At 71.7% G+C, this 57671-nt stretch carries 44 protein-coding genes (2 of these 44 cut by a window edge); 18 read left to right on the forward strand and 26 right to left on the reverse strand.

Annotated elements, in window-relative coordinates:
- The 6 genes from Ate02nite_RS15510 to Ate02nite_RS15535 all read right to left on the reverse strand — a co-directional run.
- Positions 1-1898, reverse strand: partial view of an FtsX-like permease family protein gene (locus Ate02nite_RS15510; protein WP_203805951.1) — the 5' portion only. It extends 763 nt beyond the left edge of the window; 1898 of the gene's 2661 nt are visible here — the first part of the coding sequence; it begins with the start codon at positions 1896-1898; the stop codon falls past the left edge of the window.
- Entirely contained in the window at positions 1895-5005 is a 3111-nt protein-coding gene (locus Ate02nite_RS15515; RefSeq protein WP_203805953.1) for an FtsX-like permease family protein, read from the reverse strand. Before Ate02nite_RS15515 ends, Ate02nite_RS15510 begins: the two co-directional genes overlap by 4 nt.
- A complete protein-coding gene (locus Ate02nite_RS15520; protein WP_203805955.1) occupies positions 5002-5661 on the reverse strand; it encodes an ABC transporter ATP-binding protein in 660 nt (219 codons plus the stop codon). The genes Ate02nite_RS15515 and Ate02nite_RS15520 overlap by 4 nt, the downstream gene beginning before the upstream one ends.
- Positions 5658-6536 (reverse strand): ABC transporter ATP-binding protein, encoded by an 879-nt coding sequence (locus tag Ate02nite_RS15525; RefSeq protein ID WP_203805957.1) that lies wholly within the window; start codon positions 6534-6536, stop codon positions 5658-5660. Before Ate02nite_RS15525 ends, Ate02nite_RS15520 begins: the two co-directional genes overlap by 4 nt.
- A gap of 55 nt (positions 6537-6591) precedes the next feature.
- The gene (locus tag Ate02nite_RS15530) at positions 6592-7506 is read right to left on the reverse strand and encodes a DUF5995 family protein (protein WP_203805959.1); all 915 of its coding nucleotides are present in this window, start codon (positions 7504-7506) and stop codon (positions 6592-6594) included.
- A gap of 129 nt (positions 7507-7635) precedes the next feature.
- On the reverse strand, positions 7636-8652 hold the full coding sequence (locus tag Ate02nite_RS15535; RefSeq protein ID WP_203805961.1) for a hypothetical protein: 1017 nt from the start codon (positions 8650-8652) through the stop codon (positions 7636-7638).
- Positions 8653-8882: 230 nt separating this feature from the next.
- On the opposite strand from Ate02nite_RS15535, the gene Ate02nite_RS15540 reads away from it, so the two are divergent.
- Positions 8883-9746 (forward strand): AbfB domain-containing protein, encoded by an 864-nt coding sequence (locus Ate02nite_RS15540; RefSeq protein ID WP_203805963.1) that lies wholly within the window; start codon positions 8883-8885, stop codon positions 9744-9746.
- Positions 9747-9755: 9 nt separating this feature from the next.
- On the opposite strand, the gene Ate02nite_RS15545 is transcribed toward Ate02nite_RS15540, so the two are convergent.
- Entirely contained in the window at positions 9756-10766 is a 1011-nt protein-coding gene (locus Ate02nite_RS15545) for an aldo/keto reductase (protein WP_203805965.1), read from the reverse strand.
- Between the two features lie 81 nt (positions 10767-10847).
- Between Ate02nite_RS15545 and Ate02nite_RS15550 the strand changes: the two genes are divergently transcribed.
- A complete protein-coding gene (locus Ate02nite_RS15550) occupies positions 10848-11378 on the forward strand; it encodes a TetR/AcrR family transcriptional regulator (protein ID WP_203805967.1) in 531 nt (176 codons plus the stop codon).
- Positions 11379-11478: 100 nt separating this feature from the next.
- Here Ate02nite_RS15550 and Ate02nite_RS15555 read toward each other — a convergent pair whose 3' ends face one another.
- On the reverse strand, positions 11479-11628 hold the full coding sequence (locus tag Ate02nite_RS15555; RefSeq protein ID WP_203805969.1) for a hypothetical protein: 150 nt from the start codon (positions 11626-11628) through the stop codon (positions 11479-11481).
- Positions 11629-11705: 77 nt separating this feature from the next.
- Between Ate02nite_RS15555 and Ate02nite_RS15560 the strand changes: the two genes are divergently transcribed.
- A complete protein-coding gene (locus tag Ate02nite_RS15560) occupies positions 11706-13589 on the forward strand; it encodes a dynamin family protein (RefSeq protein ID WP_203805971.1) in 1884 nt (627 codons plus the stop codon).
- Positions 13586-15094: a dynamin family protein gene (locus Ate02nite_RS15565; protein ID WP_203805973.1), complete on the forward strand. Its 1509-nt coding sequence runs from the start codon at positions 13586-13588 to the stop codon at positions 15092-15094. The genes Ate02nite_RS15560 and Ate02nite_RS15565 overlap by 4 nt, the downstream gene beginning before the upstream one ends.
- Here the strand turns inward: Ate02nite_RS15565 and Ate02nite_RS15570 are convergent.
- The 5 genes from Ate02nite_RS15570 to Ate02nite_RS15590 all read right to left on the reverse strand — a co-directional run bounded on the left by Ate02nite_RS15570 (position 15091) and on the right by Ate02nite_RS15590 (position 24502).
- Positions 15091-17421, reverse strand: coding sequence for an Hsp70 family protein (locus Ate02nite_RS15570; RefSeq protein ID WP_203805975.1), 2331 nt, complete (start codon positions 17419-17421; stop codon positions 15091-15093). The genes Ate02nite_RS15565 and Ate02nite_RS15570 overlap by 4 nt on opposite strands.
- Positions 17422-17469: 48 nt before the next feature.
- The gene (locus Ate02nite_RS15575; RefSeq protein ID WP_203805977.1) at positions 17470-19722 is read right to left on the reverse strand and encodes an Hsp70 family protein; all 2253 of its coding nucleotides are present in this window, start codon (positions 19720-19722) and stop codon (positions 17470-17472) included.
- 106 nt (positions 19723-19828) lie between these two features.
- Complete coding sequence (locus Ate02nite_RS15580; RefSeq protein WP_239147434.1) at positions 19829-21319, reverse strand: DHA2 family efflux MFS transporter permease subunit; 1491 nt, start codon at positions 21317-21319, stop codon at positions 19829-19831.
- A 112-nt stretch (positions 21320-21431) separates the two neighbouring features.
- Positions 21432-23195, reverse strand: coding sequence for a glycoside hydrolase family 3 protein (locus Ate02nite_RS15585; RefSeq protein WP_203805979.1), 1764 nt, complete (start codon positions 23193-23195; stop codon positions 21432-21434).
- Between the two features lie 14 nt (positions 23196-23209).
- Positions 23210-24502 (reverse strand): MFS transporter, encoded by a 1293-nt coding sequence (locus Ate02nite_RS15590; protein ID WP_203805981.1) that lies wholly within the window; start codon positions 24500-24502, stop codon positions 23210-23212.
- 239 nt (positions 24503-24741) lie between these two features.
- On the opposite strand from Ate02nite_RS15590, the gene Ate02nite_RS15595 reads away from it, so the two are divergent.
- Positions 24742-26994 (forward strand): ROK family transcriptional regulator, encoded by a 2253-nt coding sequence (locus Ate02nite_RS15595; RefSeq protein ID WP_203805983.1) that lies wholly within the window; start codon positions 24742-24744, stop codon positions 26992-26994.
- Between the two features lies 1 nt (position 26995).
- Here the strand turns inward: Ate02nite_RS15595 and Ate02nite_RS15600 are convergent, their stop codons facing one another.
- The 4 genes from Ate02nite_RS15600 to Ate02nite_RS15615 all read right to left on the reverse strand — a co-directional run bounded on the left by Ate02nite_RS15600 (position 26996) and on the right by Ate02nite_RS15615 (position 32979).
- Entirely contained in the window at positions 26996-29698 is a 2703-nt protein-coding gene (locus Ate02nite_RS15600) for a hypothetical protein (protein ID WP_203805985.1), read from the reverse strand.
- A complete protein-coding gene (locus tag Ate02nite_RS15605) occupies positions 29695-30663 on the reverse strand; it encodes an AAA family ATPase (RefSeq protein WP_239147490.1) in 969 nt (322 codons plus the stop codon). Before Ate02nite_RS15605 ends, Ate02nite_RS15600 begins: the two co-directional genes overlap by 4 nt.
- On the reverse strand, positions 30663-31973 hold the full coding sequence (locus tag Ate02nite_RS15610) for a DUF4062 domain-containing protein (RefSeq protein WP_203805989.1): 1311 nt from the start codon (positions 31971-31973) through the stop codon (positions 30663-30665). Before Ate02nite_RS15610 ends, Ate02nite_RS15605 begins: the two co-directional genes overlap by 1 nt.
- A gap of 121 nt (positions 31974-32094) precedes the next feature.
- The gene (locus Ate02nite_RS15615; protein ID WP_203805991.1) at positions 32095-32979 is read right to left on the reverse strand and encodes a hypothetical protein; all 885 of its coding nucleotides are present in this window, start codon (positions 32977-32979) and stop codon (positions 32095-32097) included.
- A gap of 110 nt (positions 32980-33089) precedes the next feature.
- Here Ate02nite_RS15615 and Ate02nite_RS15620 point away from each other — a divergent pair, with 110 nt between their 5' ends.
- On the forward strand, positions 33090-36092 hold the full coding sequence (locus tag Ate02nite_RS15620) for an AfsR/SARP family transcriptional regulator (RefSeq protein WP_203805993.1): 3003 nt from the start codon (positions 33090-33092) through the stop codon (positions 36090-36092).
- A gap of 27 nt (positions 36093-36119) precedes the next feature.
- Here Ate02nite_RS15620 and Ate02nite_RS15625 read toward each other — a convergent pair whose 3' ends face one another.
- Positions 36120-36902, reverse strand: coding sequence for an alpha/beta hydrolase (locus Ate02nite_RS15625; RefSeq protein WP_203805995.1), 783 nt, complete (start codon positions 36900-36902; stop codon positions 36120-36122).
- Positions 36899-38176, reverse strand: coding sequence for an amidohydrolase family protein (locus Ate02nite_RS15630; RefSeq protein WP_203805997.1), 1278 nt, complete (start codon positions 38174-38176; stop codon positions 36899-36901). The genes Ate02nite_RS15625 and Ate02nite_RS15630 overlap by 4 nt, the downstream gene beginning before the upstream one ends.
- Positions 38177-38320: 144 nt before the next feature.
- On the opposite strand from Ate02nite_RS15630, the gene Ate02nite_RS15635 reads away from it, so the two are divergent.
- From Ate02nite_RS15635 to pip, 5 genes are read left to right on the forward strand one after another with little or no spacing between them, the layout of a single operon-like run.
- Positions 38321-39115 carry an IclR family transcriptional regulator gene (locus Ate02nite_RS15635; protein ID WP_203805999.1) on the forward strand — a complete coding sequence of 265 codons (795 nt, stop codon included), beginning with the start codon at positions 38321-38323 and terminating at the stop codon, positions 39113-39115.
- Complete coding sequence (locus tag Ate02nite_RS15640; protein ID WP_203806001.1) at positions 39112-39678, forward strand: carboxymuconolactone decarboxylase family protein; 567 nt, start codon at positions 39112-39114, stop codon at positions 39676-39678. The genes Ate02nite_RS15635 and Ate02nite_RS15640 overlap by 4 nt, the downstream gene beginning before the upstream one ends.
- Before the next feature lie 29 nt (positions 39679-39707).
- Positions 39708-41132 (forward strand): GGDEF domain-containing protein, encoded by a 1425-nt coding sequence (locus tag Ate02nite_RS15645; protein ID WP_203806003.1) that lies wholly within the window; start codon positions 39708-39710, stop codon positions 41130-41132.
- A gap of 31 nt (positions 41133-41163) precedes the next feature.
- Positions 41164-42573, forward strand: a complete 1410-nt coding sequence (locus Ate02nite_RS15650) for an HNH endonuclease signature motif containing protein (RefSeq protein WP_203806005.1) — start codon at positions 41164-41166, stop codon at positions 42571-42573.
- Positions 42574-42608: 35 nt separating this feature from the next.
- Positions 42609-43586 (forward strand): prolyl aminopeptidase, encoded by a 978-nt coding sequence (gene pip / locus Ate02nite_RS15655; RefSeq protein WP_239147435.1) that lies wholly within the window; start codon positions 42609-42611, stop codon positions 43584-43586.
- A gap of 44 nt (positions 43587-43630) precedes the next feature.
- Here the strand turns inward: pip and Ate02nite_RS15660 are convergent, their stop codons facing one another.
- Entirely contained in the window at positions 43631-44194 is a 564-nt protein-coding gene (locus tag Ate02nite_RS15660; RefSeq protein ID WP_203806007.1) for a helix-turn-helix domain-containing protein, read from the reverse strand.
- 47 nt (positions 44195-44241) lie between these two features.
- On the opposite strand from Ate02nite_RS15660, the gene Ate02nite_RS15665 reads away from it, so the two are divergent.
- The 3 genes from Ate02nite_RS15665 (at position 44242) to Ate02nite_RS15675 (ending at position 46948) form a co-directional block, all read left to right on the forward strand.
- Complete coding sequence (locus tag Ate02nite_RS15665) at positions 44242-45141, forward strand: class I SAM-dependent methyltransferase (RefSeq protein WP_203806009.1); 900 nt, start codon at positions 44242-44244, stop codon at positions 45139-45141.
- A 110-nt stretch (positions 45142-45251) separates the two neighbouring features.
- Complete coding sequence (locus Ate02nite_RS15670) at positions 45252-46127, forward strand: fumarylacetoacetate hydrolase family protein (protein ID WP_203806010.1); 876 nt, start codon at positions 45252-45254, stop codon at positions 46125-46127.
- A gap of 5 nt (positions 46128-46132) precedes the next feature.
- Entirely contained in the window at positions 46133-46948 is an 816-nt protein-coding gene (locus Ate02nite_RS15675) for a fumarylacetoacetate hydrolase family protein (RefSeq protein ID WP_203806012.1), read from the forward strand.
- 12 nt (positions 46949-46960) lie between these two features.
- Here the strand turns inward: Ate02nite_RS15675 and Ate02nite_RS15680 are convergent, their stop codons facing one another.
- Positions 46961-48517: a chitinase gene (locus tag Ate02nite_RS15680; protein ID WP_239147436.1), complete on the reverse strand. Its 1557-nt coding sequence runs from the start codon at positions 48515-48517 to the stop codon at positions 46961-46963.
- Between the two features lie 98 nt (positions 48518-48615).
- On the opposite strand from Ate02nite_RS15680, the gene Ate02nite_RS15685 reads away from it, so the two are divergent.
- Positions 48616-51564: an EAL domain-containing protein gene (locus Ate02nite_RS15685; protein ID WP_203806014.1), complete on the forward strand. Its 2949-nt coding sequence runs from the start codon at positions 48616-48618 to the stop codon at positions 51562-51564.
- 4 nt (positions 51565-51568) lie between these two features.
- On the opposite strand, the gene Ate02nite_RS15690 is transcribed toward Ate02nite_RS15685, so the two are convergent.
- The 4 genes from Ate02nite_RS15690 to Ate02nite_RS15705 are packed head-to-tail and all read right to left on the reverse strand — an operon-like array spanning position 51569 to position 55363.
- Positions 51569-53086, reverse strand: coding sequence for an acyl-CoA synthetase (locus Ate02nite_RS15690; protein WP_203806016.1), 1518 nt, complete (start codon positions 53084-53086; stop codon positions 51569-51571).
- Between the two features lie 5 nt (positions 53087-53091).
- A complete protein-coding gene (locus Ate02nite_RS15695; protein WP_203806018.1) occupies positions 53092-53544 on the reverse strand; it encodes a MaoC family dehydratase in 453 nt (150 codons plus the stop codon).
- Entirely contained in the window at positions 53541-54455 is a 915-nt protein-coding gene (locus Ate02nite_RS15700; RefSeq protein WP_438871207.1) for an amidohydrolase family protein, read from the reverse strand. Before Ate02nite_RS15700 ends, Ate02nite_RS15695 begins: the two co-directional genes overlap by 4 nt.
- On the reverse strand, positions 54452-55363 hold the full coding sequence (locus Ate02nite_RS15705; RefSeq protein WP_438871208.1) for an SDR family NAD(P)-dependent oxidoreductase: 912 nt from the start codon (positions 55361-55363) through the stop codon (positions 54452-54454). The genes Ate02nite_RS15700 and Ate02nite_RS15705 overlap by 4 nt, the downstream gene beginning before the upstream one ends.
- Before the next feature lie 57 nt (positions 55364-55420).
- On the opposite strand from Ate02nite_RS15705, the gene Ate02nite_RS15710 reads away from it, so the two are divergent.
- The 3 genes from Ate02nite_RS15710 to Ate02nite_RS15720 are packed head-to-tail and all read left to right on the forward strand — an operon-like array spanning position 55421 to position 57562.
- Positions 55421-56215 carry a PaaX family transcriptional regulator gene (locus Ate02nite_RS15710; RefSeq protein WP_203806020.1) on the forward strand — a complete coding sequence of 265 codons (795 nt, stop codon included), beginning with the start codon at positions 55421-55423 and terminating at the stop codon, positions 56213-56215.
- A gap of 28 nt (positions 56216-56243) precedes the next feature.
- Entirely contained in the window at positions 56244-56762 is a 519-nt protein-coding gene (locus Ate02nite_RS15715; RefSeq protein WP_203806022.1) for a SigE family RNA polymerase sigma factor, read from the forward strand.
- Positions 56759-57562 carry a hypothetical protein gene (locus Ate02nite_RS15720; RefSeq protein ID WP_203806024.1) on the forward strand — a complete coding sequence of 268 codons (804 nt, stop codon included), beginning with the start codon at positions 56759-56761 and terminating at the stop codon, positions 57560-57562. Before Ate02nite_RS15715 ends, Ate02nite_RS15720 begins: the two co-directional genes overlap by 4 nt.
- Here the strand turns inward: Ate02nite_RS15720 and Ate02nite_RS15725 are convergent.
- Positions 57559-57671: the 3' end of a PP2C family protein-serine/threonine phosphatase gene (locus Ate02nite_RS15725; RefSeq protein WP_203806026.1), read on the reverse strand. It continues 637 nt past the right edge of the window; only the last 113 of its 750 coding nucleotides appear in the window; the start codon falls outside the window, past its right edge; its stop codon occupies positions 57559-57561. The two genes, Ate02nite_RS15720 and Ate02nite_RS15725, sit on opposite strands and share 4 nt — an antisense overlap.

The following is a 57671-nucleotide window of genomic DNA, read 5'->3' on the forward strand; positions in this document are numbered from 1 at the left end:
GTGTCGACGATGACGAGGGCGGGCGTCACGGCGGTGTTGTCGGCGATCACCCGCACGACGTCGGTCACCTGCGCGGCCACCGCGTGGGTGACCCCGGGTGCGGCGGCGATCCGGGCCGCCAGTTGCGGGGTTCCGATCGCGTCGGGGGCCACGTCGAGGCGGGCGTCGGCGCCGACGGTCTGCCGGGCCCCGTCGGCCATCCCGCGCGCGGTGGTGACGTCGAGGGTGACCGCGAACCCGGCCAGCGCGGTGGTGGCGGTGAGCACCAGCAGCGGCAGCACCCGGCCGGCGGTGGCTGCGGCCCGGGCTGCGCCGAACACGGCGAGCGGGCGGCGCGAGCGCAGTGCCTGCCGCAGGGCGAGCCCGGTGCCGGCCGGCATCAGCCGCAGCAGCAGGAGCGCTCCGGCCACCGCGCCGAGGGTGGGCGCGCTCGCGGGCAGGGCGGTGTCCGCGCCGGCCGCGATGCCGCGCTGGCGCAGGGCGACGACCGCACCGACGGCGGCGGTCAGGACGGCGGTGTCGATCGCGGCGCGGCGCAGCTGTTCGAGGCGTTGCTGCCGGCGGCGGGCGGACCGGTTGGCGGGGGCCCGCCGGTCGCGGGTGGCCCGGGCCGCGGCGAGGACGCCGAATCCCGGGCCGGCGAGGAGGGCACACACCACGACCGGGGCGGCCCAGAGCAGTGCGGCGTCGCCGGCGACCAGATACGACAGCAGCAGGCCAAGTGCCGCGGCCGGCACGGTCACCACCAGCGACTCGATAAGCAGTTCGGCGGCGAGGCTGGGCAGTCCGGCGCCGCGCTGCCGGGCGGCGGCCAGGGCCGCGTCCCGGCGGCGGGCCAGCAGGTCGGCCGCGAGCAGCAGCACCAGCACCGCCCCGGCCAGGACCGCGATCAGCAGCACGGACGCCTGCGCGTAGGCGGCGTTCACCTGGTCGCGGACGGCGCGCAGCACCCGGTCGAGCCCGGTGTCCCACTTGAGCGAGTCGTCACGCTCCCCCGATGAGGCGGAGGTGGCCTTGAGCGCGGCGGCGGTGGCGGCGAGCTGCTGGGCGGATTCCCAGGTGATCCGGTCCGGGTCGGCGGCGAACCAGACCGTGCGCTGCAGCTGGTCCGGCAGGAACGCGAGGCGGCCGTCGGGCAGCGACTCGGCGGTCATCAGGCCGCCGAACCGGGTGGTGCCGGCGCCGTCCAGACCAGACGACGGCGCCAGCAGCCACGGGACCGTCTGCCAGGCCGGGTCGGCCGGGTCGGCCGGCCGGAAAATGCCGCTGACCAGCACGTTGTAGGGGGTGCGCAGGTCGTCCTGGACCGGCACGTGGTCGCCGGGGCGCAGCTTCATGGTGGCCGCCTCGGCCTCGGAGAGCCCGACCTGCACCTCCCACTTCGGCCCGTTGAGCGGGATCTCCACGGCGTCGTCCCGGGTGGCCTCGGGTGCCTTGCCGCTGGTCCAGGTGACGGCCGGGCCGCCGCTGTCGGTGCGCAGGTAGTCGACCTGGAAATGCCGCTGGACGCTGCCGTCGGTGACCGCGAGGGTGACGCTGGTGGCGGTGGTGACCGGCGGCCGCAGGATGGCTCGCAGCGCGGGGTCGAGCGCTTCCTGGGCGCGGGTGCTCAGGTCGTTGACGTCGTCCGCGAGCGCCGGAAAGCGGACCCGCCCGCCGTTCGGCCCGTAGTCGTCCTCCCACCGGGCCTCGGCCTGGACGGCGGCGTCGGGCCCGGCCCGCCGGATCGCGTCCCGGGCCGCCTCGTCGGCGGTGGTGCGCATCAGCGGCGGCACGATCGCGGCGAGCAGCGTGATGACCAGGACGACCCCGGCGACCAGCAGCAACGGCCCGAGATCGGCGCGGGCGCGGCCCTTGACGCTGGGCCAATGAAGCGAAAGCCGGTGCAGAGTGGTCATGATGCGACTCGCAGATGCGCGGCGTCGGCCCGGCGGGCCTGCACGGTGACGACGACAGCGACCGCAAACCCAGCCCCGAAAATCAGGACCGCGGCGAGTACGCCGAACGCGCCCCACGGCCAATGCGCGGCGGCCGGTGGCATCGGGGCGGCGCCGGTGTCGGAGCGGATCAGCAGCGGCGCGACCGCCCAGGTGGCGATGGCACCGACGACCGCACCGGCGACGATCAGCGGCACCAGGACAGCGGCGTGCTCGCCGAGCAGAGCAGCCCGGATGTCGCGCCGGGACATGCCGAGCCCGCGCAGCCGGGCTACCTCGAGTGCCCGCAACTGCACGTCGTAGGCCACGTGCAGGACCACCCCGCCGAGCAGCAGCGCCACCGCCGCGGCGACCAGCACCTTCAGCACGGCCGGCAGGGAGGCGCGCAGCGGGCTTCCGACCAGGCGCGCGGTCTCCCCCGTACGCGTGGTGATCCGGCCGATCTGAAGGCCGTCGGCGGACCGCGGATGCCCGGCCCACCACCCGGTCACCGGGGAGTCGAGGTCACCGTGGGTGACCAGCACCCGGGACAGGGTGTCCACGTCGGCGAGGACGGCGGGCGAGCCGGGTGCGGACGGGATGGCCGGCACGATCCGGGTGACCACCGCGTTGATCGGGGTGAGGCCGTAGGTCAGGCTCAGCTTCGCGCCGGGCCGGGCGCTGACATCGGCGGCGAAGCGGGCGGAGACGGCCAGCGGCACCGGCCCGGGATCGTCGAAGGTCGTCGCGATCAGCACCCGGCTCAGGTCGGTCGGGTCGGCGAACTGCACGTTCGCCTGGAACCGCAGCCGATTCCCGGTCGCCGCCACCATCGGTTCGGTGAGCTGGCCGGACTCGGCCGAGGCGGCCCGCGCGGACCAACCGGCCGGTGACGCCGTCGCGCCGGGCAGGGTCAGGGTGACGTCGATGCCGCTGTTCGGCCGGCCCTCCCAGCCGCCGGTGACCGGCAGCGCGACGGCGACCAGTCGCAGGCCGGCCACCGGCACGCAGCCCGGCATCGGGTGCGGCCGGCCGTCGAGCACGATCGGGGTCCCGTTGCAGGCGGTCCGCAGCCCGGCCTCGTCCTGCAGCAGCAGCCGGGGCGTGACCAGCACGGAGGTGTCCCGGGTGGCGGTGCCGGTGACCGTCGGTGTGCTGCCGGCCGGCAGCAGCGGGCCGGTCACCGCCGTGGCCGGCGTGAGCCCGTCGGCGACGGAGTCCGAGTCGCGGCCGCGCAGCAGCTCCGGCGCGTGCCGGGTGTCCATGGCGACCAGGCGCGGCGAGGCGCCGGACCCGCCGAGCCATTGGCCGACCGCGATGTTGCGGTCGGCGACCGGGCTGATCACGCCGCCGGTGGCCGCCGCGACCGTCGCGCTCTGCCCGGCCACCGGCGGGGCGTCCAGGGTGAGGGCGAGGTCGGTGCCGACGGACAGGTCGGCCTGCTCGTGCTGGGAGACCGTCCAGGTGCTGCCGAACGCGGTGCCGAAGGTGGCGGCCGCGCAGGCCAGGCCGATCAGCAGACCGGCGGCGTACGCCTGCGGGCGGCGCGCGGCCTGGAAGGCGGCCAGCGGCAGGACGAGGCCGCGGGCCTGCCCGGCCAGTCGTTCGGCCTGGCGCAGCAGGGGCGGCAGGATCCGCAGGGTCAGCGCGGTGCCGGCGGTCAGCAGCAGGGCGGGCGCGAGAACGCGTACGGCGTCGGCCCGCGAGTCGGAGCCGGCCGGTTGGGCCCGCAGTTGCCACCAGCCGACCGCGGCCAGGGCGAACAGGAGCAGGTCGGCGCCGGACCGGGCGAGCAGTTCGCGCCGCCCGTGCCGCTCGCCGCTGACGGTGACCGGACGCACCGCGAGCCCGATGTGCAGCAGGGCCAGTGCGACGGCACCGCAGCCGACGGCGAGCACCTGCCCGGCGGTGACGGCCGGCCGGGCGGCGAGCCCGGCCCCGGCCAGCGGCTGCACGTGGGTGAGCAGGCTGTGCAGGACCGACGAGGCGGGAACGGCGATCGCGGCGGCGAGCACGGCCAGCGCGGCGGCCTCGACGGCCGCGGCGGCGGCCGCCTGGCCCCGGCTGGTGCCCAGGGAGGTGAGCAGGGCACTCTCCTCGGCGCGTACGCCGGTGGTGAGCCGCCCGGCCAGGGCCAGCGCGATCGCGGTTAGCAGGATGCCGATCAGGGCCAGCGCGAGCACCGACCCGGCGGTGAGTTCCTGCTGGCTGCGGTCGTCGAACAGGGTCTGTGGCAGCGGCGACGCGACCCGCTCGATCTCGACCCGCTCGCCGAGGACGCCGCCGAGTCGCCGGTCGGCGCCGCTCACCGAGGTGCGGAGCCGGTCGAGGTCGGCTCCGGTCGGGTCGGACAGGTCGGGCCGGGCGGTGACCTCGAGCCGGTCCAGAGCGGAGCCACTGGCCAGCAGGTCGTCCAGGGTGACCAGGAACGGCCCGTACGCGTTGACGTCCTCGGCGTACACGGCGTCCTTGGGGTCCGGGTCGAAGCCGGTCCCGCCGAGCGGGTCCCGGTCCCAGCCGGCGTCCGGCAGCGGATGCACCACCCCGACCACGGTGAGGTCGATCGGCGGCGCCGGGTCGCGGCCCAGTTCCGGCCCGAGGTGGACCCGGCTGCCCACGGTCAGCCCGAGCAGGCGGGCGGTGTTGTCGAACAGAGCGGTCTCGCCGGCCCGGTCCGGCCAGCGTCCGCCGATCAGCCGGGCCTGGTCGCGCAGCCCGTCCCCGCCGGACAGGTAGGCCTCGCTGAGCAGGCTCCGCTTGTCGTCGGTGTGCGACGGCAGGATCCGCATGATCGACGACGCCCGGGTGGCGGTGGTGGCGGTGAACGGCGCGACCGCCGAGGTCAGCACGGCCCGGGTGTCGGCCGCGACCGACCGCGCGTCGGCCGCCGCGATGGTCACCGTGTACGCGGTCACCCGCACGTCGTCCGGGTCGGCCCGGGACGCCGCGACCTCCACCGCCCGTTCCGAGGTGCGGGTCACCAGCAGCGCGCAGGTGCCGAGCAGGGTGGCGCCGAGCGCCAGCACCGCGAGCAGACTGAGCAGCAGCGGCCACTGCGCCCGCGCGCGCCGCGTGAGCAGCGCGATCACGTGGTCAGCCGGCCGTCCGCGATGGTGATGACCCGGTCGGCCAGGGCCATCATCACCGGGTCGTGGGTGGAGACCAGCACGGTGACGCCCTCGGACTCGACCACGCCGCGGATCAGGCCCATCACCGCCAGCCCGGTCTCGGCGTCGAGCTGCCCGGTCGGTTCGTCGGCGATCAGCAGCCGGGGCGAGCCGGCCAGGGCGCGGGCGATCGCGACCCGCTGCTGCTGCCCGCCGGAGAGTTCGCCGGGCCGCTGCTGGGCGTGCCCGGCCAGGCCGACGAGGTCCAGCAGCAGCTCGACCCGGCGCTCCCGGTCGGCGCGGTTGGCCCGGGCCAGGCGCAACGGCACGCCGACGTTCTCGGCGGCGGACAGGACCGGGATCAAACCGAAGGTCTGGAAGACGTACGAGACCCGGTCGCGCCGCAGCTGGGACAGGCCGTCCTCGTCCAGGGCGGTGACCTCGACGCCGTCCACGGTGACCGTGCCCTCGTCCGGCCGGTCCAGGCCGCCGATGACGTTGAGCAGCGTGGTCTTGCCCGACCCGGACCGGCCGACCAGGGCGACCATGGTGCCCGGCTCGACCTCGAAGGAGATGTCCTGCAACGCGCGCACGTCGCCGAAGCTGCGGGACACCCCCGCCACCGTCAACAGGGTCATGCGTCGGGCCGGATCGTGACGTGGTCGGGTTCCAGCGCGAGCCGGACCCGGCGGGTCAGGGCGAGCGCCTCGCGGTAGTCGGCCGGGATCTGCACCCGTCCGGCCCGGTCCATCACGGCGTACTCCTCGGCGATGACGTGGGTGTCGCCGTTGTCGGCGGTGGCGGTGCGGCGCAGCACCTCGCTGCTGGTGCGCCCGTCGCGGATCGCCACGGTGCGCTCGACCTGGCCGCTGACCGCCGGGTCGTGGGTGACCACCACGACGGTGACCCCGAGTTCCCGGTTGACGTCGCGCATCGCGCCGAACACCTCGGCCGAGGTGGCGGTGTCCAGCTCGCCGGTCGGTTCGTCGGCGAACAGAACCTGCGGCTTGTTGGCCAGCGCCACCGCGATGGCGACCCGCTGCTGCTGCCCGCCGGACAGCTGCCCGGGCTTACGGTCGGCGCAGTCGGCGACCCCGAGCAGGCCCAGCAGCTCGAGGCTGCGGTCCTTACGGGTCTTGGCCGGGACCCGGGCCGCGGTCATCGGCAGGTCGACCATCTGCCGGGCGGTCAGGTAGGAGATCAGGTTGCTGGCGGTCTGCTGGCGGACGAAGCCCACGGTGTGCCGCCGGTAGCGCACCCGGTCGGTGCGGGACATCGACAGCAGGTTCCAGGTGCCGACCCGGGCCCGGCCGGCGGTCGGCGCGTCGATCCCGGCGAGGATGGACAGCAGCGTCGACTTGCCCGACCCGGAGGCGCCGACCACGGCGACCATCTCGCCGCTCTCCACGATCAGGTCGAGCCCCTGCAGGGCCTGCACCTCGACCGGCCCGGTCTGGTAGATGCGGACCAGGCTCTCGCACACGATCAGCGCCTCGGCGCCGAATTCCGGCAAAGCCCTCTCCTCCCCGTGCGGCGCCTCACCCTACAACCGGGCCGCACGGGGATGATCAGTCGTCCTGGCCTAAAGCCCGGCGGATCAGGGACAGGGTGCCGGTGACGCCCCAGCCGGAGATGGTGACCACCCGGTCGCCGAAGATCGCCCACTCGGCGATCAGTGACGCCGACCGGTCCATCGCCCGCCGGGCCGCCTCGAAGTCCTTCTCGTTGTTGCGCAGTTCCCACATCTCCCGGCCCTGGTCCCAGGCGTGCGCCCGGGTGACCCGCACCAGGATGCGCTGCGACCAGTCGTCGAGCGGGCCGACGAACTCGTCGATCTCGTTCTGCCAGTCGGTGGCGAAGCCGCGCCGCAGCCCCGGGGTCTCCTGGTAGAAGATCTCGTTGACCAGCAGATAGTCGGGGTGGATCTGGTCGTCGGTGGGCGCGCCCAACTCGTTCCAGGTGCCGATGAGCGCCAGCGCCAGGTCGTGGTTGATGTGCGCGTTGACGCCGAGCATGGCCGCGGTGAGCTTGGACATGCGCGTGTCATGACCACGCTTGAAGAGCACCTCCCAGACGTCGGGGGTGTCCTCGTCGTCGAGGTTCCACAGGTTGAGCGCGGCGAAGTACCGCTTGGCGAACTCGACGTCGAGCAGTTCCAGGAAATCGGGCGAGTTGACCTCGTCCCCGGCGGTGAGCGCGCCGTCCACCCGGCGGGTGATCTTGAGATAGAGCTCGTTGAAGGCCGAGACCCGGTTGTTGGCCGGACTCGGCGGCAGCTCGTCGAGGACCTTCTGGGTGATGACCAGCTTGTCGATCACCGCGGTGATGCCCTGCGGCTGGGTGGACAGCACCTCGGCCATCCGGTCCCGCATCGGGTCCCAGCCGCGCCCCTTCGGAATCTCCAGCGCGGAAAGCTGGGTCCGCTTCTCCCGGAGCGTGTCGGCGCTGCCGTGCACGAGTGCCCGGTCGAACGTTGTCGTCATGTCAATAGGGTGAGCACCTGGGCACCGCCTTTCCAGCACGTTGTCGGCAACCCGTCCGCACGAGATCCGCCACATCCCCCAAAGTGCTGAACCGATGACTTTCCGCCGTGGGCACGACGGAAATGTCGGTCAGGCGGCCGGTCCGACCGTCAGCGTGCCGATCCCGGCCACCGCGTCGATGCCGAACCCGCCCGATTCGACGCCGGCGCCGCCGTCAGCCCGGACCGAAGCGCCCTTCTTGAGGCTGCGGACCTTCTTGCCGTTGAGCGAGACCTCGCCGGCCCCCTGGCGCAGCAGCGCGCTCAGCGGCACCTTCTTCAGGGTGGTGATCTGCCAGGTGTTCACGCCGCCGGTCATCCGCAACGGCATCGTCTCGTCCGGCGTGGGCAGCACCATGGTGATCCGGGTCGCGCCGCCGTCCAGGTCGATCCGGCGCAGCTTGGCGTCGCCCAGGGTGAAGTTCCCCCGGGTCACCCCGCCGGCCATCCGGATCGACCAGGTGACCTTGCTGTTGAGCTGCACGTCTACCCGGCCGTTGCCCTTGCTGCCGTCCGGCCGCGGGTCCAGTTTCACCGTGCCGCCGTCCAGGTTCAGCCGCGGCGCGAGCCCGCTGCCGTCGGGGGTGCTGAACTTCACCGGCTCGAAGCCCAGATCGGCGACCGTCACGTTGAGCTCGACCACGTTGCCGGACAGCTCGAAGGTGCCGGAGGTGAACGGAAGCGCGGTGGCGGCGGCCGAGACGCTCGGCGACGGCGTCGCGCTGGCCGCCGGGGACGGCTGGACCGACACCGGCGGGTTGTCCGGGTCGGTCACCGCGACGTCCGGCTGCTCCGGAGCCGGTTGCGCGACCGGGTTGTCCCGGTTCAGCACCATCCGGGCCAGCACCAGGCCGCTGCCGCCGACGAAGACCACCGCGGCCAGGGCCGCGAGGAAAAGCCGCAGGCCGCGGCCGCGCGACCGGGGCGGCGGGCCGATCAGGTGGTCGGCCGGCGGTTCCGGGGTGTACGGCGGGAAGTCCGCCGTCGGCTCGCTGTCGTCGGGATACCAGTCGGCTTCCGGGCTCATCCGATGCGGAGCGTCCGGCCAGTAGTCGGAGATGTTGGGCAGGGAACCGGTGTCGAGATCACTCGAGGCGGAGCCGTCCACGCGATCGTCTCCTTGGTACGGCCGGGCACCCCCTGCGCCCGGCTGCGTATGGCGTCGATGGTCAATACGGAGCTACACCGGTCGACGGTTCGATTCCCGGGGAGACGATCGGGAAGCCGTCCAAAGATGGGCTTAAATCTCACCCTTGTCATTAACCGCTTTCGCCGCAACAATGCCTTTTCGAGACTTTAAGAGTGCCTTAGGTCGCCGGCCGTAGGAGCGGATGCTGCATGCCCCACGACGACGAGATGGACCACCTCCGGGTCGGCGGCTGGTTCCGGGAGGAGGCTCCCGCTCCGGCCTCCACCGCGCTCATCCCGTACCGCCCCCGATTGCCGGCCCGGTCCCCGGCCGACTCCGAGCGGGCCCACCGGGTGTTGCTCGCCTGCGGGGTCGCCGTGGTCACCGGCGTGGCCGGCATCCTGGCGCTGATCCTGATCGGCGACGGTGAGCAGCCCGGCCAGGTCGCCCAGGACATCGTCTTCCCGTCCTACGAGCCGCTCACCCCGGTCTCGTTGCTACCGCTGCCGGCCAGCAGTTCTGCGGCTCCCGCGGTGATCCTGCCGACGAAGACCCTGCCGGTGGCCGCCGGGCAGACCACCCGGAAGCCGACGGCGACGCCCTCGCGCACGCCGGCGCCCACCACCACCGCCGCCCCCACCACGCCGGCCGCCGTCGGCCTGGTCGCCGGCCGCCGGGTCGGCCTGGAGATCGAGGGCCGGCCGGGGGTGCGGCTGCGGCACCGCAACTTCGTCGCCCGCGCCGACCGGATCACCTCGGCGCTCGACCAGGCCGACTCCACCTTCGTCGTCCGCACCGGACTGGCCGGCGCCGGGTGCGTTTCCCTCGAATCAGTTAATTATCCGGGCTATTTCCTGCGGCACCGCAACTTCGTGCTCCGCCTGGAGCAGCAGAGCCGCCGCGACCAGGAATTGTTCAACCGGGACGCCACCTTCTGCCCGAAGTCCACCAGCGGCGGCGCGGTTGTTCTGGAATCCCTCAATTATCCGGACCGCGCCCTGCACCTGGGCGGCGACGACCTCATCCACCTGGACCAGGGCGCGGGAACCAAATTTGTGGTGCAGGGCCTTTAGGCGCCCGCTTTATGCCCCGGCGCTGTCCAGCCGGTCCAGCTGCTCGCCGGTGAGCTTGACGTCGAGGGCCGGCACCGCGTCCTCGAACTGCTGGATGGTGCGCGGCCCGATCAGCGGCAGCACCCGCGGCGCGGTCTGCTGCATCAGCCAGGCCAGCACCAGCTGGTTCGGGGTGACGCCGACCTCGGCGGCCACCTCCTCCACCGCCGCGACCCGGGCGTCCGCGTCCGGGCCGGCGTAGTTCGCCATCATCCAGTGGCCGGTCCGCTTGGCCGCCGAGGCGTAGACGCCCTTCAGGATCGGCGAGTAGGCCACCAGGGTCTGGTCGGCGTGCTCGCGCAGGTAGTCGAGCTGCTCGGCGCCGACGATGGAGGCCGACTCCGCGCCCGCCTTCGGGCGCAGGTAGCTGTGCTGCTGCTGAACCGCGACCGGCAGCGGCCAGCCGTTGCGCTCGCACAGCCCGCGGATCCGCTCGAGCCGCCAGGTGCGCACGTTGGACCAGCCCAGGTAGCGAATCTTGCCGGCCGACACCAGCCCGGCCAGCGCCTCCAGGGTCTCCTCGAGCGGCGTGCCCAGGTCGTCGACGTGGATGTAGTAGAGGTCGACGTGGTCGGTGCCGAGCCGGCGCAGGCTGCCGTCGAGCGCGTCGCGCAGCGTCTTGGCGCCCGCCCCGGCGAAGGTGCGCCGGGCCAGTTCCCAGTCCGGGGTGCCGTCGGCGGCCCACAGGTCGGGCGAGTAGTGCGGCAGCGCGCTGCCCTTGGTGGCGAGGAAGACCTGCTCGCGCCGGTTGCCGGCGCGCATCCAGCGGCCGAGGAGTTCCTCGCTCTCCCCGCCGCGGCTGTCCCGGGTGGCCCACCACTCGTAGCAGTCGGCGGTGTCGAGGAACGATCCGCCGATCTCGCGGTAGCGGTCAAGAATTCGGATCGAGTCCGCCTCGCTGGTGGCGTTGCCCATCTGCATCGCGCCCAGAGCGAGCCGGCTCACCTGCGTACCCGTACGGCCAAGTTCGATCGTCTGCATGCCAAGTCCGCCTTTCAGTAATAGGGCGAAGCTATTTGCTGGAGCGCACTCCAGGTCAAGGACGGCGGTTAGGATCCGGGCATGCCGGCACGGGAGCGTTTATTGGTGGTGGCGCTCGACCTGTTCGCCGAGCACGGCGTCAGCGGCACGTCGCCGCAGATGATCGCCGACCGCCTGGGCGTCACGAAGGCGGCGGTCCACAGCGAGTTCCCGACCATGGACGACCTCGCCCTGGCGGTGATCGCCCCGGCCCTGGATCGGCTGGGCGAAGTCGCCGACGAGGCGGAGTCCCAGCGCGGCCACGCGGCCCGCGTCGAATCCGTCCTGGCCGGCGTGGTCCAGCTGGTGGTCGACTACCGCAAGATGGCGGCGACGCTCGGCTTCGACCCGGTGGTGGTCCGGCTGGTCCGGGCCCACCCGGCCCTGCGCGACCTGCAGCGCATCCGCCGCCTGCTGGGCGGCTTCGCCCCCGACCCGGGCAGCCGGGTGCGGATGGCGGTCATCGCCGGCGGCCTGATGATGGCGGGCGCCGACCCGGCCGTGGCCGGCCTCGACAACGAGGACTTCCACGACCACCTGCTGGCCGCCGGCCGCCGCATCCTCCGAGGCTGAGCCTCAGCAGTCGTCGCCGATGTCGAGGGTGTGGTCGGCCGGACCGTCCGACGTGGACCCTCGGCGGCGGCCGGGCGGCCGGGATCCGAAGGTCAGAGCTTCACCAGTCGTCGTCGACGACGTGCGGATCCACGCCGTGCAGGTAGTCGTCATGGGTCTCGTACACGTAACCCTGGGCATCTTCGTCGGGGTCGGTGACCTCGGTCCCGTCCGGGAACTCGACCACCGTCTCCTCTTCCGGGTCGGACATGTCACCAGCCTCCCGGATCCTCGGTGACACCGGAAGGGGTGATTCACTCTGCGTGCTCACCATCGAATGATGGACGCATGCGGGACTTCGACGCCGTACGCGAGCAGATTTTGACGTTGTTTCCGGACCTGAGGGCGGCGGCCGCCCGGCGCGGCGCGACCGCGACCGGGGTGCGCCTCGAGGCCGCCCGCGACCGGGTCGTCGACGGCCGGCTCACCGTGGTGGTCTGCGGAGAGTTCAAACGCGGTAAGTCCAGCCTGCTCAACGCGCTGCTCGACGAGTGGCGGGCGCCCCAGCTGTTCCCCGAGGCCGGCGAGATCGCCACCAACACGGTCACCACGGTCTCGTACGGCCCGGCCGAGGAGATCACCGCCCTGGTCGAGACCGACGCCGGCACCGAAACCGTGCCGATCGGCCGCGCGGAGATCGCCGGTTACGTGACCGAGGGTGCCAACCCGCGCAACGGCCGCCGTGCCCGCTTGATCACCGTCGAGACCCCCAACCCGAAGCTCGCGTCCGGGCTGACCCTGGTCGACACTCCCGGTGTCGGCGGCGTCTACCAGGACCACACCGCCGCGACCATGGCGTTCCTGCCCAGCGCCGACGCGGTGGTGTTCGTCGCCGACGCCACCCAGCCGCTGCTGGAGAGCGAGTTGCGGTTCCTCCGGCGGGCCGCGCGGGCGGTCGCGGCCGGTGACTCGCTCGAAGCCCTGCAATTCGTGCTCACCAAGACCGACACCGGCGACTTCACGGCGATCCTGGCCAACACCCGCGACAAGATCGCCGCAGCGCTGGACCGCCCGGCCGATCAGGTGGTGATCACTCCGGTCTCGGCCCACGCGAAACGCGACTACCTCGAGGGCGGCGACGAGGAGGATCTGGAGCTGAGCAACTTCGGGGAGTTCGAGGCACGGCTGTGGACCGCGCTGGCCCGCTGGCGGATCCGGCGGCTCCTCGGCGGCGCGCTGCTGGAGCTGGAGAGCTCGGCGCGGGCACTGCTGGTGCCGATCACCGAGGAGATCGAGGCGCTCGCCGACGACACCAAGCAGCGCGTCGCCGATCTGACCGCGCAGGCCGAGCAGCGGCAGCACCGCCTCACCGAGCTGCGCCAGGACTCGGCCTCGTGGCGGCGCGACCTGGCCGCGCAGACCGGCGACCTCGGCCGCAGCCTGACCGCGACCGGCCAGCGCCGGCTCGACGAGGTGTGGCACGTCTTCATCACCGAATACCTCCGCGACGACGCGTACCTGTTCCACCCCGATCGACTGGTCGGCCAGCTCACCGCGGACGCCGCCCAGGTCATCGGCGAGCTCAACGAGCAGGCTGCCCGCGCCGCCGCACAGCTGCTCGGCGACTTCACCGACCGGCACGGCCTCGACCTCGGCTCGGCCCGGCTCGGCCGGCTGCCCGCCCCCGACGTGCCGCCCCTGCGGTTCAGCGGCGACCTGTACCAGGAGTACCGCAGCGACCCGGTCAAACGGCGGCTGCGCGACGTCAGCCTCGGCGGCGGCATCGGAAGTACCGTCGGCGGTTTCCTCGGCACGCTGCTCGTCCCGATCCCCGGCGTCGGAACGGTCCTCGGGGCGGCGCTCGGCGGGCTGCTCGGCGGCACCGCCGGCTACCGCAGCAGCCGGCAGGACGAGGGCCGGGCCGAACGGCAGGGGCGGCGGCAGAGCCTGCAACAGGAGCTGCGCCCGGTCGAGGCCGAGCAGCGCCGGCACGTCGCGGGCGCCGTGCCGGACCTGGTCCGCGAGTTCAGCCGGGCGATGACCGCCGAGCTCGACAGCCGCCTCGCCCGAGAACAGGAAACCCTCCGGGACCGGTTGTCCCGGCTGGCCGCGGCCCGCGAGGCCACCGAGGAGAAGGCCAGGCTGCGGACGGCCGAACTGACTGCCGAACAGGCACCACTGATCGCCGTACGGGAGCGGATCGCCGAGCTGACCAGCGTCATCGACGGATGAGCGGCGACCTGCGAGCACGCGCGGTCGCGGCCTTCGAGGCCGCCCGGGCGACGGTAGCGCCCAGGCCGGTGCACGACGCCCTCACCGAGCATCTGACCCGCCTGACCGAGCCGATGCGGGTCGCGCTGGTCGGGCGGGTCAGCTCCGGCAAGTCGACCCTCGCGAACGCGCTGCTCGGCGGCGATCTGGCGCCCACCGGCGTGGAGGAACTCACCTTCAACGTCAACTGGCTCAGCCACGGCCCGCGCCGCGAACTGACCGTGCACTTCACCGACGGACGGCCGCCCTCGCGGCGCGATCCGGACGAACTCACCGCGCTGACCGTACGGGCCCGCGACGGCGACCAGGAGCACCAGCGGCTCCTGCGGGCAATCGACTATCTGCGGGTCACCGATCCCAACCCGTACCTGCGGTCCTTCGACCTGATCGACACCCCCGGCCTGGACTCGGTGTTCCACGCCGACTCGCAGAACACGCTGCGGTTTCTCGGCCGCACCGGCGACGACGTGCGGGCCGAGTCGGCCGCGCACGCCCGCAAGGCCGATGCCCTGATCGTGGTGTTCGCCCGCGGCCTGGCCGCCAACGAGGACGAGATGCTGTCGGATTTCGTCGGGCCCGACTTCGGTGGCGGCGGGCCGATCACCACGGTGGCGGCGCTGACCAAGGTGGAGCTGAGCTGGCCGCAGGCCGCCGATCCGATGGCTGAGGGCCGGCGACTCGCCGAGCGGGTCATGAGCGCGCCCGGCGCCCGCCGCCTGCTGTTCGACGTGCGCCCGGTGGCCAGCCTGGTCGGCTCGGCCGCGGCCACGTTCACCACCGACGAGTACGCCGATCTGGTCGCCCTGGCCGAGGTGGAGCCGGACATCCTGGAGAAACGGGTGCGCCGCGGCCCGTACTTCGCCACCCGCGACTACGACGACCTGCCGCTCGACGCCGGCCGCCGGGCCGCCCTGCTGCGCCGCTTCGGCCAGTACGGCATCGTGCTGGCCTGCTCGCTGCTGCGCGACGGCATCGACACTGAGGAGCTACTGCGCACCGAGCTGACCGCCCGCAGCGGCATGACCGGCCTGAAGCGCCTGCTGGTGGACCACTTCGGTAACCGGGGCGATCTGATCAAGCTGCGCGGCGCCCTCGACCAGGCCTACCAGCTGGGTTCGACGCTCGACCTGCGCGACACCATGTCCCCGCTGCTCACTCTGGAGCAGGACGAACACGCCTTCGCCGAACTGCGCGTACTACGCCACTACTACGACGGCGGACTGACCTTCACCGCCGAGGACGCCGCCGACCTGCTCCGGGTAACCGGCGAATACGGCACCACCGCCGCCGACCGTCTCGGCCTGCCATCCGGCACGCCGCCGGACCGGCTGGCCGAGGCAGCCCGCGAACGTCTGGCCGAGTGGGCCGAACGCGACCTCGACCCGTCGTACGCCGGCCGCAGCCGCCGCGCGGTGCAGGTGGTGCGGCGCAGCTACGAACGTCTGGCCACGCAACTGCGGGCCTAGGTTTCGTCCACCGGTACGCCGATCGTCCACATCGCGACGTGATTGCCATAGGCCGCGGCGATGTACTCGCCTTCCGGGCTGAAGTCGAGTGACCTCACCGTGGCGTCGACACGCGTCTCGGCAAGCTCGTCGAGACGACCCCGGGATTGCGCATCGAAGATCCGGATGCTGCGAGCCCAGCCGACGGCGAGGAACCTGCCATCCGGGCTGAATACCGGGCATTCCCAGCCGTAGTCGGTACTGTCCAGTGCTAACGCGTTCGCTTCCATCCGAGTGCCGGCGGCCTCCGCATGCTCAGGGCCGTTGGTCCAGATGTTGAGCGGGTTGTAGCCGGCCGTAGCGAACTGCTGCCCGTCCGGACTGACGGCAACGTCGCCGGCGTTGCCGAAAGTGCCGAGTTGTTCACCGTTGGCCACATCCCACAGATGGACCTCATTACTACCGGTGACAAGAACGCTCGTGTCCGGGCTGAACGCGACGGTGTAGACGTTGGGACGCTTGATCTTCGCTGGCCGACCGCGCAGTCGTTCGGTCAGGCTGCGGGAGCCCTTCCGGCGGAAGTCCTCGCGAGGGTACTCGTGAGTCATCGTTCGGACTCGTGCGCCGGTGGCCACTTCCCAGATGACCGCCGCGCCGTCCGAGGCGGTGACCATCCAGCGGCCGTCGGAACTGAAGTTCACATCATCAACCGTGGCCGAGTGTTCCAGAGACAGCATCCGGTCTCCCGTTGCGAGGTCCCACACCTGCAGGAACTCCCGGTCGGCGGCCGCCAGCCGCCGACCGTCCGGGCTGAATCGCACGGGATCGAGGAGATATCCGGTGCTCCCCGACAGCGTCAGCAGGAGGCGACGTTCGGCGTGATCCCACACCCGCACGCCCCGCCCACCGCCGGCCAGCCACCGGCCGTCCGGGCTGAATGCGACGGAACGCGCGTCCCCGACATCGAACACCCGATTGATGGTGCCGGACCGGTGCAGCCGAATCGGCCGGTTCGCCGAGGTGACCGTGACCGGCCAGTCCGTCGCGGACAGCAGCGCCCCAGCCGGGATGATCCAATCCCGTACGGTGCCGGCCGCCGACCCCGCCGTGAGGGTCCAGAGCAGGTCATCGCTGTCCCTGGCGACGGCCATGGGCGCGCCCGCCGCGTACTTCTCGCCGGCATCAATCAGGATCCGCGACAGGGAGCTGCCGGCCGGCGGATGCCACCGCAGCCGGGACCGGCCGGGCGCCTCCAGCATGCCAAGGAGAACACGGCCGGTGTCCCCTTCGGCGTGGGCGGCGGCGCCCTGGACGACGGCGAGGTCCGGGTCCTCAGGTCGGCGGATCGGCCGGCCAAGCTCGCGGGCCACGGTGTCGGCGACGACCGGCATCCGGGACGTTCCGCCGACCAGCAGCACCGCGGTCACCGCGTCGGCGGCGACGGAGCAGCCGCGCAGCAGTTCCCGGCAGCAGTCCACCGTGCGGGCGAGCACCGGCGCGACCAGCGCGGTCAGCTCGGCGCGCTCGACCCGGGACGGCGGTGCCAGGTGCGACACGAAGTCCTCGACCTCGGTGACGTCGCTGAGCTGGTGTTTGATGCCCCGGGCGAAGTCGGCGAACTGCAGTCCCAGGCGCATCCGGACTGCGCGAGCCGCACCGGCCGGCACGGCGAGTGCCTCCGCCAGCTCGGCGCCCCCGCTGTCGCGGACGTGCCCGATCAGCAGGGCGTCGATGTCACGGCCACCGCAGTCATCCAGGGCCGCGTGCCCGAGCACCTCGTTACCGCTGTCGCCGCCGAACCGCACCAGCGCGGCGTCGAACGTCCCGCCTCCGAAGTCGTACACCAGCACGGTGTCCCCGGCCCCGAAGCCCTCGCCGGAAAGCGGTGCCAGCGCCGCCGCAACCGGCTCGGCCAGCAATTCCACGTCGTCGAATCCGGCCGCCTCCGCCGCCGCGATCATCAATGCTCGCCGCGGATCCCCGGGCCGGTAGGAGGCCGGGACGGTCAGCAGCGCCCGCCGCACCGGTTCTCCGGCCTGCTCGCGGAACGCCGCGAGCAGGGCCGTTACCAGCGCCGAGACCGGGTAGTCCCGGTCGCCGAGCGGAATCGGCGCCTGCTGGCCCAGATCTCGCTTGAACTCGGCCCGGTAGCTCGCCGGGTCGGTGCGCTTGCGCCGCTCCGCCGTCGTGCCGACCAGCAGTCGGTCCCCGTCGGCGCAGACGGCCGACGGCCACGACCATGACCCGCTGCCCGGCTCCTTGATCAGCCGCACCCGGCCGTCGGAGGAGACCAGCGCGGCCGACGACGTCGAAGTGCCAAAGTCGATGACCAGTACGGCTTCGCCCACGCGGGAAACGCTAATCGGCGGGAACATCCGACCCGATCCCCCGTGCGGTTACTCCGGCTCGTCGACCGGCTCGGCCACCTCGTAGACCCGGATCCAGTTGTCGCAGGCCGCCGCGAGAAAGCGGCCGTCCGGACTGAACGCGACCGACGTCACCGTGGTCTTGGTCCTGATGGTGCCCAATTCGCGCAGCGTTCCGCGAGACCGGGCGTCGTAGATCCGGACGTCACTGCCCTTACCCGCGGCGACCAGCCGGCCGTCGGGGCTGAAGGCTGGGCGTACCCAGCTCGTCTCGGTAGGGGAATACGGGTCTTTGGCCTTTACCGACGCGACCTCTTGGGCTTCGCCGTCAGCCGTCACGATCGTCAACGACGAGCTGTTCGCTAGGGCGATGTGCGACGCCTCCGGGCTGAGCGCGAACCAGCCAGCGCGGTCCACGAGATACTCCTTGTTTCCGGTCGCCAGGTCCCACACGTGAGTGTGCTCGAGGGCGGAGGTGATCAGCTGATTCCCGTCCGCGCTGAACTCGACGGCGTACAAAGTGAGCTCGTGCGGAAATGTGCGAGCACGGACGCCGGTGGCAGCTTCCCAAAGAACAGCGACGCCGTCTTTGGCGACTCCGGCTAGCCAGCGGCCGTCCGGGCTGAAGGCCACGTCGTTGATCACATCAGGGTGGTCGAGGGCGTACAGCTGCTCGCCCGTCCGGGCGTCGCACACGATCACGCCCGGTCCGCCGGCGACGGCCACCTGACGCCCGTCCGGGCCGACGGCCACCGACCAGTACATGTTTCCCTGGAAGTTCCGCTGCAGATCCCAGACGGTGTCGCCGCTCTCCCAGTCCCATACCCGCGCCCAGGAAACGGCCGCGGCCACCAAGTGGCGACCATCCGGGCTGAAGGCCACGCGACGTCCGGTCTCCGGTTCGATGTTGAAGATCCGCGCAAAGGCTGGTACTTTGAATCGAAGCCGAGGTCCCGCCGAGGTGACATCCACCGACCAATCCAACGGCGGCAGGTGCGCACCCACCGGAACCGTCCACTCCCGGATCGTTCCGGCCACCGGCGGCGCCGTGAGGGTCCAGAGGCGGTCGTCGCCGTCACGCACGACGGCCAGCGACTCGCCCGCCGCGTACCCCTCGCCGGCTCCGGTCAGGACGCGGGCGAGCCGGCTCACGGCCGGGCCCTTCCAGCGCAACCGGTCGCGACCCGGCGTTGCCAGCATCGCTCGGAGGACCCGCGTGCCGCCCTGCCCGGCGTCGGCGGCGGCGCCCTGCACCACGGCGAGGTCCGGGTCCTCGGGGCGGCGGATCGGCCGGCCCAGCTCACGAGCCACGGTATCGGCGACGACCGGCATCCGGGACGTTCCGCCGACCAGCAGCACCGCGGCGAGCTGCGCCGGCACGACCCCACACTCGCGCAGCAGCCGGTGGCAGCAGTCCAGCGTGCGGGCCAGCACCGGCGCGACCAACGCGGTCAGCTCGGACCGGTCGACCCGCGACGGCGGCGCCAGGTGCGACACGAAGTCCTCGACCTCGTCGACCTCGCTGAGCTGATGCTTGATCACCCGCGCGAAGTCCGCGAACTGCAGGCCCAGCCGCATCCGGACGGCCCGCGGCGCATCGGCCGGGACAGCGAGCGCCTCGGCCAGGGAATCGCCGCCGCTGTCCCGGACATGCTCGATCAGCAGGGCGTCGATGTCACGCCCACCGCAGTCATCGAGCGCCGCGTGCCCGAGTACCTCACGGCCGGCGCCGGTGAACCGGACCAGCGCGGCGTCGAACGTCCCGCCCCCGAAGTCGTAGACCAGGACTGTGTCGCCGATCCCGAAACCGTCACCGGAAAGGGGCCCGAGCGCCGCCGCAACCGGCTCGGCCAGCAGTTCCACGTCGTCGAACCCGGCCGCCTCGCCCGCCGCGATCATCAGCGCCCGCCGCGGATCCCCGGGCCGGTAGGAGGCCGGAACCGTCAGCAGCGCCCGCCGCACCGGCTCACCGGCCTGCTCCCGCAGAGCCGTCAAGAGGGCAGCGACCAGCTCTTCCACCCGGTAGTCCCGGTCGCCGAGCGGAATCGGCGCCTGCTGGCCCAGATCTCGCTTGAACTCGGCCCGATAACCGGCCGGATCGGTGCGCTTGCGCCGCTCCGCCGTCGTACCGACCAGCAGCCGGTCCCCGTCCCGGCAGACCGCCGACGGCCACGACCACAAGCCGCTGCCCGGTTCCTTGACCAGCCGTACCCGGTCGCCGGTTACCAGCGCGGCCGACGACGTCGACGTGCCAAAGTCGATGACCATCACGGCTTCGCCCACAACGGAAACGCTAGCGGCCACGCCCTGCTGCCCCGATCCCCCAAATGCACGATCCCCGGCCACGCCGAAGCGTGACCGGGGATCGTCGATCGGGATCAAAACACCGTCAGTGGGCCATGGCCTTCGGGGCGTCCGGGTCGACGTCGAGCGGGCCGGTGCGGAACAGGACCGCCGAGACGACCGCGGCCAGCAGGAAGAAGCCGCACGACCACCAGAACACGGTGTGGTAGCTGGACAGCTGCGCCTGAGCCTGGACCAGCGCCGACGGCGTCTTGCCGACCATGTAGTTCGTCGCGGCGGACGCGGCGAACGAGCTCAGCAGGGCGGTACCGATCGAGCCGCCGATCTGCTGCATGGTGTTGACCATCGCCGAGGCGACGCCCGCGTCGGCGTGCTCGACGCCGCTGGTGGCGGCGTTCTGCGTCGGGGCGAAGACCAGGCCGAGGCCGAGGCCGATGACCAGCAGGCCGGGCAGCACGCCGGAGGCGTACGTCGAGTCCAGGTCGAGGCGGGTCATGAAGGCCATGCCCCCGGCCGCGATCAGGGCGCCGACCGGAACCAGCGGGCGCGGACCGACCTTCGGGGTGAGGATCGAGCCGGCCGTGGTGGCGGACAGCATGATCGCGCCGAGCATCGGCAGGAACGCCAGGCCGGTCTGGATCGGGGTGAAGCTGAGGAACTGGGTCAGGTAGTAGGTCAGGAACAGGAAGATGCCGAACATGCCGGCGCCGGCGATACCGATCGAGGCGTACGAGCCACCCCGGTTGCGGTCGAGCACGACGCGCAGCGGCAGCAGCGGGTGCGGCACCCGCAGCTCGATGAAGACGAAGGCGATCAGCACGACCACACCGACGATGATCGGGATCAGGGTGGCGGCGGCGGTCCAGCCGTCGGTCTCCGCCTTGCCGAGGCCGTACACCAGGCCGACGAGACCGACGATGGCGGCGACCGCACCCGGGATGTCGATCCGGTTGGGGTTGATGATCTTCTCGTCCTGCAGCTTGCGCAGGCCGCCGACGACGGCGATGGCCGCGATGATCAGGTTGACGTAGAGGCACCAGCGCCACGACGCGTACTCGGTCAGCACGCCGCCGAGCAGCAGGCCGACGGCGCCGCCGGCGCCGGAGATGGCGCCGAAGATGCCGAACGCCTTGCCACGGTCGGCCGGCTCGGTGAAGGTGGTGGACAGCAGCGACAGGGCCGCGGGAGCGAGCGCGGCACCGAACGCACCCTGCAGGGCACGCGCGATGATCAGCATCTCGAGGCCGTTGGCGGCGCCGCCGAGTGCGGACGCCAGGGCGAAACCGATGAGGCCGATGAGGAACATGCGCTTACGGCCGAAGTAATCGGAGAGCCGGCCGCCGAGCAGCAGCAGGCTGCCGAAGGCGAGGGCGTAACCGGTGACGACCCACTGCCGGCTGGCGTCGGAGAAGCCGAGGTCGGCCTGGGCGGTGGGCAACGCGATGTTCACGATGGTGGCGTCCAGCACCACCATGAGCTGGGCCATGGCCAGTACTACCAGGGACCACCAGCGGCCGCTGCCGCCGGGCGGGGCGGTGGCCGAGGGCGGTGGGGTCAGTTCGGTTGCGGTACTCAAGACCAACGCCTTTCACGAGCGGACGGGAACAGAGGGCTCTTCCCAGTGGGCTTCGACTCGGCGCCGCACAAACTGAAGGGGGGCGCTTACGCGCCCCCCGATTGCAACTTTCTCAGCGCGCGGGCCAGGTCAGCCCATGCCCGTACGGGAAGAGCGGGTGGGCCGTGTCGTTCGGCACGTCCTCGCGTGCCGCCTCCACCTCGGCCATCGACGACGGCAGTTCGAACGGCAGCGTCCCGGAGGCGGCGGCCCGCCCGAACAGCACGTCCAGCAGCGCCTCGTCGCTCGCGCCGAACGTGCCGACCAGCCCGGCCACCGTTCCGGCCAGCTGGGTGAGCACGGCCGGGCGGTCGAGCATCACGTCCACCACGGTCGGCAGCTTGCCGGACAGGTCCAGCACCGGCGTGATCTCCTCGGCGGTCCAGTCGAGCCGGCCCGCGTGGAAGAACGCCTCGAAACCGGTGGTGCGGGTGTTGTCGTAGGCGGTGCCACGCCGGACGATCGCCACGTCGGCCTCGGCCGGGTCGGTGACGACCTTGGCGTACCGGGCGGCCACCACCGGGTCGACCCCGTCCAGGTAGACGGTGATGCCCTCGGTCAGCGGCAGGGCAGGCGCCTCGAGCACGACCACCGAGCGGTGCTGGGCGTCGAGACCGGCGGCCAGGAAGGCCGGCGTGCCGATCTTCTCCCGGGCGGCCGCGGCGTCGACGTACCGGCGGTCGTCGAACAGGCCCAGCCGGAACTTGTCGCGCAGGATCCGCCGGGCCGACCGGTCGATCCGCTCCTCGGTGACCCGGCCCCGCTCGACCAGCTCCACCACCAGCTCCGGGGCGAACTCGCCGCCGAGCTGGTCGGCGCCCGCGTCGATGATCCGCTGCACCCGGGTGAGCCGGTCCAGGTTCTCCACGCCCCAGGCGCGGGCCGGCATCGGCGAGCCCATGATCTCGGCGTCGGTGACCAGGCCCCAGTCGGTGCAGACCACGCCGTCGAAGCCGTAGTGGCCGCGCAGCAGCCCCTCGATGATCCCCTTGTTGAAACCGAAACCCACTTCGTCATACGAAGTGCCGACCGGCATGCCGTAGTAGGGCATGACCTGGGCGACCCCGGCGGCGAAGGCAGCCTCGAACGGCTTGAGGTGATCGTCCCAGCGGCCGCCCGGGTAGACCTGCTCCCGCCCGTACGGGAAGTGGGCGTCTTCTCCGTCTTTCTGGGGTCCGGCGCCCGGGAAGTGCTTCACCATCGCGACGACGCTGTCCGGCCCGAGCTGGTCACCCTGCAGGCCCTGCACGTAGGCGGCGACCAGCTCCGCGACCAGCGAAGGATCGGAGCCGAGGGTCCCGCTGGTGCGCGCCCAGCGGGGCTCGGTGGCCAGGTCGGCCATCGGGTGCAGGGCGACCCGGATGCCGGCGGCCAGGTACTCCTGGCGGACCGTGTCGGCGAATGCCCGTACCAGCTCAGGGTCTTTGGTCGCACCCAGGCCGATCGGCTCCGGCCAGGCGGAGAATCCGCCGGCCGCGGCCGAGGTCGCGGGGTTGTCTACGGTGCCGTGCCGGGGGTCGGTGGAGATCGTCATCGGGATGCCGAGGTGGTTGCCGGCGGCCAGCTCCTGGATCCGGTTGTGCCACTCGGCGATCGTCGCGGGCGGCACCGGCGCCATCGTGAGGATGTTGACGTGGGTGATCAGCTTCTCCCGGACCAGCCAGTTCGTCGAGGCGAACATGCCACCCTCGGCGTCCGGCTCGTGCAGGGTGCCGTCCGGGTTTACCGCCACCATGGCGTGGAACATCAGGCCGGCCTTCTCGGCCACGGTCATCCGGGACAACAGGTCGGTGACGCGCTCTTCGATCGGGAGGGCTGCGTTCTCGTACGGGTTCATGATCTTGACCTTTCTCAGCGCGCGCCGCGGACCATGCGGACCAGGAGTGAACCGACGACGGCGACGATCGCGCCGAGGAGGAACAGCAGGCGGTAGTTGGAGGCCGTGCCGGCGCCGATGGCGAGGATCGGGGCGGCCAGGATCGGGACGAGCGACTGCGGGAGGGCGTTGGCGATGTTCAGCACGCCCATGTCCTTGGCGGCGTCGTCCGGGTTGGGCAGCACCTCGGTGGCCAGGGCCAGGTCGACGGCCAGGTAGACACCCTCACCGAGACCGAAGATCGCCGCCGCCACCAGGAAGACGCCGAAGCTCTGGCTGAAGGCGGTGATCGTCAGGCCGACCGCGACCACCAGGCCGGCACCGAGCACGAACGGCCGGCGGGCACCGCTGCGGTCGGAGAGCGTGCCGCCGAAGGTCGAGCCGATGACCAGGCCGGCGGTGGTGACCAGGGTGGCGACCAGCACGCCCTTGGCGACGTTGTCGGTGGTGTACCCGAACCGGTCGATCAGCAGGTAGGCCTGGTAGGTGGTGAGGCAGGACAGGCCCATCCAGAGCAGGAAGCGGCTGAGCAGGTTCCACGAGAAGTCCGGGTGCAGGCGCGGGTTCACGTAGAAGGTGCGCAGGAACTCCTTGAAGGTGTAGCGCCCGAAGTGCCCGGGTGCGGCCGGCCGGTCCTTCAGGACGAAGATCAGCACCAGCACGGAGAGCAGGCCGATCGCGGACGGCACCATGAACATCAGCAGCGTGCTGCCGTCGAGGGCGGCCGCCAGCGCGGTGCCGGCCAGGATGGCCACCGAGGTCATCAGGCCGAGAATGCCGCCGACCCGGCCGCGCTGATGGGCCGGGATCTGGTCGGGCATCAGGGCGGTCAGCGTCGACAGGGTCGCGTTGACGCCGAGCTGCGCGAGGGCCCAGCCGAAGGTCAGCGTCGCGATGTTGCCGCCGGTGGCGACCACGAGCAGACCCAGGAAGCCGGCCGTGATGCCGCCGATCAGCCAGGGGCGGCGGCGGCCCATCCGGGCGGTGGTGCGGTCGGACATCGCGCCGAAGAACGGGTTACCGATCAGCGCGAGAAGCGCGCCGACCGAGAGCACCGTGCTCAGCGCGGAGGTCTTGTTATTCGGCGCGATCTGGGCGACGCGGATCGACAGCGTGACCACGACCGGCGTGAGGATCGTGAGGTAGGCGCCGAACTGGGCCAGGGCCATCGCCGCGATGAGGCGGGCCGGGGCGTTCGGCGGGGTGGTGCCTTCGTCGGCAGCGGGGGGAGCATATTGCCGGACCCGGCCGGTCTCTACAGCGGTCATCGCACACCCTCTTCGGCTAATGCGGGCGATCTCTCAGGCTTGTCGGCTCTCGCTCGTTACGACCTGATATAGCGAAGGTATCGAGCGCATTAACGCGAAACCAGCGGCCGACGGCCTTGAATTGGCCCCTGATTCGCCCTCCCGTAATGCTGATCACGCTACTTTTGCCGGATTCGCTCCATAGGTTTCTGTGCGACGGCCCGAGTAATGTCTAGTTCAAGCAAAACCCGGAGGTGACCATGCAGCATCGGGACCTGATCCTGGCGGCGGTGCGCGAGACCGGCCGGGCCGGGCGCACCGAGCTGGTCCGGCGCACCGGCATGGCCCGCGCCACGGTCAACACGCTCGTCGCCGAGCTCCTCGCGGAGGGCGTCCTGGCCGAGGAGGAGGCCGCCGCCGACGGCAGCCGGCCGGGCCGGCCGGCCCGATTGCTCACCCTGGGCGCGCAGGCCGGCGTCGTGGTGGGTGCGGTGGTTTCCGCAGCGGGGGTACGGGTGGCAGCCGCCTCGTTGTCCGGGGAGATCCTGGCCGAACGGGCGGCCGGCACCGACCCGGACGACGGCCAAGCCGGTCTCGACACCACGGTCGCCCTGATCAACGAGGCCGTCGGCGGGCGCCGGGTCTGGGCGGTGATGATCGGATTGTCCGCTCCGGTGGCCGGCGGCGTCGTGCAGGCCAGCAGCGTGCTGCCCGGCTGGGCCGGCCTGCACCCCGGCACCGAGCTGCGCAACCGCCTCGGCTACCCGGTCGGCATCCGCAACGACGCCGACCTGGCCCTGATCGGCGAGCTCAAACACGGTGTCGCGGCCGGCCGCCGGGACGTCTGCTACCTGCGCATCGCCACCGGCATCGGCTGCGGCCTGCTGCTCGACGGCGTGGTCCAGCACGGCGCGAGCGGGGTGGCCGGCGAGATCGGGCACGTCCAGGTCGACGAGACCGGCACGCTGTGCCGCTGCGGCAACCGCGGCTGCCTGGAGACCATCGCGGCGCCGCGCGAGATCCTGGCCTCCCTCACCGAGATGTACGGCGAGGAGGTCACCGCGGTCCGCGCCGTCCAGCTGGCCGCGAGCGACGCGATCGCCGAACGGGTCCTGGCCGACGCCGGCCGGATGATCGGCCGGGTCGTCGCCGACCTGGCCAACACCGTCAACCCGGCCCTGGTCGTGCTGGACGGCCCGCTGATCACCGAGCACGGCCCGCTGGTCGCCGGAGTGGCCGACTCGGTCCGCCGCTACGCCCAGCCCGAGGTGGCCGACGCCCTCGAGGTGCGGGCCGGCGAGCTCGGCGACCGGGCCGCCCTGATCGGCGCGGTCACCGCCGCCCTGCACGGCACCCCGATCGCCCGCGTCGTCCCGTCGATTGCCGGCCCGCCCGCGGCCCGCGAACGCGACCACCGCCGCGACGCCATCCTCGACCTGCTGCTGAAGCAGGCCGCCCCGGTGGCCCGCAGCGACATCGCCCGGCTGACCCACCTGCCCCGGGCCGCCGTCGCCGACGTGCTGGCCGGGCTGGTCGAGGACCAGTTGGCCGAGGCGTGCGACCCGCCGGCCGGCACCGGCCGCTCCGGCCGGCCGTCCCCGCACTTCCGCGCGGTCATCGCCCCCGGGCTGCTGGCCGGCCTGGCGGTCCGGGCCGACGGCGTGCACGCGGTCCTCACCGACATGGCCGGCACCCGGCTGCACGAGACGTTCCGCCCGATGCCGATGTCCCGGGACGGCCAGGGCAGCGTCCGGATCGCCGGCGAGATGGCCGCCGCCCTGCTGGCCGAGCACGGCCACCCGCCCGACTCGCTGGTCGCCGCGGTGGTCAGCGTGCCGTCCCCGGTGCACCCGGAGACCGGCGCGTTCGGGCCGCGCGGCGTCCTGCCGATGTTCGCCGGCTTCTCCCCCGCCGAGCAGATCACCGAGGTGCTCGGCGTGCCCGCGCTGGCCGGCAACAACGCCCACCTGGCCGCCCTCGGCGAGACCCGGCGCGGTGCCGCCCGGGGTGCCCGCGACGTCCTCTACCTGCGCGCCGACCAGTACACCGGGGCCGGCATCGTGGCCGGCGGCCGGATGTACCGCGGTTCCATCGGGTACGCGGGTGAGGTCGGGCACCTCAACGTGCGCGAGGTGGGGCCGCTGTGCATCTGCGGCAGCCGGGGCTGCCTGTCCACCTACCTGTCGCCGCGCTACTTCCTGCCGCTGGGCGGGCCGCCGTCCGAGGAACGCTTCCTCGACCTGGTGGCCGGCGGCGACCGGCCGGCCCAGCGGGCGCTGCTGGACGCGGGGCGGCTGATCGGGCGGACGGTGGCGCCGCTGTGCAACGCTCTCAATCCGCAGATCGTGGTGGTCGGCGGCCGCTTCATCGAGGCCGGGCCGTATGTGGTCGACGGCATCCGCGAGTCCCTGCAGCGGCACTGCGCCCCGGCCGCGGCGTCCGCCCTGACCGTCCGCCCGGCCGAACTGGGCGCCGACGCCGAGGTAATCGGCGCCGTCGAGTCCCTGCTCTGACTCAGTCGAAGTGCAGCGGAAGGCGGGAGCTGAGCCGGTTGCGGGCGGCAAACGCGCCGAAACGGTTCCCTATCACGTGCAGCAGGGCGAACAACGCCGGAACGCCGCCGAACCAGGCTGCTCCCTCGAGGTCACCGCCGTACACGATCCACCCCACCACGCCCGAAAGTCCGGGTACCGCGACCATCATCGACGACCGCCACTGATACCACCATGACTCCGCGAACTCCAGCGGTGGCCGGTCCCGGTGCCGATGAAGCCGAACGGCGAAGGCGGCCAGCATCACGATCGCCGGCACGGCCAGGAAAAGCCCGGCGGACCGGTCCTCTGCACTGTCGAAGAGAACCGCGACGCTGACCAGAAGCACCCCGGCCATTGCCGCCGGGACGACCCGCACGCCCCCGGCATAGGCCGCGCCGAGACTGGCCGCAGTCCCCGCGAACAGCAGGCAGACGACGCACGCACTCTGCCAGCTTGCCAGCGTGGTCCCGCCTTCAGAAGACTGCGCCAGGGCGAAGATCGTCTCGACGAAAACAACAACGCCGCAGCTGACGTAGTAGACAGCCCGGTTTCTGCGTTGGAATGTCGGCCATGCCACAACGCTGGGCTTGAATGGCCAGACCAGCACGGCTGTAGTCCAGACAAGAGCGATGAAAGGCTCGGCAACGGTGGGAACGCCGGATATTCGGTCCAGGCCGTCCATGGAGTAGGCCGACCACGCGACAGCCGTCAGGACCGTCACGCCGGAGCCGAGCAGGAAACCCCGCCAGCGCCCGGCCGCTGCCGACAGCACCCCCGAGAATGTGGCGGCGAGGATCATCGCGAAGGACCAGAGTTCACCCCAAAATCTGTACGCCCCAACGCGCTGGGTCACGAGCAGACTCGCCAGGTTGGCGAGCGCCACCAGCAGGACCGATCCCGCGATCAGGGCATTGCCCGCGACCAACGCGCGCCGCACCCGCGGGGAGGGCGCGTCGAAAGCTAGCCCCGGCATCGCCAGTCGGTGGCGCCGGTGCCGGATCGCGGTGACGAGTGCTTTCGGGGCCGACGCGGCGAGCTTCTGGCGCCGGAGTCCGGTCGCCTCCAGGTAGACGCGGTCGGTCGTCCCCGTGGCCGTGGTCGGTCCGGGCCCGGACTCGGTCACGGTCAGCCCGGCGCCAGGGCCGCCGAGGCCGCTGGTCAGGGTCTGGTCGAGTGCCGCCCGGGCCTCCACCAGCTGACCGCGTGACAGCGTGCCGATCAGGCTCGCGCGCAACCAGTCCGGCATGTAGGCGTGCCGGAACCAAGGCAGCCGGGCCAGTACCTCGATCGGCACGTGGTCGGCCAGTGGGCGGCCGTCGTCCGCGTGGATCAGACGGCCGAGCGTGACGGTCAGCTCGTAGCTGATCTCCGGGTAGAGGGCGCACGCGCTCAGCCAGTACCAGCCGGCCGGGCCCAGCGTGGTGACCAGCAGATCCATCACCCGCAGCAGTTCGTCGCGGGGCGGCGGGATCGGCTCGATCCACACCAGGTCGCCGCTCTCGAACATGAACGGCAACTGCGCCGCGGCCGGCCCGCCTCGGGTGCGCGCGAACGACGGGTCCAGCGCCCGCACGTCGTCGAGCACCCGGTCCACCACCCGCAGCGGCCGGGTGCGGTGCACGTCGGGGTCGATCCGGATGGTCTCGGCCCACTGGTCGAACCGGTCCAGCCACGGCCGGTCGGCCCCGGTCAGCGGGTCGCGCAGCGGCCAGTCCGCGGCGAACAGCAGCAGGCGCTCCCGCTCGCTCGCCGGTTGCAGTGACTCCAGGTGCCGGGGTCCCCGTTCCGGGTCGATGACCAGCGGGGAGCGGGGTTGCAGGCCGGCCCGCCGCATCCCGACGCCCTGCGCGGTCAGCTGGTCGACCATCCGGGCGTAGTGGCCGGCCAGCACGTCGCCGGCGCTGCGCTGCTCGATCACTGCCAGGTATTCGGGGGTGCGCTTGTACTCCACGAAGCGTGGGGTCAGCCGGAGCCCGGCGCGGAGCGTGGCGTCGATGGTGCGCGGGACGTCGAGGGTGCCCCGGCCGGGCTCGCGGGTGCGGGCGCGCAGCACCCGGGCCACCCGGGCGCCGACGTCGGGGGCGAGCGGAAGCGCTGTCTCCCAGCCGAGGTCGAGGACCGGCTCGAGCGCCGACGCCCCCGGCCGGCGGCGCAGCCGTTTGCGGAAGGCGAGCAGGGACACGGCCACCGTCGCCACGACCAGCCCGGCCACGCTCACCCACAGCCCGGAGGTCCAGCCCGGATTGGTGTCGGCCGCCCCGCCGGTGTTGCCGGTGCCGGTGGAGGTGCCGGCCGCCGGGTTGAGGGTCCAGAGCCAGAGGACGAGTTGGAGCAGCGACACCATGGCGAGGGCGATCCCGACCGCGGCGATGGCCGGCGGAATCCGGCGCCACCACCGGGCGGCGGCCGCGGGCGAGTCGTCGCCGGGTTCCGGATCGGGGGCGCTGTCCCGGAACACCTCGGCGAACGGGGTCAGGTCGCGGTCCCGGCCGCAGAACAGCGGCTGCAGGTGGCGGCGCAGTTCGTCGTCGGTCGGCGGCCGGCCCAGCCGGGTGACCAGGTAGGCGATGACATCCTGAGCCCGCTGGATCTCCCGCAGCGAGACCGGCCGGCCCTGGGCGCGCAGCCGGGCGACGATCCCCCACAGGATCGCCTCGGCCGCCTCACCCCCGGCCGCGGTCATGCACCCTGCCCCGCCAACCAGGTGCCGACCACGACGTTCGCTCGGTCCACGTCGGCCGCGGTCTTGACCAGGACGCCGATCGTGACGCGCAGCTTCCGGGCGCTCATCGCCTCGTCCGGGTCGCCGTGGCCCAGCACCACCAGCCAGTTCAGGAACTCGGCCAGGCCGGGCGGGCGGGACAGGCCGGCGGCGTCCGAGCGCAGCACCGTGAACAATGAGATCGCCTGGTCGAGCAGCGGATCCAGGCCACGCACGTGGGCGCCGAGGTGGCTCAGCGCGATCCGGCGCACCGACTCCTCGTCCGGGAACGCCACGTGGTGGAACACGCAGCGGCGCAGGAACGGCTCCGGCAGGTCGCGCTCCGAGTTGCTGGTGATGATCACGATCGGCCGGTAGGCGTCGTCGGCCCGGACCACCACGTCGTCCAGCTCGGGGATCCGGAAATACAAGTGCTCGAGCTCATTCAGTACGTCGTTGGGGAAGTCGCGGGGCGCCTTGTCGATCTCGTCGATCAGCACCACCGAGCGCCGAGGCGGGGCCTTGTCATCGTCGAGGAAGCACGCACGTTGCTCCGGCGCCAGCGTGGCCAGGATCGCCCGGCCCAGCGCCGTCCAGGTCAAGAAACGCGCCGGGTCGCCGGCCTCGCCACGCGACGACGCCTCGAAGCGCCGCAGCGAGTCGTACCGGTAGAACAGCGCGTGCGCGGTCGAGTCCGACTTGGTCTCGAACTTCAGCAGCTCGCCCAGGCCGAGTGACCAGGCCAGGTGGCCGGCCAGGTGGGTCTTGCCGGAGCCCGGTTCGCCGGTCAGCAGCAGCGGCTGGCCGAGCAGCAACGCCACGTTGATCGCGTCGACCAGCTCGGACGCGGGCAGGTAGGCGGACGGGTCGGCCAGGCGCACGGACGCCGACGACGAGGGCAGCGGCGTGGCGGTGCGGCTGCCGCCGGGGGTGTAGAAGCCGAGCATCACGCGGCCCCCGACCGCAGCAGTTCCCCCAGCTTGGCGGCGAGCTTCTCCATCGGCATACCTCGTTCTCGGGTCGATTGCTCGTACTCCTGGAAGATCTTCCGGATGGTCGGCAGGGGGTCGGTGCCGCCGAGGAGCCGGCGCACCTCGGGCAGCTCCGCCCACACCTCGACCTCGACCATCTCGACGTTGCCGAGCTGCGGCAGCACCACCGCGGCGCCGGCCACCTCGCCGATCGCGGCGGCCAGCCGGTCGGCGGCCGAGCCAGACCAGGGCAGGTGAGCGGCCCAGCCGGACGGCAGCCGGTACTGCGCGGAGATCACCGGCAGCACCCGCAGCGGCCGCCGGTGCGGCCACACCTCGAAGTAGCGGATCAGCTGGTCGACCTGCGTGACGTCGGGGCGGCCGCGGCGCATCTCGACCTCGACCGGGAAGCGCAGCATGGTCAGCGAGCCGAGCTCGTGCAGGCGCCGGGCCAGCGTGTCGACATCGGCGTCCACGTCCAGCGAGCAGCTCCCGGCGATCCGGCGGGTGATCACGTCGGGCTGGTCCAGTTCGGCGGCGCGCAGCGGGATCCCGAACATGTGCACCGGGCCGGCCGCCCGCAGGAACCGGCCCAGTAGCTGCTCCTGCATGAACTCGGCGAACTTGTGGTGGGACTGCTCGGCCGCGCCGTGCACGACCACCACCGACGGCGACAGTTCCAGTCGCTCGCCGCGCGCGGCCCGGGCCAGCTCGTCCCGCTGGGCGTGCCGGTTCGCGATGAACGGCAGCAGGTTCGGCACCGGCGCGGTGCTCTCGCCGAACAGGCGGTGCAGCGCCCGCCGCACTCCCCCGCCGAGCTGGTCGACGTCGGCGAAGTGGTCGACGATGTGGTCCCGCGCCTGGATCTTGCGGAGTCGCCGCACCTCGCCCTGCGACCGGTCGACGTGGACGGTCGGCCAGGACGCCTGCTCGTCGAGGTGGAACAGCAGCACCTGCTTACGGAGCCGGACCGCCTCGTCGTACTCCAGGTGGGTGAAGCTCTTCGCCGAGCCGGGCGGGGTCGAGCCGTACCGCCAGGCGACGATGCCGACGTACACCTCGCAGGTGCCGACGTCGGCCAGGCAGCGCTCGATCGGGGGACGGCTGTCCGCGCCGTAGGTCTCCATCGAGACCGCCTCGTAGCCACTGCTGCGGATCACCTCGACCACCCGGGCGCGCGCCGGGGCCAGGTCGAGGGCCGCCGACGACACGTAGACCCGCGGCCGCCGGGGCCGGTCGTGAGCAGCGGCGATCGGCCGGCTGGTGAGCGGCTCGGTGCTTGGCACCCGCGGATTATCCGCCGGAGCACCCCTGGCCAGTGGGTCAGAAGCTCGTCACCCACCCGCAAGAAGGAACGCGGGCCGGGTCCGCCGTGTGGCGAACCCGGCCGGCCCCCTCAGATCAAGGTCAGGTGGCGCACATCGCGTACGCGGTCCGGGACCAGTTGCCGGAGAATCCGTTCCGGTCCTCGGTGGAGCTGAAGTTCACGTGGTCGTTGCTCACGAACAGGCTGGCCGAGTCGACCTGGCCGAATCCGGAGTTGATGGTGCCGCCACCACTGAGCGCCCGGGTTCCGGACGGGCAGAACACCTGGGTGGTCTGCAGCGCCGGCGGGGAGGCGGTCTCGGACGAGTTGAACTGCACGTTCAGGCCGGCCACCGGGTTGGCGCAGATCGCGAACGCGGTCAGGAACCAGGTGTTGGCCGCCCCGTTCTCGTCCTCGAACGCCTGCGCGAAGACGCTGGTGAGGCTGGTACTCGGCTGGATGTCGTCGAGGACGACGTTGAAGTTCCCGGTCGACACGATGGCGAACCCGCCGAGCAACTGCTTACCGGGGCTGCACGTCGCGACGGCGGTGCGGCTGCTGTCCGAGTTCTCGCCGCCGAAGGGGGAAAGGTTGATCTCGTAGCCGGGCGGAGTGACGGCGCAGGTCGCGGTGATGGTCAGCGCCCAGTTGCCGGCCGAACGGGTCTCGTCCTCCTCCGCGCCGTAGACGAGAGTGCCCTGATCGAGGCCGTTGACGCCGATGTTCGCCCCGGTCACCCGAACGAAGACACCCGGTTCGCCGAAGGCGATCGCCGATCCGCCGACGACCCGCTGCCCGGTCGGACAGGTGGCGCCGACTCCCTTGGCGTCGAAGGAGTTGGTGGCGCTGATGGCGTTGACGCGGGTGAGCGCCGAGATCGTGGTCGCGGCGAGCGCCGCGTTCGCGGACGGTGCGCCGAGAAATGTGGCGGTGACCGCGACGATTGCGGCCATCGCGACCCGGAGAGGTCTGAAGTGGATTTTCATGACCCGACGATGGCCGGGGTCGATGGGTAACCGATGGGCAGCCGATGGGAGGCAGTCCGTTACGTGACATCACGGTCAACTTCGCCGTCCGGAGCGGTTAGCGTTTATCGGTGCGCTTCAATTTCCTCGGACCCTTGGAGGTACGGGACGGCGAGCGGCTGGTGGCGCTGGGCGGGCCACAGCAGCATGCGGTGCTCGCGGTGCTCCTGGCGCACACCGGCCAGGTCGTGTCCACCGACCGGATCGCCGACCAGCTCTGGGCCGAGGCCGCCCCGCCGCGCGCACGGAGTCTGGTCCAGGGCTGCGTCGCCGGCCTGCGCCGGGCGCTGCGCTCCGGCCCCGGCGACCTCCTGATCACCCGCGCCCACGGATACCTGCTCCAGCTGCCGCCCGGCTCGTCCGACCGGCAGCGGTTCGACGAGCTGACCGAGGCCGCCCAGCGCTTCGCGGCCGAGGACTCACCGGCCCAGGACTCACCGGCCGAGGCGAGCGCCCTGTTCCGGGAAGCCCTGGCGTTGTGGCGCGGCCCGGCGTTCGACGGCATCGACACGCCGGTGTGCCGGGCCGAGGCCGCCCGCCTCGAGGAACGCCGGCTCACGGTGCTCGAGGAGTGCATCCAGGCCGAGCTTTTGGTGATTCGGCCCGCGAGCCTGGTCGCCGAGTTGCAAAGCCTGGTGCGGGACCACCCCTTGCGAGAGTCGTTCTGGGCCTACCTGATGACCGCGCTGCACCGGTCCGATCGGCGGGCGGATGCGCTGGCCGTCTACCGGACGGCACGGCGAACCCTGGTGACCGAGCTCGGCATCGAACCCGGCCCGGTCCTGCGTGAGCTGCACCGCCGGATCCTCGAACCCGAGGACCCGGTTCCCGCGCCGCGCCGCCCGCCGGAGTCGGCACCGGCCCAGCTGCCGGCCGCGGTCTCCGCGTTCACCGGCCGGCAGGCGTACCTCAAGCGTCTCGACGCGCTGGTCAGCCAACGCGCCGACACGGTCGCGATCGGCGTCATCTGCGGCACGGCCGGCGTCGGCAAGACCACCCTGGCCGTCGAATGGGCGCACCGGGTCGCCGACCGGCTGGACGGTGGTCAGCTCTACGTCAACCTGCACGGTTACGCGACGTCCCCGCCGCTGCAGCCGATCGAGGCGCTCAGCGGCTTCCTGCAGGCCGTAGGGGTGACCGCCGAGCAGATGCCGAACGAGCCCGAGCAGGCCGCGGCCATGTACCGCACGCTGCTCGCCGGCCGCCGGATGCTGGTCGTGCTGGACAACGCGTCAAGCGTCGAGCAGGTCCGGCCGCTGCTGCCCGGCGGAGCCGGCTCCGTCGTCCTGATCACCAGCCGGGACACGCTTGGCGGCCTGGTCGCCCGGGACGGCGCCGAGCACCTGCGGCTCGGCGTGCTCGACCCCCGGGAGGCGGAGGCGCTGCTCGCCCGGGTGCTGGGCGCCGAGCGGGTCGCCGCGGAGCCGGCCGCCGTGGCCGAACTCGCCCGGCTCTGCGCCTACCTGCCGCTGGCTCTGCGCATCGCCGCCGCGAACCTGACGCTGGCGCCCGACTCCAGCGTGGCCGGGCAGGTCGCGGAGCTGCGGGGCGCGGGCGGGCTCGGCGCGCTGACGGTCGACGGCGACGACGCCGGTGCCGTACGGGCCGCCTTCGATCTCTCGTACGCCCGGCTCGACCCACCGACCCGGCGGCTGTTCGCCCTGCTCGGCGTGGCTCCCGGCCGGGATGTCGCGGTGGCCGACGCCGCCGCGCTGGCCGGCCCAGACACCGGAACAGACGCCGGCCCCGCCAGGGCGGCGCTGGCCCGCCTCGCCCGGGCCCACCTCATCGACGCGCGCGGCGACCGCTACGCCTTTCACGACCTCCTGCGGCTGTACGCGGCGGAACGGGCCGCCGCCGAGGACCGCGACGGTGCGCTCCGGCGGCTCTACGAGCACTACGTCCGGCGGGCCGAGGCCGCCGCCGAGGTGCTCTATCCGCATATGTTGCGGCTGCACCCACCGCAGCCGGACACGCCCCGGATGACCCACGCCGAGGCATTGGCCTGGCTGACCGCCGAACGGCACAACCTGGTGCTGGCCGTGCAGGCCGCCGCCGAGCACGGCCCCCGGGCATCCGGCGGCCTGCTCGCGGACGCCCTCCGCGGGTACTTCCACCTGTCCCGGCACACCGCGGACTGGCTGACCGTCGCCGACGCCGCGCTCGTCGCCGCGCGGCTCGACGGCGACGTCCGCGCCCAGGCCGCGGCCCTGCACAGCCTCGGCACCGCGCGGCGCAGCCTCGGCGAGTTCGATGCCGCCTTCGATCACTACACCGAGGCCCTGCGGCTGGCGCGGGCCTGCGGCTGGACCGAGTCGGAAGCCACCACGCTGGGCAACCTCGGCATCGTCGGCCGCAAGCAGGGCCGGCTCGCCGAGGCGGCCGCGCACCTCGACGCCGCGCTGGTCGTCGACCGGCGCAGTGGACGCCCGGCCGGTGAGGCCAACAATCTGGGCAACCTCGCCGCCGTCTACCGGGACATGGGACGCCTGGCCGAGGCCGCGGAGTGCTTCACCGCGGCACTCACCCTCAACCGCACCCTCGGCAGCGCGCACGGCGAGGCGCTGGCGCTGACCGGGCTGGGCCAGGTCTGCCAGGATCTCGGCCACCTCGACGAGGCCCGGCGGCACCTGGACGCCGCACTCCAGCGCTACGTCCAGGTCGGTGACCGGGACGGCGAAACGGTGATCGAGTGCTGTCTGGCCGAGCTGGACTGCGACCTCGGCCGGCCGGCCCGGGCACAGGAACGAGCCGCGGCCGCCCTGGAGGTGGCCCGGGAGACCAGCGACCGGCAGACCGAGATCATGGCGCTCAACGCGCTCGGCCGGGCGGACGGCCTGCTCGGCCACCATCGCCGCGCGATCGACCGGCACCGGCTCGCCTACGATCTGGCTCGCCGTACGGCCAGCCTGCAGTTCGAAGGTCTGTCCCTGCTCGGTCTGGCGGTCGTGCACCGGCGGCTCGGCCGCCACGACGACGCCGCCGGTTTCGCCCTGCGCGCCCAGGCGCTGGCTCGCCGCGCGGGCATGCGCGCACTAGAGGACCGCGCCCAGGCAACGCTCACCGCCGCCTGAGGTTTGCGGTTCAGCCGAGCAGGCTGGTCAATCGAGGAGGAAGGCCACTGAGCGGCGCACCAAGGCCAGGGTGGCGTCGTCGTCCAGCTCGGGGAACATGTGCGTGGCCCCCGGGACCAGCTCGACTGTCGCTTCGCCGCCGGCGGCCCGCAGGGCCTCGGCTAGGCGTTCGCTCTGCCGGGGCGGCACGGCCAGGTCGGCGGTGCCGTGCAGGAACAGGAACGGCGGGGCGCCGGCGTGCACGTGGTGGACCGGGGAGGCTGCGGCGGCCAGGTCGGGCCGCTCGTCGAGGCCGGCGCCGATCAGCTGCCCCTCGCGCGAGCCCGCGCTGCGGTCGCCGGTGCCGCCGGCCTCGCCGATGTCCTTCGACAGCGCGTCGAGGTCGGTGGGCGGATACCAGCAGACGGCGGCCGCTACGTTGTTCTCGGCGGCTGCGTCGTTGTCGGCGGCCAAGGCCGCCAGGGCAGCCAGGTGTCCCCCGGCGGAGACACCCCAGGTCACGGTCCGATTCCCGGTTATGCCGTACGCCGTCCGTTCGCGCGCCAGGAACCGCAGGGCGGCGGTCACGTCGTCGGACTGCGCCGGATAGGCGGCCTCGGAGCTCTTGCGGTAGTCGACACCGGCGATCGCCAGGCCCAGGCCGGCCACCGTCTCGAAGAAGCTGGGCTGCCACTTCGCCGCCGGCCCGGGGCCCTGCGTGCGGTCGCCGAGCCGCCAGCCACCCCCGTGCAGGTAGACGCAGAGGGTATCGGCGCCTTCCGGGGCGTACAGGTCAATGGTGTTGTGATTTAGGCCTTTGAAGATCTTCATGCGACGGCGGGGGCCTTGTGCAGGCGGCCGGCCTGCATGATCACCCGGAGGTTGTCCTTGTTCTGCAGGATGCGCACGTCCTCGGCCGGGTTGCCCTCGACGACCAGCACGTCGGCGATCCAGCCGGGCTTCAGCATGCCGATGTCGCCGAGGTCGAGCAGTTGCCCGCCGAGCTGGGTGGCCGCGGTCAGCGCCTCCAGCGGCGAGTAGCCCAGCTCCTCGACGAACAGCTGCAGGTCGCGGGCGTTGCGGCCGATCGGGTTGTTCGGGAAGCCGTAGTCGCCGCCGGGCAGCGCGCGGATGCCGCGGCGCCGGATCTCCGGGTAGACGGCGCGCATCCCGTCCAGAGCGGCGACCGAGCCCATCTTCTCGGCGACCTCGCGGGTGATGCCGTATTCCTCGCCCTCGTAGACGTTCGCGTAGATGATGCCGGGGGCGGGCGAGACGAACACCGTGTCCTTGACCGATTCGAGCAGGTCGAGGGCTTCCTCGTCGGCGTACGTGCAGTGGTAGATGCTGCGGAAGCCGGCCTTGACCGCCAGCTTCACCGACTCGGCCGACTGGGCGTGGCAGTTGAGCCAGACACCCGACTCGCGGGCCTGGGCGCCGGCCGCCATCGCTTCCTCGAGGGTGTACTGGGTGATCTGCGAACCGCCCGGGACGAACACGTCGTCGTTGCTGAGCAGGAACTTCACACTGTCGTACCCCTGGGCGGCCTGCTCGCGGACCCACCGCGCGCACGCCTCGGGGCCTTGCCAGTCGGGCTCGGTGTGGCCGTCCGGGCGTACCGGATGGTTGTCTCGTTCCATGCTCGCCGCGCGCATGCGCGGACCTGGCACCGCGCCTGCCTTGATCTTGTCCCGGAGAATGACCTCGACGGGCATCGGCAGGATCGAACCGGCTGAGTAGGCCGAGGTGAAGCCGTGGTCGAGCAGGATCGCGGCGTTGCGCTCGGCCCGGGCGAGCTCGCTCGGCAGCCCTTCGATGTGGTGGAAGAACGAAACGTCCAGCGGAGGGTTGAACGAAGGGTCGATATGCCCGACGGCCGACGGGAAGGTGAGATGGCTGTGCGACTCCACCATGCCCGGCATGACCGTGCAGCCGGTGGCATCAACGATCTGCACGTCATAGTTGGCCTGGTCGTCGCCGTGCTCGTCCTGCCATCCGGCGCGCACCTCGACCACCCGGTCGCCGTCGACGACGACCTCGCCCGGCGCGGGGGCGCTGCCGCTGCCGTCGAAGACCAGACCCTTGATGAAGACCGTCCGCGCCATTTTTTCGTCCCTGCTTTCACTCTGCGAGAGTGGCTTTCCTTCAGTGTTTCCCGAGTGTTTCCGCTCACCACCCCGGGTGTCAATGGTCACAAGGAGACTTTCAAGGAACTTGTATTTCTCGCTCTCCGAAAGTAGCTTCCACGTGTGACCGTCTCCGCTAAGCCCTCAGCCAAGCCGGAATATCGCGTCGAGGCCCTGGCCAAGGGTCTGCGGATCCTGTCGCTGTTCACCGAGCAGCGGCCCACCTGGCGGGTCAGCGACATCGCGCCCGCGGTCGGCATGCCGCTGCCCACGGTCTACCGCGTCGTGATGACGCTGACCGCCGAGGGCTACCTCGACCACCTGCCCAACGGTGACTACCGGCCGGCCGTGCGGGTGCTCACCCTCGGCGGGGCGGCGCTGCGCGGGCTCGACCTGGTCTCGGCGGCCACCCCCCGGCTGCAGCGGCTGGCCGAGCAGACCGGCGAGACGGTCAACCTGGCCGTGCTCACCGGCGACCGGGTGCTCTACCTGGTGCGGCTACGCAACTCCGACCTGGTTACCGCGAACATCCAGGTCGGCTCCACGCTGCCGGCCGTGCACACCTCGATCGGCAAGCTGCTCCTGGCCTACCTTTCGGCTGACGATCTTCGCGCCCGGGTCACCGACACCTCCTTCGTCGCGAATCACGGGCCGAACGCCAAACTCTCCCTCGACGAGTTGCAGGGCGAGCTCACGAAGATCCGGAACGACGGCTGGGCGATGCAGGACGAGGAGCTGGCGTACGGGCTGCGGTCGGTCGCCGCCCCCGTGCACGGGCCGGACGGCACCGTGGTCGCCGGGGCCAACCTCGCCGTGCAGTCCCGCGACTGGTCGAGCCAGCGCATCGTGCGCGAGCTCCGGCCGGTCGTCGCCGAGGCGTGCAGCGACATCTCGGCGCTGCTGGGGTATTCCGTATGAGCCGTCGCCTTGAACCCCTTCCCCCCGCTTCGCTCTCCCCCGCTCAGCGGGCGCTCTACGACGCGATCGCCGGCGGCCCGCGAGCCCTCAACGGCTCGCCGTTCCCCCTGGTCGACGCGGACGGCGGCCTCCAAGGGCCGTTCAACGCGATGCTGCTGCAACCCTCGGTCGGGTCGGCGCTGCAGGCGCTCGGCAGTGCGATCCGCTACGAGTCGCTCCTCGATACCCGCTGCCGCGAGATCGCCGTCCTGACCGTCGCCCGCGCCTGGGACAGCGCCTTCGAGAGGTACGCCCACGAGGCCGTTGCCCGGTCCGCCGGGATGACCGACGCCGAGGTGTCCGCGCTGGCGGAGGGCGACCCGTCGGCCTTCCCGGACCCGCGCGAGCAGCTGGTCCTGCAGGTTTCCGAGGCGCTGGCCGTCCGGCACGACCTCACCGACGAGGAGTACGCGCGCGCCGCGGACGGCCTGGGCCTGCCGGTGCTGTTCGAGCTGACCACGCTGGTCGGCTACTACGCGACGCTCGCCCTGCAGTTGCGGGCGTTCCGGGTGCCCGCTCCTTAATTCCCTTCCCGGGTCGCCGATAGACGATCGTGCCCCTCCTGCGCCTGTACGCCACCGCGACCGCGATTCTCGTGGCGGCTTACGCGCTGCTGCCGGCACACCTGAACCGCTCGTGGATCTTCCTGCTGGTGACCCTGGGCGTCGTGCCGGCCGTGGTGATCGCCCTGCGCCGCGCCCCCGCCGGCTGGCGAATGGCCTGGTGGCTGCTGCTGGCCGCGATGATGCTCTACAACATCGGCAACAGCATCTGGATCTGGCTGGTCGAGGCGCGCGGCCACAGCACCGGCGACGGCAGCTTCGCGGAGCTGTTCCTCACCGGCGGCAGCGTGCTGGTGCTCGGCTCCGCCCTGGTCGTCGTGGTGCAGCGCGGTCGCCGTGACGTCGGCGGCATCATCGACTCGGTCATCACCGCGGTCGCGCTGACCGGCATCCTCTGGGACGCCGTACTCCTGCCCGCCCTCGCCGGCCAGGACGCCACCACCGGCCGTCAGGTCGCCGTCTTCACCAACGTGCTGGTCATGGCGGGCACACTTGGCGCGCTGCTGCGGATCTCGTGCGCCGCCGAGGAGCAGTTGGCCCCGGTCCGGCTGCTCACCCTCGCCGTGGGCGTCTCGCTGTTCGGCAACGTGGCCGGCGCGCTCGCCGTCGACCCGGCCACCGGTGCCCGAGCCGACTGGACCAACATCGCCTACCTGGTCGCCTACGGCGCCCTGGGCTGCGCCGCGCTGCACCCGCCGGTGTCCGCGGTGACCCAGCCCGGCGAGACCCCGGTCGACGACCTGAGCACCGCGCGCCTGGCGTACCTCGGCACGATGATGGCCCTGAGCCCCCTGGTCGGCGGCGGGCGGGTCATCTTCGAGCTGCCGACCGACGGCGTACTCATCGCCATCTCCTCCGCCGCCCTGATCCCGCTGGTCATGATCCGCATCGCCCGGCTGGCCGGCGCCCGCCGCCGCGCCGAGCAGGCCCTGCACCGGCTGGCCAACTCCGATCCGCTGACCGGCCTGCCCAACCGAACCGCCTTGGTCGACGCGCTGCACTCCGCGCTCGCCGAGCCGGCTGACCTGGCGGTTCTGTTCTGCGACCTGGACGGCTTCAAACCGGTCAACGACCGGCTCGGCCACGCGGCCGGCGACGAGCTGCTCATCGCGGTCGCCGACCACCTGCGGCACGACCTCCGCGACGGCGACCTGGTGAGCCGGTTCGGCGGCGACGAGTTCGTGATCGTCACCCACGGCGCCGACGCCGTCGAGGTCATCGCCGATCGCATCCGGGCGCTGGCCGCCCGTACGCTTCAGGCGGCCGGCACCGACGTCCGGATCGGCGTCAGCGTGGGCGTGGCCCACGCCCGCCCCGGCGACACCACCGACGACATCCTGACCAGGGCAGATATGGCAATGTACGAGGCCAAGAAGGCCAAGACGATCGGCACCCTGAGCCTGGCCGTCGGGTAAAAGTGTCGTACGGGTGTTCTAATCTGGTGGCGTGTTGGAGGACTTGGCCCGGACCCGCGCGGCGCTCACCGAGAGTGCCGGCGCGGCTGTTTGGGCGTTGCCCGACGACGAGCTGACGGCCTGCCTCGAGGAAGCCTGGGCGGGCGTCCAGCAGCTGACCGCCGTGACCGCCCACCTCATCCGCCAGGCCGAGGCGCGGAGCATCCCCAAGTCGGAGGCCGCCTCAAGCACCGTCGTGTGGCTGCGCCAGCGCTTCCGCATCGCCCCCTGGACCGGCAAACGCCTGCAGATGCTCGGCGCCGCCCTTGACGCCTCCCCGTCACTCGACGCCGCCGTGTCCGCCGGCAGCGTCTCGGTCGATCAGGCGCTGGCCATCGCCGAAGCCATCGAGGACCTCCCCGACGACACCGGCCGTGACATGGTCGCCGAGGCGGAATCTGCGCTGATCTCGTTCGCGTCCGACTTCGACCCGATTGTCCTCAGCCGGCTCGGCGCTCGCATCCTCGCCCACATCGACCCCGACGCCGCCGACCGCCACGACGAGGTCGCCCTGAAGCGTCAGCAGGAGCGAGCCCACCGGCGCCGCGGATTCACGCTCAGCCCGCTCGGCAACGGCCAGGTCAGGCTGTCCGGGCGGCTCAGCACTGCCGCCGCCGCGACCGTGAAGGCCGCCCTCGACCCGCTGTGCCACCCGTCCCGCGACGCCGGCAGCGACCAGCCCCGCACCCCGGAGCAGCGCCGCGCCGACGCCCTGGTCGACATCTGCGCCCTGGCCCTGCGCACCGGCGATCTGCCGACCACCGGCGGCGAACCGCCCCAGGTCGTCGTCACCATCCCGATCGAGACCCTCCGCAACACCCCGCCGTCCGACCCGGAAACGCCTACCGTCGTTCCGCCTGCGACCCCTGGTGCGAAACCTGGCGGTCCGGCCGCCGGCCGCGGTCCGCGCTCGGGCAGCCCGGCGACTACGTGCAAGCCGGCCGCCAACCGCGATCCCGCGGCTCCCCCGCAGGCCGGCCGTTCCGCCCTGCTCGACGACGGAACCCCGGTAAGCGCCAGCGACGCGCGGCTGATGGCCTGCGACGCCCTGGTCATCCCCGCCGTTCTCGGCACCGACGGCCAGGTACTCGACGTCGGCCGGGCCCGGCGACTGTTCACCGGCCCGATCCGGCGGGCACTCATCCTCCGCGACGGCGGCTGTTCCTTCCCGGGCTGCGACCGGCCCCCGGCCTGGTCGGAGGGACACCACATCGTTCCGTGGGCCGACGGTGGCGTGACGGCGCTCTCCAACGCGTGCCTGCTCTGCCGGCATCACCACCGGCTCATTCACGACGACTGGCAGGTGCGGCTGCACGAGGACGGGCGCCCCGAGTTCCTGCCACCCGCAAGCCTCGATCCGCAACGACGACCCCGCCGCAAGGCCTACCACCAACGCTTATAGGCGACTCCGGTGATCCGGTTGTTACCGTGCGCGGGGTGACCCTCCCCGCTGAGCTGCACCCCGCCGAGCTTTACCCCGCGATCGAGCCGTACGCGACGCACGCCGTTGACGTCGGCGACGGCCACACGCTCTACGTCGAGGAGGTGGGCAACCCCGCGGGCATCCCCGTGCTCTTCCTGCACGGCGGGCCGGGCGGCGGACTGATGCCATTCATGCGACGGTTCTTCGACCCCGCCCGGTACCGGGTCGTCCTGTTCGATCAGCGCGGCGCCGGTCGCAGCACCCCGCTGGGCTCGCTGCACCACAACACCACCTGGCACCTGGTCGCCGACATCGAGCGGATCCGGCGCCGGCTGGGCGTCCCCGCCTGGCTGGTCTTCGGCGGCTCGTGGGGTTCGACGCTCGCGCTCGCCTACGCCCAGACCCACCCGGCGGCCGTGACCGGCCTGATCCTGCGCGGCATCTACCTGGTGCGGGCGGCCGAGCGCGACTGGGGTTACCGGCGTGGGCTCGACCGGCTGCAACCCGAGGAGTGGCAGCGCTTCATCGCGCCCATCCCGGCCGGCGAGCGCGACGACATCCTGGGCGCCTACCACCGCCGCCTGCTGGGCCCCGACCCGGACGTGGCCCGCGAGTACGCCGTCCCGTGGATGCGCTGGGAGGCCGTCATTTCCACGCTGGCCCCCGACCCGGCCCTGATCAACACCCTGACCGCCGACGAGACCGTCCTGCCGGCCGCCCAGATCCTCGCCCACTACGTCATGAACGGCGGTTTCTTCACCTCGGAAACCCAGCTCCTGGACGGCGTGGACCGGATGCGCCACCTGCCCGGCGTCATCATCCAGGGCCGGTACGACCAGTGCTGTCCACCGATCACGGCCTACGACCTGGCTACCCGCTGGCCCGAGGCCGATTTTCAGATGGTCCCGGCCGCCGGCCACTCCTCACTCGAACCCGCCATCACCGACCACCTGATCCGGGCCACCGACCGTTTCGCCGACCTGCTCGGCTGAGAACTCGGCGCGGGGATCAGGACGCGGGGATCAGGGCGCGGGGATCAGCTGGGGCCGAGGTGGGACCGTTCGCCCTCGTGGTCGAGGATGCACAGGATCTCGGCCGGCCCGCCGTTGGAACCGAACGCGTGCGGCACCATGGTCGAGAACTCGGCGGCCTCACCGGCCCGGACCACGATGGTGCGCTCGGCCAGACGCAGCACCACCGTTCCCGACAGCACCACGAACCAGTCGCGGCCCGGGTGCACCCGCAGGTCGGTGGGGACCGGGCGATCGACGCGCAGCTTCGCCACGGTCATCCCGATCGGGGCGCCCTCGCGCGACAGCAACCAGGTGGTGATGCCGCGGTTGTCGTCGTGGTGGGGCCGGATCACCACGTCCTCATCCCGGCCCGACTCGACCAACTGGTCCAGCGTCGAGCCCAGCGCCCGCGCGATCGGGGCCAGCTGGTCGAGGGCGATCCGCCGGTGGCCGGTCTCGATCCGGCTCAGAGTGGACGGGCTCACATAACTGCGGGCCGCAAGTTCGTCAAGCGACCAGCCGCGCGCGACCCGCAACCCACGGATCCGCTGGCGAACGAGCGCATCAAGCTCACCGTCTTGCGTCATACGCAAGATTGTATGTCGTACGCGCAAGATGGCAGTAGCGTCGGGGCATGGCAAACGACCACGCAGATCATCACCACTCGCACGGCAGCCATTCACACGGCAGTCACTCGCATGGCAGCCACGGGGACAGTCACCACGAGGACAGCCACCACGGGGACGGCGACCTCGCCGAGATGCTCGATCTCGATGCGGAAGTCCTGCACGACTACTACCGCGAGGTCATCGGCTGGGCCGGATCCCTGGTTCCGGAGAACCCGCGCATCGTCGATCTGGGCGCCGGAACCGGCACCGGCACGCTCGCGCTCGCCCGGCACCTGCCGACCGCCGATCTGACCGCCGTCGACATGGACGAGGAGATGCTCGAGCGGCTACGCCACCGCGCCGCTCAGGCCGGCCTGGCCGACCGCATCCGCACGGTGCAGGCCGACCTGGACGGCGACTGGCCCGGCCTGGGACCGGCCGACCTGGTGTGGGCGTCGGCGTCGATGCACCATCTGGCGGACCCGGCCCGCACCCTCGCCCAGGTGTACGCCACGCTGCGACCCGGCGGCACCTTCATGATCACCGAGCTGGACGCGTTTCCCCGGTTTCTCAAAGACGCAGCCGACGCAGCCGACGCGGCCGTCGAGGAGCGCTGCCACGCCGAGCTCGCCCGCTTCCGGCAGGAGGCCGGGATGCACATGGGTGAGGACTGGGGCGCCCGCCTCAAGGCGGCGGGATTCGAGCTGGAAGGCGAACGCCGCTTCGACATCGAGCTGCCGGCCCCGCTCCCGCCGAATGCCGTTCGATACGCCCAGGTGACCCTGCAGCGCACCCGCAGCCGCCTGGCCGACCACCTCACCGGCGACGACCTGGCCGCACTCGATCGCATCGTGGCCACTGCGCCCGATCGCGCCGACCTGACCATCCGCGCCACCCGCGACGTCTGGATCGGCCGCCGCCCCTGAGCCCAGCGACGCAAACCCCGGCGCCCTTGACACGGATGGTGGCGGGGGCGAGGATTCGTTTTGGAAAGTGGCTTTCGTAGAGCGAAAGCACAGCGACGGTTGGGGATGGCATGCGGCTGGTGACATTCGACGCGGGGCGGGTCGGGCGGATCGAGGACGACCTCGTCGTCGAGCTCGACTGCGGGTCTACGCGGGAGTTCTTCGAGCGGGGCGGCGCCGTGCCGGAGACCGGGGAGCGGCTCGCGCTCGACGGCGTGCGGCTGCGGGCGCCCATCGTGCCGAAGAAGTTCTTCCACACAGCCGGCAACTTCGCTGTTCACCACGAGGAGTTGCAGAAGGTCAACTGGTCGCACCCCGTACACAAGGGGATCGTGTTCTTTCAGAATGTGGACGCGATCATCGGGCCGGAGGACGACATCGTCTACCCGGAGGGGCTGACCAAGGAGCTCGACTACGAGCTCGAGCTCGCGGTGATCATCGGGAAGTCGGGGCGGTGGTTCGGGCCGGAGGAGGCCGTCGACTACATCGCCGGGTTCACGGTGTTCAACGACATCACCGCCCGGGACATCCAGCGGCGCGAGATGCAGTCGGGGGTGTTCTCGTTCTCGAAGGGCATCGACACGTTCTGCCCGATCGGGCCGTGGATCGTGACCGCCGACGAGGTGCCCGACGCCCAGAAGCTTGCGATGGAGCTACGGGTCAACGGCCAGGTGCGGCAGACCGGCAACACCGACAACATGGTGCTGTCGATTCCGCATCTCGTCGCGCATCACTCGCCGCAGGGCTACTCGGCCGGCGACATCATCACCACCGGGACGATCTCGGGGGTGGCCGCGGTGCAGCCGAACCCGTTCGACTTCTACCTCAAGCCCGGCGACACCGTCGAGGCCGAGATCGCCGGCATCGGGCTGCTGCGTAACCACGTGGTGCCGTGGAGCGCCGCGCACGACACCCCGCCCTACGTCAGCTCGCTCTACTCGGACTGACGGCGATGCGTTTCGGGACTCTCGACGGGCGGCTCGTCCTGGTGAAGGACGGGCTGGCCCTCGACGTCGAGGACGGCAGCGACGTCAATGCCGCGTTGGGACGCTTCGACGAGCTCGTCGCCTGGGCGGCGACGGCCGACTTCACCGCCGGCAAGGCCGTCACCGACGCCGAGTTGGGCCCGCCGGTGCCGCATCCCCGGCAGGTGTTCGCGGTGGCGCTCAACTACCGGCCGCACGCGGCGGAGGCCGGCTTCCAGGCACCCGAGGAACCGCTGATCTTCACGAAGTTCCCGTCCTGCATCGCCGGGCCGGTCACCGAGGTGACGCTGCCGCCGGGCAAGCCGGACTGGGAGATCGAGGTGGTCGCGGTGATCGGCCGGGGCGGGTACGCGATTCCCCGCAGCGAGGCCTGGGCTGCGGTCGCCGGGCTGACCGTGGGACAGGACCTCTCCGAGCGGGCCTCGCAGCTGCGCGGGACGCCGGCCCAGTTCTCGCTGGGCAAGTCGTTCCCGGGGTTCGGGCCGATCGGGCCGGTCGCGGTGACACCGGACGAGTTCGCCGACCGGGACGACATCGGGTTCGAGTGCCGACTCGGGGACGAGGTCGTCCAGCACGGGCGTACCAGTCAGATGATCTTCCCGGTGGACGACCTGGTCGCGCGGATCTCAGCGGTCTGCCCGCTGCTGCCGGGCGATCTGATCTTTACCGGTACGCCGGCCGGCGTCGGCAACCGCCGTAATCCACCCCGTTACCTGCAACCGGGCGAGACGCTGGTCAGCCGGGTGGACGGCATCGGCGAGATCCGCCAAACCTTCCGCTAGGCGGGCTCGCTGCTAGGCCGGCTCACCGGGCAGCGTGAACAAGGGCTTCCACGGGTCGTCGGCGTCGATCGGGTACTCGGTCGACGGCACCGAGTCCGTCGTAGTCCAGCGGGCCTCGTACGGCAGGCCACCGAAGAGCACCCGGTCGCCGCGGCCGTACAGTTTCGTCGAGTTCCAGGTGGCGGTCACGCCGGTGACCGTCACGCTCGGCGAGGGCGCCGCGTCGGTCGCCGTGACCGGGCCGATCACCGCCCACGGCGTCGGCGTGGAGGTGTCGCCGGTGGCCGACGGGTCGACCCCCGAGTTGGCCCACTTGGCCTGGTAGACCACGGCGTGCCAGACGACCTTGTAGCCGGTCACGTAGAGGGCGGTGAGCCGCCACACCGGGTACGGGCTCTTGGCCGGGTCGTCGGTCGACGGCGACGAGTCGGGGATCGCCACCGCCGCCTGGCTCGCGGTGCCCACCGGCAGCCCGGCGAACACCTTGGAGAAGGCGAGGGCGTCCTGTGACACCCCACTACACGTGTTGGCGTGCACCACGACGTTGGTGAACGTGCTCTTGCATGCGGAGTCGCGGTTCAGCGACCACATCGACACCCGGCCGAGCCCCTTGTCGACCGCGAACGTGGCCAGCCCCTCGGCGTCGGCGACGGTGAAGCGCTCGGCGTCGATGTCGTTCTGCCCGATCATCGGGGTGGCGCCGATCCGGGACCACACCTGCGGCGAGGTCAGCTTGACGCCCAGGCGCAGGTAGAGGTCGGTCAGCTGCTTGTGGGTCGCCTCCAGGGCGCTGGTGGTGAGGTCGAGCATGTTAGGGGCAGCGTCGGCGGTGTTGAAGTCCATCGTCATCACGTTGACGCCGCGCAGCGAGACACCACCGGAGAGCGTGGTCGCCACCGCGTCGATCCCGTCGGCGGTCAGGCCGTCCGGGGTGACCGGCAGGGTCAGCCACACGTCCAGGGACTGCGCGGCCTGCAGCGTCTTCAGGGCGGCCGCGCGCCGTTCCAGCGACGCGGTGTCGGCCACCGCGGTGCCCTCGATGTCCAGGTCGAGGGTCTCCACGTCGTACCGCTTGATGAGCTGCCGGTAGGCGTCGGTGAGCCGGGTCTGGTCGGTGCAGGCCACCGCGAGCTCGGAGTTGTTGAGCCCGCCGACGCTGAGCATGATGTTGCCGCCCGCCGAGCGGAGCTGACTGATCCGCCGGTCGAGTTCCAGCGACTCGGCCGCCTCGTCGGGCGTGTAGTAGCCACCCCAGCTGGGCGTACAGCCGTCGGTCTGGTCGGCGACCACGAAGGCGAGCGCGACGTCGTTGGCCGGGTTCGCGTCCGGGTCCTGGAACTGGAACGTCGGGGTGACGGTGACGTCGACGTACGGCACGGCCCACGACTTCGCGGTGGCGCCGGCGGTGCTGCGCAGGTGCAGCACGGCGAGGGTGCCGCCGACCCCGAGCGCGGCCACCACCAGCACCAGGAACCCCAGCCGCAACCAGGACAACCGCATCTCCGGCGGTTCCGGCTCCACCCAGGAAACATCGGCGAGCGGATCGGCTACCAGCGTGCTGTCGCTCACGATCTCCAGTTCGGCCGATCTGCGGCCTAACTGAACGTCGGTGGCGCTAACCGCACACCGCGGCCCGCCGATGAGAGAAGCGGAAGATTGGGGCGCATATGCAGCGGCAGTGGGGCTCAGATCGCCGGTCCGAGCCGCATCCGCTGGTGGCGCCGCCGGTCTCCGAGGGCCGGATCGCCCGGGGCCGGCTCGCGATCGTGCTGACCATCGGGGTGTGGGCCTGCTACATCGTCTACACGGTGATCCAGCAGTTCGTCGCCGGGCACGCCAACTCGGCCCGGCTGGTGGTCGAGGCGATCGTGTACATGCTGGTGGTGACCGCCCTGGCCGGCTCGGCGACCGCCTACCTGATCACCCGGATCGGCTTCTTCTACCGCAGCCGGGCGCATCACCGGGCACCGCGGATCGCCCTGGACAACTTCCTGGCCGGACCGACCCCGACGGTGACCGTGCTGGTGCCGTCGTACCAGGAGGACGAGCGGGTCATCCGCACCACCCTGCTGTCGGCGGCCCTGCAGGAGTACCCCGGCCTGCGGGTGGTGCTGCTGGTCGACGACCCGCAGCAGCCGAAGACCCGGGCCAACCGCGACCTGCTGCTCGCCGCCCGCACGCTCCCGGGGCGGCTCGAGGCCGAGCTGGCTGTCCCGTTCGAGCACATCAAAAAAGCGCACGACCGCTTCGAAAAGGAAGATGCGCCGGCGAGCGCGATGCGCGACCTCGCCGCCGAATACCGGTACGCGGCCGGCTGGCTGGTCGGTCTCGGCGCCCGCCAGGAGATGGTCGACCACACCGACGTCTTCTTCGTCGAGCACATCCTCAACGCGATCGCCGCCGACCTGGCGACCGTCGGCGAGGCCCTGGAGCAGGGCGCCGAGGAAAACGCCGAGCTACCGGCCGCGCGGCTGGAGCAGCTCTACCGCCGGCTGCTGGCGATCTTCGACTGCGAGCTGACCGCCTTCGAGCGCAAGCGGTACGTCTCGCTGTCGCACGAGCCGAACAAGGCGATGAACCTCAACAGCTACATCGGCCTGATGGGCGGCGGCTACCAGGAGGTGGCCACCCCGCTGGGGGTCGCGCTGGTGCCGGCCGGGCCCGGGCGGGCCGAGCTGACCGTCCCCGACCCCGACTACGTGCTGACCCTGGACGCCGACAGCGTGATCCTGCCCGAGTACGCGCTGCGCCTGGTGCACCTGCTCGAGCAGGGCGCGCACGCCAACGACGCGGTGGCGCAGACCCCGTACAGCGCCTATCCCGGCTCGGCGACCCGGATCGAGCGCATCTCCGGCGCCACCACCGACATCCAGCACATCGTGCACCAGGGCATGACGCACTACGGGGCGACGTTCTGGGTCGGCGCCAACGCGGTGATCCGCAAGAAGGCCCTCGACGACATCAAGGAGATCTCCTACGAGGGCGATTGGGAGATCAAACGCTTCATTCAGGATCGTACGGTCATCGAGGACACCGAATCGACGATCGACCTCGGGGTACACGGCTGGACGCTGTTCAACTACCCGGAGCGGATGGCCTACAGCGCGACCCCGCCCGACTTCGGTTCGCTGTGCATCCAGCGGCAGCGCTGGGCGAACGGCGGCCTGCTCATCCTGTCCCGGCTGAAGGACCAGTTCCGGGCGCGGCGGGAACGCGGCAGCAAAGGCGGCGGCAAGAACCGTTTCGGCGAGTACTTCCTGCGGATCAACTACATGGCGTCGATCTTCTGGAGCTCGGTCTGCCTGCTGATCATGCTGGCGTACCCGTTCAACGCCGACCTGCTCAACCCGATGCTGCTGCTGGTGTCGGTGCCGTACTTCCTGATGATGAGCGCGGACCTGAAGTATCTCGGCTACAAGCGGGTGGACATCGCACGCATCTACGGCTTCAACCTGATCCTGCTGCCGGTCAACCTGTCCGGCAGCTTCGCCTCGCTGCTGCAACTGCTCACCGGCGAGAAGAGCGCATTCAAACGTACGCCGAAGGTGCGCGACCGGACGACGACCGCCTCCACCTACCTGCTGGCCCCGATCGCCCTGATCGCGTTGTGCGCCTACACCGTGGTGCAGGACGTGCAGTTGCACCGCTGGGCGAACCTGGTCTTCGCCGGCCTGAACGTGGTCCTGTCGGTGTACGCGATGGTGGCGTTCGTCGGGGTCGGCAACACCATCGTCGACTTCGCCACGCACATCCGGGACTGGCTCTACCGCCCGGTAAAGCCCAAGAAACGTACGGCGCAGCAGGCTCCCAGCAACGGCCCGGTGACCCTGCCGAACGGGGCGATCGGCGACTGGGCGTCGGTGCTGCACTACCGCTCCGACCGGGGTGGCGCGGCCGGGCTGGTAGCGGTGCGCGCGACCCACGCCGAGGACCGCGCGGCCCGCTCGGCCGCGAACTCGTTCGAGGAGTTCACCTTCTTCACCGTCTTCCAGCCGATCGCCGACCTGCAGTCCGGCGAGGTGGTCGGGTACGAGGCACTGACCCGGTTCGCCGACGGCAGCAGCCCGCAGGGTGGCCTGGCCGAGGCGGCCGCGCACGGCATGCAAATCGACCTGGACGCCGCGCTGGTCCGGGCCGCCCTGGCGTCGGCGACCGCGCTGCCGCCGGGCACCTGGCTGGCCGTGAACGTCTCCGGCGACCTGCTGCGCCGCAAGCGGGTGCTCGAGCCACTGCTGGCCGAGGCGAACCGCCCGCTGGTCCTGGACGTCAGCGACGCCCCCGGCGCCGACCTGGACGGGCTGCCGGACGGGGTGCGGGTGGCGATCGACGACGCCGGCGCGGGCTACGACACGCTCGCCCGCCTGGAGTCGGTGAAGCCCAGCTTCGTCAAGCTGGGCCGGGCCACCCTGGCCGGCGTCGAGACCGAGACCGCCCGCCAGGCCGCGATCCGTTCGCTCGTCGAGTTCGCCCGGGCCAACGACTGCACGGTGATCGCCGAGGGCATCGAGTCGGCCAGGCAGCGCGATGCCCTCGTCGAGTGCGGCGTACCCCTCGGGCAGGGTTTCTTCCTGGGCCGCCCGGCCCCGGCGGGCCAGGCGGCCGCAACGGCGCATTAAGCGATCAGCCCGGCAGTGGGATCTCCCGCAGCGGCGCCTTGCGCACCTTGTTCGACCCGGTCCGCGGCAGGTCGCCCACCACGTCGACGTACTTCGGGATCTTGTAGCGCCCCAGCCGGCCGGCCAGGAACGTGCGCAGCTCCTCCGCGGTCAGCGACTGCGACGGGACCAGCACGACGAACGCCCGCCCCACCTCGCCCCACTTCTCGTCCGGCACGCCGATCACCGCGGCCTCGGCCACCGCCGGATGCTCGAAGATCGCCGACTCCACCTCGGCCGGGTACACGTTCTCCCCGCCGGAGACGAACATGTCCTTGAGCCGGTCGACGATCCGGTAGTGACCGCCGTCGTCGACCACCGCGATGTCACCGGTGCGGAACCAGCCGTCCCCGGCGAACGACTGGTCGGTCGCCACCGGGTTCGCCCAGTAACCGGGCGTCACGTTCGGCCCGCGCACCTGTATCTCCCCCGGCTCACCCGGCTCGGTCGGGGTGAGATCGGGCCGCACGCACCGCACGTCGGCGAAGAACACCGGCACCCCCGCCGACCCGACATGATCGGCGCTCTCCGGCGCCTCGAGGAACGTCGCCCCCGGGGCGGTCTCGGTCATCCCGTAGCCCTGACAGAACGTGAGCCCGCGGGACAGATAGGTGCGGATAAGTTCCGGCGGGATCGAGGCGCCGCCGACGATCAGGTTGCGCACCGACGAAAGGTCGGCGGAGTCCCAGAGCGGCGACTGGGCCAGCCCGGCGTACATCGTGGTCACCCCGAACATCCAGGTCACCCGATGCCGGGCGATCATGTCGAAGCACTCGTCGGTCCCCCACGACGGCATGATCACCGAGCTGCCGCCCTTGAGGAACGTCGGCAGCAGACACTGATTCAACGCCGCCACATGGAACAGCGGCGCGCTGATCAGCGTCACCTCGTCCCCGGCGACATCCACCCCGACCAGCAGGTTGTAGCAGTTCCAGATGACGTTGCCGTGGGTGAGCACCGCCCCCTTGGGCCGGCCCGTCGTCCCCGACGTATAGAGAATGCAGGCGGGCGAGTCGAGACTCACGCTCGCTGCGGCCACTTGCGCCTCACCGAGGACAAGCCATTGCTCGTACGCCGTGAGCGATACCGAACGCAGCAACGACGCAACCTGCGTCGACTCCGAAACAGTTGCAGAACACTCCGGCCCGTAGATCAGAACTCGGGCGCCACTGTTCTGCAACTGATAGTCGATCTCGGGCGCGGTGAGCCGGAAGTTCAGTGGCACGAACACCCCGCCGACGACGTACGTGGCGAACATCGTCTCCACGAACGCCGGGTGATTGGGCCCGAGATAGGCGACCCGGTCCCCCGACGTCACCCCGGCGGCCCGCAGTTGCGAGGCGAGCCGGGAGATCCGCTCGTACAGCTCCGCGTACGAGAACGAACGATCGCCGAAGACCAGCGCGGTCCGCCCGGGCGAGATGGCTGCCCGCCGTTCCGGCCAGCTCCCTAATCCGGCGTTACGCCCTCCGATCTCAGACATCGGGCTCAGGCGTACTGCCGGTAGACCGCGCGCGCCACACACGCCGGCTTGTCCACGCCGTCGATCTCGACGGTGAAGTCGAACAGCGACTGCGTGCCACCGGGAACGTCGTCGACCGACACCACCTTGGCGCCGAGCCGGATCTTCGAGCCGACCTTCACCGGGTTGGGGAAGCGCACCTTGTCCAGCCCGTAGTTGATGCCCATCTTGATCCCCTCGATCTTGAGGATCTCGCCGAACAGCGGAATGAGCAGCGACAACGTCAGGTACCCGTGGGCGATCGGCCCACCGAACGGACCGGCCGCGGCCCGCTCGACGTCGACGTGGATCCACTGGTGGTCGCCGGTGGCGTCGGCGAACGTGTTGACCCGCTCCTGGGTGACCTCCAGCCACGAGCTGTGGCCGAGGTCCTTGCCGGCGAGCGCCTTGAGCTCGTCGAGGCCGTTAACAGTGATCATGCGGACTCCTTGGCAGACGACATAGCAGACGACGTAGAAGAAAAGAGGCCCAGCAACCGGGCCGCGTTCTCTTTGAGGATCTTGGGACGGACGGCCGGCTTGATCTCGAGCTTGTCGAAATCGGCCAGCCAGCGATCCGGGGTCAGCACCGGATAGTCCGACCCGAACAGCACCTTGTCCTGCAGCAGCGTGTTGGCGTACCGAACCAGCTGCGGCGGGAAGTACTTGGGCGACCACCCGGAGAGGTCGATGTAGACGTACGGCTTGTGGGTCGCGACCGCGAGGGCCTCGTCCTGCCAGGGAAACGACGGGTGGGCCAGGATGATCCGCAGTTCCGGGAAGTCCACCGCCACGCCGTCGACAAGCATCGGGTTGGAGTAGCGCAGCCGGATCCCGCCACCACCGGGCACCCCGGCCCCGATCCCGGTCTGCCCGGTGTGGAACAGCGCCGGCACCCCGAGTTCCTCGATCACCTCGTAGAGCGGGTAGGCCATCGGGTCGTCCGGCGAGAACCCCTGCAGCGAGGGGTGGAACTTGAAGCCCCGCACCCCGAACTCGGTGACCAGCCGGCGCGCCTCCCGCACTCCGGCACGCCCCTTGTGCGGGTCGATGCTGGCGAACGGGATCAGCACGTCCGGATGCGCGGCGCACGAGGAGGCGACCTCGTAGTTGGAGATCGCCGGGTGCCCGGTCAGGTGCTCGGCGTCGACCGTGAACACGACCGCCGCCATCGACCGCGACCGGTAGTACTCGGCCATCTCGTCGATCGTCGGCTGCCGGTGCCCCTGCGCCTTGAAGTACGCCTCCGAGGCCGCCATCAGCGCCGGGCTCAGCGAGCTCTGCCCGTCGGCGCCCACCTCGGCGTGCGTGTGCACGTCGATGGCGACGAGCGAGTCGAGGTCCATCGTCATGCCGTCGGCGGTTTCGGGGCGGGGATCCCGTACGTCTCAAGGTCTGCGCCCACGCCGGAAGCGAAGGACGCAGCGATTGCCGCCGCGGTCCAGCCGCCGTCGGCGAAGGCGACGGCCTTCTCCGACGGGTGCGCCCAGAGGGCGAGCCGGTCCCCGCCGATCCCGATGGCCTGCCCGGTGATGTCCTTGGCGGCCGCCGAGGCGAGGAAGACGATCAGGCCGGTGACGTCCTCGACGGTGCCCAGGCCCTCGTCGCGGCGCAGCCAGTCCGGGTACGGCTGGCCGGTGCGCTCGGCCTCGTCGATCACCGGCGCGAAGGCCGGGATGGTCCGGGTCATCGCGGTTGCCGCCACCGGGACCACGGCGTTGACCGTGATGCCGTTGCGGGCGAGCTCGAGCGCCCAGGTGCGGGCCATCGCCGCGATGCCGGCCTTGGCCGCCGCGTAGTTGGTCTGGCCGAAGTTGCCGCGCTGCCCGGCCGGCGACGAGATCAGGATGATCCGGCCGCCCTCGCCCTGCTCGCGCATCCGCACCGCGGCGGCCCGGGCGCAGGTAAAGGTGCCGCGCAGGTGCACCCGGACGACCTCGTCGAAGTCGTCGTCGCTCATCTTCCAGAGCACCCGGTCGCGCAGGATGCCGGCGTTGGTGACCAGCACGTCGAGCCGCCCGAACTGCTCGACCGCGGCCGCGACCAGGGCGTCCGCACTGGCGGTGTCGCCGATCGCGGCGGTCACCCCGAACGCCGCCGGGCCGATCTCCTTCACCGCGGCGGCTACCGCCGCCGCATCCACGTCGTTCACTACCACTTTGGCGCCGGCCTCGGCGAGGGCCTTGGCGTACGCGAGACCGAGCCCTCTGCCGCTACCGGTCACGACGGCTACTTTGCCGGTCAGTTCGATGTCGTCCACGTTTCTGAAGTTAGGCGCCCGCTTCACGGCCGTCAAGAATGTGCCTAACATTGGGGCATGCAACCGCAGACCCTGATGCTGATGCTCTTCGGCACGTACGCGCTCGACCGGGGCGCGAGCCTGAGCGCCGGCAGCATCATCGAGGTGCTCGGCCGGGCCGGCGTCTCGACCCACGCCACCCGCTCCACCCTGAGCCGGATGGTCGGCCGTGACCTGCTGCAACGCCGCCCGGTCGGCCGGAAGATGTATTTCGGGCTGACCGAGCGCTCGACCGCGATCCTGCACGACGGCCGGGCCCGCATCTGGCAGGACGGCGCGGTCAACGACCGCTGGGACGGCACCTGGACGCTGCTGAGCTTCTCGCTGCCCGAGTCGATGCAGCGCGAGCGGCACGACCTGCGCTCCCGGCTGGCCTGGTCGGGTTTCGGTCCGGTGCAGGGCGGCCTGTGGATCGCCCCCGGCGACGTGCCGGCCCAGCAGATCGTGGCCGAGCTGGGCCTGGCCGCGCACGCCCGGGTGTTCCGGGACGCGCGGGCCGACGCCACCACCGACCTGGGCGCCCTGATCGCCGACGCCTACGACCTGCCCGAGTTGGCCGCCCGCTACGAAGAGTTCCTGGCCCGGTGGGACCAGGCCGAGATGCCGGGTGACCCCCTCGCGGCCCGGCTCACGCTGATCGCCGAGTGGCTCGACGCGATCCGGCGCGACCCCCGGCTGCCGGTCGAGCACCTGCCCGCCGACTGGCCGGCCGGTCCCGCGCAGAAGGTGTTCCGCGATCGGGAGGCCGCATTCCGGGAACCGGCTCAGGCCGTCGCCGACGACCTGCTCGACACGCTATCGTCGTCGGGCTGATCGATACGCTGAAAGGGAGGCTGGAAACGTGCGCGACCAGGCCTTCCACGCGTTCTTCGAGCGGCACCACAAGGAGCTGTCCGGCCTGGCCTACCTGCTCAGCGGCGATTCCTCGGCCGCCGACGACCTGGCCGCCGACGCACTCACCGAGGTCTGGAAGCACTGGGACCGGGTCAACGCGGCCGGCGACCCGGCGGCATACGCGCGCGGCATCGTCGCCAACCTCACCCGCAACTGGATCCGCCGGCAGGGCCGCGCCCGCCGCGGCCTGCAGCTGCTCGGCTGGGGCAACGACCGCGAGCGAACCCCCGACGTGCCGGCGGTGCTCGACGTCCGCACCGCGCTGAAGCGCCTGCCCTACCGGCGGCGCACCTGCGTGGTGCTGCGCTACGCGTTCGACCTGCCCGAGCAGGAGGTCGCCGAGATCCTCGGCATCTCGGTCGGTGCCGTGAAGAGCCAGACCTCCCGCGGCGCGAAACAGTTGGCCGATCTGCTGCAGGACACCCGCCTGCCGGACACCCTCGACGGATGGGAGGTGGCCCGGTGAATTCTCAGCACGGTGACACCCAGCATGAGGATTTCCTCCGCGACGAGATGCGCCAGGCTCTCGACAGCCGCCACCCCGACCGCACGGCGATGCTCAACCGCATCGCCGCCAACCGGGCGGAGGCCACCCGGCCACGCGCCCGGGTGGCCCGGCTGGCCGGCTCGGCCCTGGCGGTGGCGACGGTGCTGGGCATCGGCGGCGTGGGCAAGTGGGCGCTGGCCGACTCGCACGACCCGACACCGGCCGCTCCCCCGGCGGCGACCGCGACCCCCACGCCGGTCCCGAGCGTGGTGGCCACCGCGACCGCCCAGCCGAGCCGCGAGGTGACCAGCCGCCCCCGCTCGGCCGAACCCACCGACTCGACCGGCCCGGCCTCGGCCCCCGCCCCGTCGGCCAGCCTGGTGCGCGGGCATCCCGGCGACACCCAGGTCGAGAAGGGCACCCTCTGGTCGGACGGCTCGATCGAGGACTCCGGCGACAGCGTGGTGACCCTGCGGGCCGGCGCCGACCTGACCGAGCTCGACCTGACCGTGCGGGTGACCCAGACCCCCGGCCTGTCCTCGCTGGGCTTCGAGTCCTCGGCCGACACGGTGACCGCCACGGTGACCAAGCAGGCCGACGCCCTGCTCTACCGCTTCACACTGAGGGCCGGCGCCACGCTGACCGCCGGCGAGTACAAGCTCACCGCGAAGTGGTCCGGCGGCGACCGCAACGCCGCCGACGACACCTACGAGGCGTACGCGACGTCGGTGGAACGCAAGCGCATCCACATCTACGGCAACTTCGCCGCCAAGGACTAGATCGTCTGCTCCACCCGGATCACGACGGCGGTGGCGTTGTCGGCGCCGCCCGCTTCCAGGGTGTCGGCCAGCATGCGGTGGACGGCCGCGGCCGGGTCGGGTTCGGTGC

Source organism: Paractinoplanes tereljensis, assembly GCF_016862435.1.
GTDB classification, from domain to species: domain Bacteria; phylum Actinomycetota; class Actinomycetes; order Mycobacteriales; family Micromonosporaceae; genus Actinoplanes; species Actinoplanes tereljensis.

What these genes read in the sequence shown, in the direction of transcription:
- Ate02nite_RS15520 (WP_203805955.1), bottom strand. Translation starts at nt 5,661, where the DNA reads ATGACCCTGTTGACGGTGGCGGGGGTGTCCCGCAGCTTCGGCGACGTG.
- Ate02nite_RS15530 (WP_203805959.1), bottom strand. Translation starts at nt 7,506, where the DNA reads ATGACGACAACGTTCGACCGGGCACTCGTGCACGGCAGCGCCGACACG.
- Ate02nite_RS15540 (WP_203805963.1), top strand. Translation starts at nt 8,883, where the DNA reads ATGCCCCACGACGACGAGATGGACCACCTCCGGGTCGGCGGCTGGTTC.
- Ate02nite_RS15545 (WP_203805965.1), bottom strand. Translation starts at nt 10,766, where the DNA reads ATGCAGACGATCGAACTTGGCCGTACGGGTACGCAGGTGAGCCGGCTC.
- Ate02nite_RS15550 (WP_203805967.1), top strand. Translation starts at nt 10,848, where the DNA reads ATGCCGGCACGGGAGCGTTTATTGGTGGTGGCGCTCGACCTGTTCGCC.
- Ate02nite_RS15555 (WP_203805969.1), bottom strand. Translation starts at nt 11,628, where the DNA reads ATGTCCGACCCGGAAGAGGAGACGGTGGTCGAGTTCCCGGACGGGACC.
- Ate02nite_RS15560 (WP_203805971.1), top strand. Translation starts at nt 11,706, where the DNA reads ATGCGGGACTTCGACGCCGTACGCGAGCAGATTTTGACGTTGTTTCCG.
- Ate02nite_RS15565 (WP_203805973.1), top strand. Translation starts at nt 13,586, where the DNA reads ATGAGCGGCGACCTGCGAGCACGCGCGGTCGCGGCCTTCGAGGCCGCC.
- Ate02nite_RS15585 (WP_203805979.1), bottom strand. Translation starts at nt 23,195, where the DNA reads ATGAACCCGTACGAGAACGCAGCCCTCCCGATCGAAGAGCGCGTCACC.
- Ate02nite_RS15590 (WP_203805981.1), bottom strand. Translation starts at nt 24,502, where the DNA reads ATGACCGCTGTAGAGACCGGCCGGGTCCGGCAATATGCTCCCCCCGCT.
- Ate02nite_RS15595 (WP_203805983.1), top strand. Translation starts at nt 24,742, where the DNA reads ATGCAGCATCGGGACCTGATCCTGGCGGCGGTGCGCGAGACCGGCCGG.
- Ate02nite_RS15600 (WP_203805985.1), bottom strand. Translation starts at nt 29,698, where the DNA reads ATGACCGCGGCCGGGGGTGAGGCGGCCGAGGCGATCCTGTGGGGGATC.
- Ate02nite_RS15605 (WP_239147490.1), bottom strand. Translation starts at nt 30,663, where the DNA reads ATGCTCGGCTTCTACACCCCCGGCGGCAGCCGCACCGCCACGCCGCTG.
- Ate02nite_RS15615 (WP_203805991.1), bottom strand. Translation starts at nt 32,979, where the DNA reads ATGAAAATCCACTTCAGACCTCTCCGGGTCGCGATGGCCGCAATCGTC.
- Ate02nite_RS15625 (WP_203805995.1), bottom strand. Translation starts at nt 36,902, where the DNA reads ATGAAGATCTTCAAAGGCCTAAATCACAACACCATTGACCTGTACGCC.
- Ate02nite_RS15630 (WP_203805997.1), bottom strand. Translation starts at nt 38,176, where the DNA reads ATGGCGCGGACGGTCTTCATCAAGGGTCTGGTCTTCGACGGCAGCGGC.
- Ate02nite_RS15640 (WP_203806001.1), top strand. Translation starts at nt 39,112, where the DNA reads ATGAGCCGTCGCCTTGAACCCCTTCCCCCCGCTTCGCTCTCCCCCGCT.
- Ate02nite_RS15660 (WP_203806007.1), bottom strand. Translation starts at nt 44,194, where the DNA reads ATGACGCAAGACGGTGAGCTTGATGCGCTCGTTCGCCAGCGGATCCGT.
- Ate02nite_RS15665 (WP_203806009.1), top strand. Translation starts at nt 44,242, where the DNA reads ATGGCAAACGACCACGCAGATCATCACCACTCGCACGGCAGCCATTCA.
- Ate02nite_RS15670 (WP_203806010.1), top strand. Translation starts at nt 45,252, where the DNA reads ATGCGGCTGGTGACATTCGACGCGGGGCGGGTCGGGCGGATCGAGGAC.
- Ate02nite_RS15675 (WP_203806012.1), top strand. Translation starts at nt 46,133, where the DNA reads ATGCGTTTCGGGACTCTCGACGGGCGGCTCGTCCTGGTGAAGGACGGG.
- Ate02nite_RS15685 (WP_203806014.1), top strand. Translation starts at nt 48,616, where the DNA reads ATGCAGCGGCAGTGGGGCTCAGATCGCCGGTCCGAGCCGCATCCGCTG.
- Ate02nite_RS15690 (WP_203806016.1), bottom strand. Translation starts at nt 53,086, where the DNA reads ATGTCTGAGATCGGAGGGCGTAACGCCGGATTAGGGAGCTGGCCGGAA.
- Ate02nite_RS15695 (WP_203806018.1), bottom strand. Translation starts at nt 53,544, where the DNA reads ATGATCACTGTTAACGGCCTCGACGAGCTCAAGGCGCTCGCCGGCAAG.
- Ate02nite_RS15700 (WP_438871207.1), bottom strand. Translation starts at nt 54,455, where the DNA reads ATGACGATGGACCTCGACTCGCTCGTCGCCATCGACGTGCACACGCAC.
- Ate02nite_RS15710 (WP_203806020.1), top strand. Translation starts at nt 55,421, where the DNA reads ATGCAACCGCAGACCCTGATGCTGATGCTCTTCGGCACGTACGCGCTC.